This is a genomic window from Neorhizobium sp. BETTINA12A (assembly GCF_023006485.1).
Lineage (GTDB): Bacteria > Pseudomonadota > Alphaproteobacteria > Rhizobiales > Rhizobiaceae > Neorhizobium.
The window spans coordinates 55,805-102,349 of sequence record NZ_JALBGW010000005.1 but is presented as its reverse complement, the minus strand read 5'-3'; the positions used below and the strand labels follow the sequence as shown (position 1 = coordinate 102,349).

The window sequence follows — 46,545 nt, the reverse complement described above, 5'->3', positions numbered from 1 at the left end:
ATCGGCGAAGCCCAGCTTTCCGGCGTCGCCAGGTCCTCGCGGGCAGGCACGAAACGCAGCGTGAAGGCAGGCCCGACGACGCGGCCCTGGCCCGGCTTCAGCGGCTTGGTGCCGCGCATCCAGACATTGCGCAGGCCCTTTTTCAAAAGCACCGTGGTCAGCGTGGCGGTGGAGACGCCCTTTAGCGTCTCGATGATCTTGGGGTCCAGCGGCATGAATTCTCCTTGGGAATCTTGAATGCCGCCTTCGCAGGCGGCGGGCGATATTCGGTCGCGACTTCTCGTTCGTCAAGGAACTAACGCCTCTGTCGTTATTGACACGATGGCCGTCTGTCGAGGTATAACGTCTTTCAACACTGACACATGGGAGGATGAGACAGTGCTTTTTCCAACGACACTCGTCGGCAGTTATCCGCAGCCGGAATGGCTGATCGACCGCGCCAAGCTCGCGGGCCGTTTCCCGCCCCGCGTCCGCGCCAGGGAACTCTGGCGCATCCCCCAGGAATACCTCGCCGAAGCACAGAACGACGCGACGATCATGGCGATCAAGGCGCAGGAGGAAGCCGGTCTCGACATCATCACCGATGGTGAAATCCGCCGCGAGAGCTATTCGAACCGCTTCGCGACCGCGCTCGAAGGCGTCGATCTCGATAATCCGGGCTCGGCGCTCGATCGTTCCGGCCATCCGAACCCCGTTCCGCGCATTACCGGCAAGATCCGCCGCAAACATGCGGTCGAGGCCGAGGACGTGAAATTCCTGCGCAGCCACACGGACCGCAAGATCAAGATCACCGTTCCCGGCCCCTTCACCATGTCGCAGCAGGCCCAGAACGATTTCTACACGTCGGAAGAAGAAGCCGCCTACGACTATGCCGACGCGGTAAACGCCGAGATCCGCGATCTCTTCGCCGCCGGCGCGGATGTGGTGCAGATCGATGAACCCTACATGCAGGCCCGGCCACAGAAGGCGGAACAGTATGGTCTCGCGGCGCTCAACCGGGCGCTCGACGGCGTCCAGGGCACGACCGCCGTGCATATCTGCTTCGGTTATGCCGCGATCATCCACGAACGGCCGACCGGCTATTCGTTCCTCAACCAGCTTTCCGGCTGCTCCTGCCATCAGGTGTCGCTCGAAACCGCGCAGTCGAACCTCGATTGCTCGACGCTGACCGGCCTTTCCGGCAAGACGCTGATGCTCGGCGTCATCGACCTGTCGGACATGAATGTCGAGACTCCGGAAACGGTCGCCGGCCGCATCCGCCGGGCGTTGCCTTGCGTCGAGGCGAAGAACATCATCGTCGCGCCCGATTGCGGCATGAAATACCTGCCCCGCGAGGTCGCGTCCGGCAAGATGAAGGCGATGGTCGAGGGCGCCAAGATCATGCGTCGGGAACTCGGCGAGTCCGCCTGATTTCGATCGGGGTGCCTGGATGGCAAGGGCGATTGCCGCGGCAATCGCCCTTTTGTTTTGCGATACTCGGTGCCTGAATGCGCGGGATTCGGGAATATGTATCCCAAATGTATAAGTTTGCGACCATATTTGGCTCATAATCCAGTCTATTGTATCCCAAATAAAATCGATGTATACATGGCACCAGAAGATTCGGCTTGCGGTTGGGCGATCTGCCCCACACACGCTGGTCCGATAGGAAGATCATGACGACCCTTGTTCTCATACCCGGGCTTGTATCGGACGCCATCGTCTGGGCGCCCTTGGCCGAAGCGGCGTCTGGCGTCATGCCGGTTCATCACGCCGATCTCTCCAACGGCACGTCGATCACCGGTATGGCTCGAACGCTTCTCGAGGAGACGGATGGCGATATCGTTGCCGTCGGCCACTCGATGGGCGGACGTGTCGCCCTGGAAATGGCTCGCATGGCGCCGGATCGGGTTCGCGGCCTCGTGCTGGCCAATACGGGGCATCATCCAAAGCGCGAAGGCGAGGAAATCAAGCGTCAGCAGATGATCGATCTCGGCAACCGCAGTATCGAGGAACTGGCGCAGCAATGGCTGCCGCCGATGCTCGATCCGGCCCGCGTGGGTGACAAGGACCTGATCGTACGCCTCAACGCCATGGTCCTCAGGGCAGGCCCGCAGGTTCATGAGCGCCAAATCCGCGCCCTTATCGGTCGTCCGGGCGCCAGCGCCTATATCGCCGATCTTCGTTGTCCCATTCTGCTTGTCGCCGCTCGCCAGGATGGCTGGAGCCCGATCGCCCAGCACCAGGAAATCGCCGACGCAGCGCCGGATGCCGAGCTCGTCATCATCGAAAATGCCGGGCATTTCGCTCCTGTCGAACGGTCCGTGGAAACGACCGCCGCCATCATCGAATGGCTGGCGCGCAGATTTGGAGAATCTCAATGAGTGAAGCAGCAGCTACGATACCGGATACCCCGCTCTTCGACCGGGCAGGCTCGATCCGCGGCTACCGGATCAACAAGATGGCGATGGCGCTTGGCCAGCCCGCTAACCGCGCAGCCTTCAAGGCTGACGAAGAGGCCTATCTCGACAGTTTCGGCCTGAGCCCCCACGAAAAGTCGGCGGTCATGGCCCGCGACTGGCACGAGATGGTGCGCCTCGGCGGCAATCTCTTCTTCATCCTGAAGATTTCCGCGGTCGATCCGACCCCGATCACCAGGATCGGTGCGGCGCAGGCCAGCATGGAACACGAAGACTTCCTGCATCTGAGACTGGGAAAAAAGCGCAATGGCTAAGATCATCGGTGGGCTCGGGACAAGCCACGTTCCCTCGATTGGTGCGGCACTCGACAAGGGACTGCGCGACACGCCGGACTGGAAGCCGTTCTTCGACGGTTACGAAGTCGGCAAGCAGTGGATGCGGGACGCCAAGCCGGATATCGCCGTCGTCGTCTTCAACGATCACGGCAATACCTTCTTCCTCGACCGCGTGCCGACCTTCGCTGTCGGCGTCGCCGAAACCTACAATCCGGTCGACGAAGGCTGGGGTCCGCGCGCCATTCCGCCATTCGAAGGAGCGGTCGATTTCTCCTGGCATTTCGTCGACAAGCTGGTCGAGCGCCATTTCGACCCGATGGTCTGCCGCGAGATCGAGGTGGATCACGGCCTGCAGGTGCCGATGGAGCTGTTTTTCGGCCGGCCGGAAGCCTGGCCGGTGAAGGTCCTGCCGATCTGGGTCAACACCATCCAGTATCCGATCCCGACCCCGCAGCGCTGCTGGGAAATGGGCAAGGTCCTGCGTGAAGCGATCGAGAGCTGGCCGGGCGACGAACGCGTCGTCATTCTCGGCACCGGTGGCCTGTCGCATCAGTTGCAGGGCGCTCGCGCCGGCTTCATCAACCAGGCGGCCGACCGCGCCTGGCTGGACGGTATCGCCAGCAATCCGGAACCCTATCGCGCCATGAGCCGCGAAGACTATGTGGAACAATTCGGTTCCGAAGGCGCCGAGCTGATCATGTGGCTCGTCATGCGTGCCGCGATGAACAGCGACGTCAATCTCATCCACAAGCACTACCACGCCCCGGCGTCGATGACCGGCGCCGGCATGGTCGTGCTGGAAAATGCGGCCTGATCGATGTTTTTCCTGATGCGCTGCCTGCACCATGAAGGCCAGGATGCCGCCCGCGATACCCACCGCCCGTCACACCGGGCCTGGGTCCAGTCGGGCGGAGAGGGCCTTGCTGCGGTCCTGATCGGTTCGGCGCTTGTCGACGAGAGCGGTTCGTCGCTCGGCAATTTCGGCGTCCTGGAGGCCGCGAGCCTCGAAGACGCGCAGGCTTTTGCGCAAGGCGATCCCTTCAATCGTGCCGGGATCGTTTCGGCGATCGAGCTGACGCAGCTGCCGGACACGTTCCAGGCGGCCCGGATCAGCGACCCGATGACTCCGCGAAAGCACGGCTGATCGCATTTAGGCCAATAAAAAAGCCCGCCATCCGGCCAGGATGGCGCGGCCTTTATCATTTGGTTCAGTCCCCGATCGTCTCGTGGGCATCCGCCTTGCCCTCGGCCCAATATCCGGCGGCCTTGATCCAGGCGAGCGGATAGCCGCGCTTTTCGACCAGATAGGCTCGAACCGCACGGGCAACCGAGGCCTCGGCGGCGACCCAGACGAAGGTCTCGGGCTGAAGCGCGATCGTATCGAGTACGGAGATCAGCCCGGAGGCATCCGTGGCGCGGGAAAGAGGGCGGTGGACCCAAAGGGTCTCCAGCGACGCCTTCGTCTCGAAGACCTGTTCCTCTTCAGGCCCAACGACCAGCCCGATACTGGTGATCACGGCGTCTTCGCCTGCCTCTTCGATGCGGCGGCCCATCGCCGGAAGCCCGGTCTCGTCACCGATAAGCAGCCAGCGGTTCACGCCCGAGATGACGGCTGAACCTCGCGGGCCGCCGATCGACAACGTGCTGCCCGGCTCGGCATCCAGCGCCCATCGCGTGGCGGGACCGGCATCATGGACGGCGAAATCGAGCACCAGCGACCTGGCGTTCTGATCATACCGCCGGGGCGTATAGTCACGGCGCTCCGGTTCGCCGGTTTCGGTCGGCAGGAAAATCTTGACGTGGTCGTCCGGCGCAGCGCTGACGAAATCCGAAAGATCCTCGCCGCTGAGCGTGACGCGCAGCATCTGCGGTGTGATACGTTCGACGGTTTCGACCGTCAGCACGCGACGCTTGAGTTCGTGACGAATGCGCTCGATCTTGGGGGCGGAGGAGGTCTGGTCCTGGGTCGTAAGGTCGTTCATCTAAATCCTTTCACGGGATGTCGATATCGACCTGCCGGACACCGCCGCGCAGACCGAAACCGGCAATGCCCGGTCGATCAGCGCGTTGAGTGACGTTAACGCTTACGTGCGAAGCCTTGCGGCAATCGCAGTGTGAGCTTTAGGTAGGCGGGCAAAGCCCCGACGGCAAGGGTTGGCGAGCGTCAATTCCGGCAATTTTGCCAGTTGGGAAACTGCAAACAGCTGTCGTCAAGGTCATCGTCTTCGCAGCGATGGCCTCGACATCCACCTTCCCTGCACCAGATACCTCCCGTCGTTCAGCCTTTGTGAAGGACTGGCGGCCAATGTGCTGCGATCCCTGGGCGATTCGCCCGACAATATGGAGATGGCATGACGCTGCTGCAATTCCCCGCCGATCGGCGCACCGCTGACGTAAAACGCTGCGCTGAGGCGCTTCTGCGGCTTCACGGCGAACAAGCGAACCGTTTCTGGCGATCGGAAATGGCCGGTTTTGCGGCAGCTCTCAAAGCCCAGGGCGCGGCAGACGAGGAAATCTCCCGCCAGGCCGGTCTCTTTATGCACGCCGTCCAGATCCAGCTCCAGAGCGATTGCCTCGGCGACGAAACCAGCCTTGTGGCAGGTTAAACCCGCGCCGGCCTTTGCGCGGAGATGTCGGCGACGCAGGCGCTATGGAACAATTGGAGATAAGTGGTGCCGCTTGCAGGACTCGAACCTGCGACCCCATCATTACGAATGATGTGCTCTACCACCTGAGCTAAAGCGGCACGGGCAGCGACCGGTTTTGCCGGGGCTGCGAGTGATGCGGCTGATACAGGCAATGACCTGCGATTTCAAGCGGGCTTTTTGGCTTCGCGACGATTTTCCTGGAAAGACGGTTATTATCCAGCCCTTAGTTTAAACTGCGAGGCGCTCGCGCGCCGCCCGGTATTCGTTTTCCAGCCGATCGACGAGTTCCGCGACCGGAACCACCGCCTTGACCGCGCCGACACCCTGGCCTGCCCCCCAAATCTCCTTCCAGGCCTTCGGTCCGCTGACCGCCTGGTCGAAATCCATCTTGGACGGATCGGCGACCGGAAGGGCATCCGGGTCCATGCCGGTGGCGGTGATCGAACCCTTGAGGTAGTTGCCGTGGATGCCGGTGAAATAGTTGGAATAGACGACGTCGGCGGCATTCGAGTCGACGATCATCCGCTTGTAGCCCTCGACGGCGCGCGCCTCCTTGGTGGCGATGAAGGGCGAGCCGATATAGGCCATGTCGGCGCCCATGGCCTGGGCGGCAAGGATGCCGCCGCCGGTAGCGATCGCGCCGGCGAGCAGCAACGTTCCGTTGAACCATTCCCGGATTTCCTGCACCAGTGCGAAAGGCGACAGCGTGCCGGCATGCCCGCCGGCGCCAGCAGCAACGGCAATCAGCCCGTCGGCGCCCTTGCGGATCGCCGAATTGGCGTGGCGGTTGTTGATGATGTCGTGCAGCACGATGCCGCCGTAGGAATGCACGGCGGCATTGACCTCCGGCACGGCGCCTAGCGACGAGATCACGATCGGCACCTTGTATTTCACGCACATCATCAGGTCGTGCTCCAGGCGCTTGTTGGATGTATGAACGATCTGGTTGACGGCAAAGGGAGCGGCAGGCCTGTCGGGATTGGCGGCGTTATGGGTGGCGAGATCCTCGGTGATCATGGCCAGCCACTCGTCGAGCTGGCTTTCCGGCCGGGCATTGAGTGCCGGGAAGGCGCCGACGACGCCGGCCTTGCATTGCGCCAGCGTCAGTTCCGGGTGGGAAATGATGAACAGCGGCGACGCGATCACGGGCAGGCGAAGCCTGTCCTTGAGGACTGCTGGAAGCATGGATCAAAAACCTCCCGATTGACCTTTACGCAAACGTAAATCCGTCTACCAGATCGCGGAGGCCCCGAAAAGCCGGTGGAAAGATTTTCGAAGCAGATCGCCGGGAGGCCCGGCAAAGGCACCCGACATATCCTGTCCTTATTTTTGGCCATGGTGCAGTCGAATGCGGTGCTTGCAGTTCGGCGGCGGAGAGGTTACCGAAACGTAAACTCCCGCGCAGTGGGTAAGAGTATGAAGAAGGACCGGCAGTGAGCGGTTTGGAAACGGCCATCAGGAACGCACTGGATCGCTCGAACCGGGCGGACCGGGAGATCAGGGCGCGTATTTATCAGTCGGCGCGTCAGGCGCTGGACGCCGGCCTTCGCAAGCAGGGCGTTACCGACCGGCTGATCATCATGCAGCAGCATGAACTTCTGGAGCGGAAGATCCACGAGATCGAAATGGGCGAAGTCGAGCGCCTGGCCGAACCGGTGCCGGGCCCCGCCGTCGAGCTCGAACCGGAACTGCCATATGCCGCAGAACCGATGGCAGTGGAGTCTCCCGTCATGGAGGTTCGGCCGCGGCCCGAAGCACAGCAACGGTCGGCGCCGCCTTTCGATACCGTTTCTGGTGAGACGCGCGCGCCAGCTGCCGCGGCCATGTCTCCCGGCGATCTCGGCGGCGTCAGCCCCGCGCGCGGCGAGCGGATCGAAGCCGAGCCATTCGAACCGGCACCTCAGGCGAAAGCGGCAAAACCGGGCAGGACGAACAGGAACGCCCGCCCGCCATCCGATAGCGGACTGGACGTCCCCCCGGAGCGGGCCGCCAAACCGCGAAAGCGTCGCGGTTTCCTGTCGCATCTCCTGACCTGGGTCATCACCCTCGGCGTGGTTGGCGGCGCCTGCTGGTGGTTCTATCAATCCGGCCTTGTGCAATCGATCATCGAGGAAGCCACGAAGTCGGCGGACCGCTCGGTCGCCGGCCAGGGATCGGGAGGCCCGGTCGCCTTCGATCCGCGTCGCGGCTTCTCGGATGAATGGGTGGAAATCTTCGTGCCCTCCAAGGCGGCGGAAATGAAAGCCGGCGGCCAGGCGAAAATCGAGACGGTCGCCGCCTCGGAAGGGCAGGCCGTCCGCATCGCATCGGCAACGTCAGGCGAGGGCGGCGATGTCTCTGTCGAAGTACCACCGGAAGTGCTGCGCGAAATGGCCGGGAAGAGCTCGACGGTGGCGCTGACCCTGCAGTCGGGACAGAACAGTTCCGCGCAGCTGTCGGTCCGCTGCGATTTCGGAAGCCTCGGCAGCTGCAGTCGCCATCGCTTTACGGCAACGCAGGAGAAGCTGGAGGCCCTCTTCCGGGTAACCTTCGAGCGGTCGCTCGCGCCCAACCGGCCCGGTCGCCTGATCTTCAACAGCGGCATCGACGGCGCGGACCGGGCGGTGCTGCTCTATTCGGTGCGCATCCTGCCCGGTCAATGAGGTCTATTTCAGGAATTTCGGGCCGAAACCGAAGATCTTGTCGTCGATCTCGCCGACAGCGTCCTTGTCCTTGCCCTCATAGTCGAGCGACAGCAGGATGTGGCGGATGACGTTGAGGCGGGCGCGGCGCTTGTCGTTGGCCCGCACGACGGCCCACGGCGTCTCCTTGTTGTGGGTTTTTTCGAGCATCGCGTCGCGCTTCTCGGTATAGGCGTCCCACTTGTTGAATGCGGCGATATCCATCGGCGACAGTTTCCAGATCTTGAGCGGATCGTGGCGCCGGTCATGAAAACGCTTGAGCTGCATCTCGCGGCCGATATCCAGCCAGAATTTGAAGAAGATGATGCCTTCGTCGGAAATCGTGTCTTCGAAGCGCGGCACCGCCTTCATGAAATCCTTGTACTGCTCCGGCGCGCAGAAGCCCATCACCGGCTCGACGCCGGCCCGGTTATACCAGGAGCGGTCGAAGAGCACGATCTCCCCTGAGGTCGGGAAATGCGAGATGTAGCGCTGGAAATACCACTGGCCGGCCTCGGTCTCCGTCGGTTTGTTGAGCGCCACCACGCGGGCCGAACGCGGATTGAGATAGGCATTGATCGAAAAGATCGTGCCGCCCTTGCCGGCCGCATCGCGGCCCTCGAACAGCGCCATCATCCGCTTGCCGGTCGCCTTCAGCCAGAACTGTACCTTGACGAGCTCGACCTGCAGCTTTTCAAGCTGCTTTGCGTATTTGTCCTTGTCCAGCTTATCGTCATGGGGATATCCGCCGGAGCCAAGAGCACGTTCCTCGATCCAGGCCGGTAACACCGGGTCATCGATATCGAACCGCTTGAGCTTGCCGTTGATGTCGATATCGACTGCCCGGCTTTCGGTCTCATCCGCCATGATAATGCTCCCTCCGATCGATCCGCCGCATGGGGGCGGTAGCCGATATGTAACGCAAGTTGGAAATTCCGCTACAGTCCGGATAGCGTCATTTTTGCGATGCCCACTCGGAAGCGATGTATATCTGTCATGCAGGGGATATATGAGCGCGTGTTCAACCTGTGAAAGCTGCGAGTCTGTCTGTGGGGTCGGTACTGGAGAAATGGCGTCGGGGTCTGGGCACGCTTGCTGCGAGGGCTCGGCAGGAGCGACCGCTGTTGCTGCTTCTGACCCTTCTGGCAACGATCGCGTTCCTGGTCGGAATGGATTGGGTGGGCGTGCTCGTCGGCTGGCTGCTGCTGGTGCTGGTCGTTGTCGGGCGCAAGCCCGTCGTCCTTCCGCCGCCGGTCCCGGAGATCGTCGAGGAAGAGCAGCCGGATTTCCAGCCGCTGCCTCAGGTGGCCGCAACGCTCAGTGCGCTCGATATTCCGGCTTTCGTGCTGGGCGAGGATATAACCGTCCTCTACCAGAACAAGGCGGCTGAGAAGGCCTTTGGTACCCTTTCTCCCGGATCGCATCTTTCGGCCCGGCTGCGGTCGCCCGGCATTCTCGACATGGTGCGCGAAACCATTGCCACCGACGAGCCGAACCAGATCGAGCATTCCGAGCGCCTGCCCTCCGAGCGTGTCTATACCCTGCGCATCGCACCCATCGATCTTGGTCAGCCGATACAGCAAAGCTCGGAAGTCGTGGTGCAGAAGCTCTATCTCCTCTCTTTCAGGGACATTTCGGAGTTGCGCCGCATCGACCGGATGCGCTCCGATTTCGTGGCCAATGCCAGCCATGAACTGCGCACTCCGCTTGCCTCGCTGCGAGGGTTCATCGAGACCCTGCAGGGGCCGGCGCGCTCCGATCCGGCCGCGCACGAGCGGTTCCTCGCCATCATGTTCGACCAGGCGACGCGCATGAGCCGCCTTGTCGACGATCTCATGTCGCTGTCTCGCCTGGAGCTCAAATCCCATATCGCTCCGGACCAGACGATCGACCTGAAGCCGCTGATCGGTCATGTGCGGGATGCGCTCGTACCACTCGCCGACGATCTCGGGGTAGAGATCCGCACGCACCTGCCGGAAGGCAAGGTGGAGGTTCTGGGTGATCGCGACGAACTGGTCCAGGTTTTCGAAAACCTGATCGAGAACGCCTGCAAATACGGCCAGGAAGGCAAGTTCGTGGACGTCTATCTGCGCAACGGCGCCTCCGATCCGGTGGAAGTGAGCGTTGTCGACCGGGGGCCGGGCATTCCGGCCGAGCACGTTCCGCGGCTTACCGAGCGCTTCTACCGGGTCAGCGTGGCCGACAGCCGTTCCAAGAAAGGCACGGGCCTAGGTCTTGCAATCGTCAAGCACATCCTGACCCGCCACAGAGCACGTCTGATCGTGAAGTCGGAAGTCGGCAAGGGAAGCGAGTTCACCGTCAGATTCTGACATAAAGGGCTCTCTCTGCAAAGCTGTGCATTGCATTTCCGTCTAAATATCAAATACTTGATATGTCACAAATGTTTCACCAAACTGACATAAAAGAGAGGTGCTACAGCGGCTAAGACAAGCGGGCCGAGCGTTGGCGAGAGCGAGAGCCAGCGCCGTCCGCATTCACACAAGCCCATGACGGGAGATTCCTCATGAACATCCTTAAACTCTCTGCAGCTGCCTTGGTGGCCTCCGTTGCGTTTGCCGGCGCCGCCGCTGCACGCGACCAGGTCCAGGTTGCCGGGTCCTCCACCGTTCTTCCCTATGCGAAGATCGTCGCCGAATCCTTCGGTGAAGCCTTCCCGAAGTTCAAGACCCCGATCGTCGAGTCGGGCGGCACCGGCGCCGGCCTCAAGGAATTCTGCAAGGGCGTTGGCGAAGCCACGATCGACGTTGCAAACGCTTCTCGCCCGATCAACAAGTCTGAAGCCGAAGCCTGCAAGGCAGCCGGCGTCACCGACATTCAGGAAATCCGCATCGGTTACGACGGTATCGTTTTCGCGACCGCCAGCAGCAACGGCGACATGAAACTTGAGCCGAAGGACCTCTACAAGGCTCTCGCCGCTCAGGTCGTTGTTGACGGCAAGCTGGTCGCCAACCCCTACAAGAACTGGTCGGACATCAACCCGACGCTTCCGAAGGGACCGATCGCTGCCTACATCCCGGGCGAAAAGCACGGCACCCGCGAAGTTTTCGAACTGAACGTTTTGGCCGCAGGCTGCAAGGATGCCGGTGCAACCGACGTCATCGCCAAGGAAATCGCTGACAAGGCTGCCCAGGCCAAAGCCTGCGTTGCTGTTCGCAAGGACGGCGTTGCCGTGGACATCGACGGCGACTACACCGAGACCCTCGCTCGTATCGCTGCCAACAAGACCGGCGTCGGTGTGTTCGGCCTCGCCTTCTACGAAAACAATGCCGACAAGCTGAAGGTCGCCACCATGCGCGGCATCAAGCCGACCTCGGCCACCATCGCCGACGGCACCTACCCGGTTTCCCGTCCGCTGTTCTTCTACGTGAAGAAGGCTCACCTGGGCGTCGTTCCGGGCCTCAAGGAATACGTGGAGTTCTTCCTTTCCGACGACATGATCGGCCCTGACTCGCCGCTCATCGAGTACGGCCTGGTTGCAGCTCCTGACGCACAGCGCGAACAGGGCCGCAAGGACTTTGCCGCTGGCAAGACCATGTAATCCAAAGACCGGCGCCGCTTTTGGCGGCGCCGTTTTCTCTTCCGATCGATGGCCTTTGCATCGGCGGAATCGTCGGTTTTGTGGCGATGGTGTTGCGCAGTGCGCGATGGCGAATGCGATCGGTTCCGATGAACGGAGCTGGGCGGTGATGGGTTGCCGCCGAAAGCGGTACGCCGGGGGATTATGATGAACACATCACTAATATTATTGATTTTGGCAATAATCGGCATAGCCGGTTACGTCACTGGTGCCCGGTATTCAATGGCACTGGTCGGAGGGATTTCCTCCAAACTTCATTCACGGCCCGGATATTACGGTTCTTTTGTCGCTGTCTGGGCGATCCTGCCGGCCGTCGTCATTCTCTTTGTCTGGCTGGTCGCCAGCCCGATCTATATCAGCTCCTCGGTCCGCGGTGCGTTTCCTGAGGAGGTGAAAACCCAATCGCAGGCCGAGCAGGGCCTGAGCTACGGCATGATCACTTCGATCGCCCGAGGCATGAATGCGCTGACCGGCGACGAGATTGCCCGCGTCGAGAATAATCCAGTCGAGCTGCGTGCTGCGCTTGGGGCCAAGGGCGTTCCGCTTGCGGGCGATCCCCAGCCCTTCATGGTCAAGGCCGCCGCTGTCCTGAACAGGATGACCTTCGTCAGCCGCATCCTCATGACGATCGTCGTGCTGGCGGTTTCCATCGGCGGGGCGTTCTTCGCCTATCGTCAGATTGCGCCGCGCTTCCGCGCCCGCAACCGAGTGGAAAAGGTGGTTCTCGGCAGCCTCGTCGTCGCCTCCTCGATCGCCATTCTGACCACGATCGGCATCGTCGCCTCGATGCTGACCGAAGCGGCCCACTTCTTCACCGCTATTCCCGCCTGGGAATTCTTCTTCGGCACGGTATGGGATCCGCGTTTTGCTGCTGCCGGTTCTGGCGGCTCCGAAGGTCAGTTCGGCCTTATTCCGCTGCTGCTCGGTACGCTCTATATCGGTTTCGTCGCGATGCTCTTTGCGGTTCCGATCGGCCTCTTTTCGGCAATCTATATGTCGGAATACGCCTCGCCGAAGGTCCGCTCGGTTGCGAAGCCTTTGCTCGAAGTGCTCGCCGGCATTCCGACCATCGTCTACGGCTTCTTCGCCTTGACAACCGTCGGCCCGTTCCTGCGCGATATCTCCTCGCAGCTGAACGGCCTCGTCACCGGCGACTATGCTAACTTCATTCAGGCACAGAGCGTTCTGACCGCCGGCTTCGTCATGGGCATCATGCTGATCCCCTACGTCTCCTCGCTGTCCGACGATATCATCACGGCGGTGCCGCGTGCCCTGCGTGACGGCTCGCTCGGCCTCGGCGCCACCCGTTCGGAAACCATCAAGAAGGTCGTCCTGCCGGCCGCTCTGCCGGGCATCGTCGGTGCACTCCTGATGACCGCATCGCGCGCCGTCGGCGAGACCATGATCGTCGTGCTTGCGGCCGGTGTTGCCGCCCGCCTGCAGATCAACCCTTTCGAGCCGATGACGACCGTGACCGTCAAGATCGTCAACCAGCTGACGGGTGACCTTGAATTCACCTCGCCGCAGACCCTGGTTGCCTTCGCGCTTGGCATCACGCTTTTCGCCATCACGCTTTGCCTCAACATCTACGCGCTTTATATCGTGCGCAAATACCGGGAGCAGTACGAATGACCGATGTGGTTTCTCCCGCCGCCGGCATCCCCAAGGCCAAGTCCGTCCGTCGCGATATCGGCATCAAGCGCCGTTACGCCGCCGAGCGTCGCTTCCGTGCCTATGGCATCGCCGCGCTTTCCTTCGGCATCATCTTCCTGATGCTTCTCCTGTGGTCGGTGGTCTCCAAGGGTTACACCGCCTTCCAGCAGACCATGATCACCATGCCGGTCGAGTTCTCGCAGCAGATCATCGACCCGCAGAACGAACGTGCCACCAATCCGCAGAAGCTGATGACGGCCAACTATCCGGTCGTCGCCCGCAACGCTCTCGCCAAGCTGCTCAACGTCAGCGTCGACGACCGTGTCGCCGCCCGCGCGGTCGGTCAGATGCTGTCGGATGGTGTCCGCGTTCAGCTGCGTGACCTGGTCATCGCCAATCCGGCGATCATCGGCACGACGCAGACGGTAAGACTGCTTGCTTCCGGCGATATCGACTCGGCCTACAAGGGCCAGATCGACCTCGATGTCAGTCAGGAGAACCGCAAGATCAACGACCAGCAGCTCGGCTGGATGAAGCAGCTCTCCGACAGCGGAGCGCTTGCCAAGCACTTCAACGGTGGCATTTTCGTCAACGGTGCATCGAGCCGTCCGGAAGCAGCCGGTGTCGGCGTCGCACTCATCGGCTCGTTCTACATGATGCTGATCGTGCTTGTCCTGGCGCTGCCGATCGGCGTCGCCGCTTCGATCTATCTCGAGGAATTTGCCCCGAAGAACAAGTTCACCGATCTGATCGAGGTGAACATCAACAATCTCGCGGCCGTTCCCTCGATCGTCTACGGTCTGCTCGGTCTGGCGGTGTTCGTCAACTTCATGGGCCTGCCGCGTTCCGCCTCCTTCGTCGGTGGTCTGGTGCTCACCCTCATGACGCTGCCGACGATCATCATCGCGACCCGCGCCGCCTTGAAGGCCGTGCCGCCATCGATCCGCGCCGCCGCCCTCGGGCTCGGCGCCTCGAAGATGCAGACGATCTTCCACCATGTCCTGCCGCTTGCCATGCCGGGCATCCTGACCGGCACCATCATCGGCCTGGCCCACGCACTCGGCGAAACCGCACCGCTGCTCCTGATCGGCATGGTGGCTTTCGTTGCCAACTATCCGACCACGCCGCTCGACCCGTCGACGGCGCTGCCGGTCCAGATCTACATGTGGGCGAACGAAGCGGAGCGCGCGTTCGTCGAGCGTACCTCGGGAGCAATCATCATCCTGCTCCTGTTTCTCATCCTAATGAATGTTGGCGCAATTCTCTTGAGGCGTCGCTTCGAGCGGCGCTGGTAGAAGGAGTATGACAATGAATATGATGTCAGAATCGGCAGTTGAAAAGGCGCTGGACCAAAAGATGAGCGATGCTTCCCACAAGATGATCGGCAAGGACGTTTCGGTGTATTACGGCGAGAAGCGTGCGCTCTTCGACGTGAACCTCAACGTCCGCGAAAACACTGTGACGGCTCTCATCGGTCCTTCCGGTTGCGGCAAGTCCACCTTCCTGCGCTGCCTCAACCGCATGAACGACACGATCGAGAATTGCCGCGTCACCGGCAAGATCACCCTCGACACGGACGATATCTACGACAATAACATCGACGTCGTGGAACTTCGCGCCCGCGTCGGCATGGTTTTCCAGAAGCCGAACCCGTTCCCGAAGACCATCTACGAGAACATTTCCTACGGTCCGCGCATCCACGGCCTTTCCAAGAATAAGGCCGACATGGATCAGATCGTCGAGGCGAGCCTGCAGCGCGCCGGTCTCTGGACTGAAGTCAAGGATCGTCTGCATGAATCCGGCACCGGCCTCTCCGGCGGTCAGCAGCAGCGTCTGTGCATCGCCCGCGCGATCGCCGTGTCGCCGGAAGTCATCCTCATGGACGAACCCTGCTCGGCTCTCGATCCGATCGCGACCGCCAAGGTCGAAGAACTCATCCATGAACTGCGTGCCAACTACACGATCGTCATCGTGACGCACTCGATGCAGCAGGCTGCCCGCGTCTCGCAGCGCACCGCCATGTTCCATCTCGGCCAGCTCGTCGAGGAGAACGACACCGACAAGATGTTCACCAATCCCGACGACCAGCGCACCCAGGATTACATCATGGGCCGTTTCGGCTGATCCAGCCGACTGTGCCGCCTGAAAATCAATTTTGAGGACTAGAAGATGGCATCGACCCATATCCTGTCGGCTTATGACGACGAACTGAAATACTTGAGCCGCCGCATTTCCGAAATGGGCGGTCTCGCCGAGCAGATGTGCTCGGACGCCGTGCGCGCGCTGGTCAATTCCGACGCCGCACTCGCCCAGAAGGTCATTTCCGATGACGTGATCCTCGATCACGCCGAGCGTGAGATCGGTGACAAGGCGATCATCACGATCGCCCGCCGCCAGCCGGTTGCAGCCGACCTTCGCGAGATCGTCGGTTCGCTGCGCATCGCCTCCGATCTGGAGCGCGTCGGCGACCTTGGCAAGAACACCGCCAAGCGCGTCATCGCGGTTCAGGGCACCGGCGTTCCGCGCAAGCTCGCCCGCGGCCTCGAGCATCTCTCCGATCTCGCCCTCGTGCAGCTCAAGGACGTCCTCGACGTCTATTCGACGCGTTCGGCGGAAAAGGCCGAGGCGATCCGCAGCCGCGACGAGGAAATCGACGCGATGTACACCTCGCTGTTCCGCGAACTCCTCACCTACATGATGGAGGATCCGCGCAACATCACCACCTGCACGCATCTGCTGTTCTGCGCCAAGAACATCGAGCGTATCGGCGACCACGCCACCAATATCGCCGAGACCATCTACTACATGACGACCGGTGCCCAGCCGGAAGGCGATCGTCCGAAGGACGACTCGTCGAATACGCTCGGCGCGATCACCGAATAGAACTGACGGAGCAGGCCAAGAATGCTGCCGAAAATTGCTGTCGTAGAAGACGAAGAAGCGCTGAGCGTGCTTCTTCGTTACAATCTGGAAGCCGAGGGTTATGAGGTCGATACCGTTTTGCGGGGCGACGAAGCCGAAATTCGGCTTCAGGAGCGGGTACCAGACCTCCTGATCCTGGACTGGATGCTGCCCGGCGTTTCCGGCATCGAACTCTGCCGCCGGCTGCGCATGCGCCCGGAAACGGAGCGCCTGCCGATCATCATGCTGACGGCCCGCGGCGAGGAGAGCGAGCGTGTTCGCGGCCTCGCCACCGGCGCCGACGACTACGTGGTGAAGCCTTTCTCGACGCCGGAACTGATGGCCCGCGTCAAGGCGATGCTTCGCCGCGCCCGTCCCGAAGTGCTCTCCAGCGTGCTCCGTTGCGGCGATATCGAACTCGACCGGGAAACCCATCGCGTTCACCGCAAGAGCCGCGAAGTGCGCCTTGGCCCGACCGAGTTCCGCCTGCTGGAATTCCTGATGGCCTCGCCTGGCCGCGTTTTCTCGCGGTCGCAGCTTCTGGACGGCGTTTGGGGTCACGACATCTATGTCGACGAGCGCACCGTCGACGTGCATGTCGGCCGTCTCAGGAAGGCGCTCAACTTCTCCAATATGCAGGATGTCATCCGCACCGTCCGCGGCGCGGGTTATTCAATGGAATCCTGAGAGGCGGCTTTAAGCCGCCTCGGTCTGCCGCTGCCATTCCGGCAGCGGAAAGATCCGGTCGTAGGCCCAGTTGAACACGAAGGCATAGACCACGTAAAAGACCGCGAACGACACGTCTATCGTCAGCGCATGGACGAGGCTGATGCCGAGATACCAGGCGATCAGCGGCAGAAGCGCGATCAGCAGTCCAAGTTCGAACAGCACCGCATGCGCCACGCGTATGGTGGTGTTTTTCTGCGTGCCGCCGGTAAAGCGCTGCATCAGGTGGTCGAAGCCGAGATTGTAGAGATAGTTCCAGCCAGTGGCGATCGTCGCGCTGCCGATGCCGACCACGCCGATATCGGCGGCCGGCATGCCGAAGGCGAAGGAGCCGAGTGGTGTGATGAGAGCGAGCCCGATCAGTTCGAAGCTGATGGCATGGCGGATACGGTCGCGTGTCGAGCGCATGATGACCTCCTGGGGTGCTTTCCGGGCCGTCCCGGAGTTTCTGCCCAAATGGGGGAGGTCGTCCTCGCTGACCTTCAGATAGGCGTAAAGCCGATCCGGAGCAAGGCTTGGCCGGCATATCTGCCGTGCACAACAAAAAAAGCGGGCCTTGAGCCCGCCTTCGATTTCGCCCTCGTGTCGCGCCGCCGCTCAGACCCGAGCGGCAACCTTGCGGCGCTCGTTGACCGGCTGGTAGGCGAGCTTTGCGTGGTAACCGCAATAGGGCGATGCATCCGGGGATTCACAGCCGCAGAAGTGGAAGTCTTCCTTGAGCGGGTCGCCGACCGGCCATTTGCAGGTGCGCTCGGTGAGTTCCGTCAATGCAAGGCGGCGGGAGATCGGCACGACTACGTTGGAGGCGGGACGATATTCCATCTCCTGGTAGGGTTCGATCTCGATCTCTTCCTTGACCATCGTCGCGCCGACGGCGCGGGTAACGGTCCGGGTCGTGACGCGCGACGCATAGTTCGGAGCCCGCGGCGCCGATGTCGTGCGCTTGGCAGCCGATGCGCGGCCGGTCGCAACCGTACCGCCGGCTTTCGCCCGGCCCGGCAGGCTGAGACGATGCACCTTGCCGATCACGGCATTTCGGCTTACGCCACCAAGTTGTGCTGCGATCTGGCTGGCACTCAGGCCCTCCGACCACAATCTTTTGAGCTTCTCGACACGCTCGTCTGTCCAGTTCATGCCCGTTCTCCGCCTTTGAACGTTGCTGGCATGCAGAATCCTTCCACCTTTGCTGCGAAAATCATTTCGCAGCACCCACTATATCTATGCTTGAGGTGACTAGTTCCGCCGCATGCAGTCTAGTAATTGATCATTAACCTAGTGTGAGGCTGACTCCGTGGCAAGAGTCGGAGGAATCTGCGGGATTCGATTTCGTGGTTTTCCCCAACTTGCTGTGATGGAGAGTCATTTTTGTCACAGAAGCCAGCACCTGTCGGTTTCCGGTCGAAACACGCGTAAAACGCCGAGCTTTGTTGACATTGACGGCCTAAACCCCGATAGTGCCCCCGCCGCCCAGTGGGCGGCATTTTTGGTTTTTCTGGCCGGTTTTGTCGGCCTTTTTTGACTGCCTAGAGGAGTGATGTCGCCATGGCTGAAGCCGCGCTTTTCGACACGTTTGCCCGGGCTCCGCTGCGTTTTGAACGCGGCGAGGGCGTATGGCTTGTGACGGAAAGTGGAGAGCGATATCTCGACTTCGGCGCGGGCATCGCCGTCAACTCGCTCGGTTACGGCCATCCGCACCTCGTCGGCGCGCTGAAGGCACAGGCCGACAAGGTCTGGCACACATCAAACCTCTTCGAGCAGCCCGGCCAGGAGACGCTGTCGCGCCGCCTCGCCGACAACTCTTTCGCGGATAAGGTGTTCTTCACCAATTCCGGTGCGGAGGCGCTCGAATGCGCCATCAAGACCGCGCGCCGCTACCAGTTCGTGAAGGGCCATCCGGAACGCTTCCACATCGTCACCTTCGAGGGCGCCTTCCATGGCCGCACGTTGGCGACCATCGCTGCCGGCGGCCAGGCGAAATATCTCGAAGGTTTCGGCCCCAAGGTCGAAGGCTTCGATCAGGTACCGTTCGGCGATATGGACGCTCTGAAGGCTGCGATCACCGATGCGACCGCCGCGATCCTCATCGAACCGATCCAGGGAGAGGGCGGCATCCGGCCGGTTCCAAAGGAATTCCTGGCTGCGCTGCGGCAGATCTGCGACGACAACGGCCTGCTGTTGATCTTCGACGAGGTCCAGACCGGCGTCGGCCGCACCGGCAAATTGTTTGCCTATGAATGGACGGGTGTTTCGCCCGACATCATGGCGCTCGCCAAGGGCATCGGCGGCGGGTTCCCGCTCGGGGCCTGCCTCGCGACCGCGGATGCCGCGTCCGGCATGACAGCCGGCACCCACGGCACCACCTACGGCGGCAACCCTCTGGCCATGGCGGTCGGCAATGCCGTGCTCGACGTGATCCTGGGGGACGGCTTCCTGGAAAATGTCCGCGACGTCACGTTGGTCTTGCGGCAGGGGCTAGCCAGCCTCAAGGATCGCTTCCCCAGCGTCATCGAGGATATCCGCGGCGAAGGCCTGCTGCTCGGCGTGAAGGCAAAGGTGCCGGCGGGCGACCTGGTTGCCGCCATGCGCGGCGAACATATGCTGGCCGTTCCGGCCGGTGACAACGTGGTGCGTCTCCTGCCACCGCTCACAGTCACGGCGGAGGAAGCTCGCGAGGGTCTCTCCCGCATCGAGAAAGCGGCGGAAAAGCTCTCCGCCTCGGAAATGAAGAAATCGGCCTGAGCGGGCAAAAAGGGGGATGCCGTTGTAGGTTTCCCACGTCACAGGGAACATCACATGGCATCTCCCAAGCATTTCCTCGATCTTTCCGCCGTTTCCCCGGCTGATCTGCGCAGCATTCTCGACGACGCGAAGACCCGCAAGCAGGCCACCAAGGCCGGCACGGCGGAAAAGCCGCTCGCCGGCAAGATGCTGGCGATGATCTTTGAAAAACCTTCCACCCGCACCCGCGTATCCTTCGATGTCGGCATGCGCCAACTCGGTGGCGAGACGCTGTTCCTGTCGGGCACCGAAATGCAGCTCGGCCGCGCAGAGACGATCGGCGACACCGCCAAGGTTCTGTCGCGTTACGTCGATGCCATCATGATCCGCACCACGGATCACGCCCGTATGCTGGAGCTTGCCGAACACGCGACCGTACCGGTCATCAATGCCCTGACCGACGACACGCATCCCTGCCAGATCATGGCCGACATCATGACTTTCGAAGAGCATCGCGGACCGATCGCCGGCAAGACGGTTGCCTGGACCGGCGACGGCAACAACGTGCTGCATTCCTTCGTGGAAGGTGCTGCCCGTTTCGGCTATCGGATGAACATGGCTGTGCCGATGGGTTCGGAACCCGCCGACAAGTTCCTCAACTGGGCGCGCAACAACGGTGGCAACATCATGCTTTGCCATGATGCCGAAAAGGCGGTTGCCGGCGCCGATTGCGTCGTCACCGACACCTGGGTTTCGATGAACCAGGAGCACAAGGCGCGCGGCCACAATGTCTTCCAGCCCTTCCAGGTCAATGCCGACCTGATGAAGCGGGCCGACAAGGAGGCGCTGTTCATGCACTGCCTTCCGGCTCATCGCGGCGAGGAAGTCACCGACGAGGTCATCGATGGCCCGCAGTCGGTGGTCTTTGACGAGGCTGAAAACCGTCTCCACGCGCAGAAATCCATTCTCGCCTGGTGCTTCGGCGCGGTCTGAACGCAATGTCCCGGACGGTGCGGATGTGAAGAGCGGCGGCGATCGAACCTTGATTTCCGCCCCGCAATCCCCCATCTGTCGGCTTTCAACAATACGCCGTCTTCTGGACTGGCGTTTCAACACACATCGTCGACGTCTTTTCCTCCGGCCAGCGGTTCCGCTCGGGCTGGCGCTTGTGTAAAGGTTTTTGGGTCGGCGCGAAGGAGCGAAGTCATGGCGGAAGCGACTGTGGAACTCAACGAACTCGACTTTGCTGGAGACGACCGGGTCGTTCCATTTCAGGTGGACGGTCTCGACGTGCGCGGCCGCGCGGTCCAGCTCGGGCCGCTGCTCAACTCCATCCTTAGCCGCCATGATTATCCAGGCCCGGTCGCGCGGCTGCTTGCCGAGGCGATCGTCCTGACGGCTCTGCTCGGCACATCGCTGAAATTCGACGGCAAGTTCACGGTGCAGACCAAGGGTGACGGTCCCGTCGACCTGTTGGTCGCGGATTTCTCGACGCCCGACAGTCTTCGCGCCTACGCCCGCTACGACGAGGAGGCTCTGGCGGCCGCCGTCACGGAAGGCAAGACTTCGCCGGCCGACCTCCTGGGGCACGGCGTACTTGCCTTCACCATCGACCAGGGCCGCGGCATGCAGCCCTATCAGGGCATCGTGCCGATGGACGGCTCATCGCTGGAGGAGATCGCCGGCGTCTATTTCCGCCAATCGGAGCAGATCCCGACCAGGGTGCGCCTCGGCGTTGCCGAGCTCTTCGATCGCGATGCCGATGGTAAGCCGCGTCACAACTGGCGAGCAGGCGGTCTGGTCGCGCAGTTCCTGCCGCAGGCACCCGAGCGCATGCGGCAGCCGGACCTGCATGGCGGCGACGGCGATGAGCGCGATTTCGAATTCACCGAGGACGATTCCTGGGCCGAAGCCCGCACCCTGGTGGAAACGATCGACACCGACGAGCTGACCGACCCGCGGGTTGCGATCGAGCGTCTGCTGTTCCGCCTTTTCCACGAGCGCGGCGTCCGGGTTTACGCGCCGCACCCGGTGTTCGACCGCTGCAGCTGTTCGCGCGACAAGATCAAGGGCGTCCTCTCGGGTTTTTCCGCCGAGGAGATTGAGGCAAGCGAGGAAGACGGCGAGATCGCCGTCACCTGCGAGTTCTGCTCGACCACCTATCGCTACAAGGCGGATGAATTCGCTGCAGCCTGAAAATCAGATGGCGGGAGTTTCCTCCCGCCGTTTTCGTTTCAGGGTATCTTGCATTCGAAGTTCGCTCCATCCTTCACATCGCCGTTGCCGGAGTATTTGGCCGATTGCGGGTAGGGGCAGAGCGGCCGGGTCATCGCCTGTTTGCCATCTTTGATCTGGCTTGCCTGGATCACCGTCGGCGCTTTGCCGTTTTCCACCCAGTCCATCAGCGGCGTGAAGGCGTCGAAGACATCGGTGCCGTAGCCCGCGGTGCAATGGAACATGCCGGGCACCATGAACAGCCGGTAGAATTCCGCGGTCCGATCGGCACCCATCTGCTTGCGGACGGCTTCGTAATAGTTCACGCCCATCATCGGGTTCAGCGCCGGATCCGACCAGCCGAAATAGGTGATCATCCGCCCGCCGCGTTTTTGGAACTCGCTGAGGTCGGGATTGGTCGCGTCGACGATCTCTCGGATCGCGCCGATCTTCGGATATTCGGCATCGAAGTCGAAGGTCTTCCAGTCGATCGCTTTTCCGGAGGCGGGCAGCATCGCCATGTTCTTGACGAAGGTCTCGCCATAGGCCAGCTGCCGGCTTGGTCCCTGTTCGGACACCATCCACATGTCCCAGCCGCTGACCCCGCTCGGATCGACACCCTCGGTGCCGAACTGCACGCCGGGGAAAATCGTCTCTCCCTTGATCTTCACACCGCCCGCCAGCGCCTTCAGCGTGTCCACCTGCGCAGGCGTGAAGCAGTCCGAACCGCCGGCCTCGCAGGTCTTCAGGTCCTTGGCCGGATCGAAATTGCATTGGCGCGGATCGGCGATCAGCCCATCCTTGGCACCGTCGATCGCATCGCATTTGTCCATAACCGCCTTGGCGAGAACCGGAAGCTGGGCCCGGCTGATCGGCGCCTTGAGGAGCGCCCGCGCATTCCAGACGCCCCAGATCTGCGTATTGGTGAGATCGAGGACCGGCGCTCCGGCAAGAATGCCATCGAAATCGCCCGGATAGCGTTGTGCCGCCATCAGCCCCTGGCGTCCGCCGGTCGAGCAGCCGTCCCAATAGGAGAAGGAGGGATGCCGGTCGTAATAGCGTGCGGCGATCGTCTTGGCCGTGTCGACCGTCACATGCACTGCGCGCGATCCGTAGTCGATCAACAGGCCGAGGTCCTGAGCAAAATCCCCGAGCTTGTAGGTGACCGCATCATGGCCGGTATTCTGCTGGACGGTGAGAAAGCCTTTCGTAAGTGCGGCATTGCGGGTGGTGATCCGCGACGCCGCGGCAAGGTCTTCGCCGGCATACCCGCCATTGCCGAACATGTAGAGCCGGCGGTTCCAGTTGTCTGGAAGGGTGATTTCGAAACGGACCTGCGGCCGGATATAGCCCGTCACCTGGCAATGGCCTGGCACGTTGCCGACACCCGCGACATGCGTGGCTTTCAGCGTCGCGACCTCGGCAAAGGATTGGCTGTTCAGCATGCCGCAGGCGATCTGCGGCGAGACCGTGGCGGAAGCGAAATCCGGCCGGTCCTTCTGGTCGATGAAACTGCTTTTGTTTTGTGCGAGCGCCGGCGTAAAGGCCGTAAGCGTGGTGAACGCGCAGGACGCCAGCAGAATGACCGGCAAAGCGGAACGTGCCATCAAGTACTCCTCCCAAAGACCGTTTGACGGTGCCAAGATGCCGCAGGAGGAAAGGGGTAACAAATAGAAAAACCGCCGCCACCCATAACCTGTAGGTTGTCGGCAGCGCGGTCTAGTTGAGGACGCGCATCAGGCCTGGTGAATCCAGCGAGAAAGCCGGGATCGTCACCTCGAAGGTTTCGCCGTCGTCGGTCTGCATGTCGTAGTGGCCGAACATCAGGCCGGACGGGGTGTCGAGCGGACATCCTGAAGAATACTCGTAGCTGTCGCCGGGCTTCAGCCGCGGCTGCTCACCGATGACACCAGGCCCGTCCACTTCGTCGACGATTCCGTTCTGGTCGGTAATGTTCCAGTAGCGATGCACGAGCTGCACAGTGAGCGTCGAATGGTTTTCGATGACGATACGATAGCCCCAGACATAACGGCTCTCTTCCGGATTGGATTGCTCCTCCAGATAATAGGGCTCGACGGCGACATCGATATCTCTTGTCCGGGCGCGATACATGCGACACCTCAACAAATCCAACTTGGTTCGATATTGTACAGAGGCGCCGCAACGTCAAGAATTCTCGCGGTTTGAACAACCGAGTATGGGCATTAGTTGAAGTTAAGGATAACCGGGATGGTGAATATCTGGTCGATCCACCACCCCGCAAAGCCAATGCTTACATGCCGGCCTTTGAAAGCGCCCGAGCGAAATCCTCGATCAGGTCGTCGGTATCCTCGATGCCGGCCGACAGACGCACGGTGCCCGGCGAAATGCCGAGCTCGGCGCGGGCCTCGTCCGTCAGGTTCTTGTGCGTCGTCGTCGCCGGATGGGTGATCAGGCTCTTGGAATCGCCGAGATTGTTGGAAATCCTGACGATCTCCAGCGCGTTTTGCAGCTTGAAGGCCGCGTCCTTGCCGCCCTTCAGTTCGAAGCAGACGAGCGTCGAGCCGGCCTTCATCTGCCGGGCGATGATATCGGCCTGCGGATGGTCCTTGCGGCCAGGATAGATGACCTTTGCGACCTGCTTCTGCTCGGCGAGGAAGTCGGCGATCTTCGAGGCGCTCTCGGTCTGCTGCTTGACGCGCAGCGGCAGGGTTTCGATGCCCTTCAGCAGCGTCCAGGCATTGAAGGGCGACATGGCCGGGCCCGTATGGCGGAAATAGTCGTGCAGGTTCTCATCGATCCATTCCTTGTCGGAAAGCACGACGCCGCCGAGGCAGCGGCCCTGGCCGTCGATATGCTTGGTGGCCGAATAGACGACGATATGCGCGCCGAGTTCCAACGGCTTCTGGTAGAGCGGGGTCGCAAACACGTTGTCGACGACGACCTTGGCGCCGATCTGGTTGGCGAGCTTGGCGACACCGGCAATGTCGACCACTTCGAGCGTTGGGTTGGTCGGGCTTTCCAGGAAGAACACCTTGGTCTTCGGAGTGATCGCCTTTTCCCAGTTCTCGAGGAAGCGGCCGTCGACCAGCGTGCATTCGATGCCATATTTCGGAGCGAGCGTCTCGACCACCCAGCGGCAGGAGCCGAACAGGGCGCGGGCCGCGACGATATGGTCGCCGGCCTTCAGCTGGCAGAGGATCGCGGCGGTAACGGCAGCCATGCCGGATGCTGTGGCGCGCGCATCTTCGGCGCCTTCCAGCATGCACATGCGCTTTTCGAACATGTCGTTGGTTGGGCTGCCATAGCGGGCGTAGATGAAGCCGTCGGTCTCGCCCTTGAAGCGGGCTTCCGCCGCTTCCGAGGTGTCATAGACGAAACCCTGGGTCAGGAAGATCGCTTCCGACGTTTCGCCATATTGCGAGCGCAGCGTGCCGCCGTGTACGAGCTGAGTTGCCGGGCGCCAATTCTTAGTCATGCGTGTTCCCCATTCAGAACAAAAAAACCGGTCGCATAAGCAGACCGGTTTCGCACCCGGTCTTTTTAGCCACTTATTTAACGTGGCTGCAAGCCGACCGGCCAAATCACCACGGGATAAGAGTGGCATAGCGCCGCGTCCCGCTTGCGTCAATGGCTCGCATTTGGTTTTGTCGCCTCGTAAACTTGAGAGAGACATGATGGCTCGCGAAACAGGAATTTTGGCAGACCGCGCGATCGCGGCGCTTTTCGACAGTGGACGGCTGATTTCCGAACGTGAACTGGACCGGGACCAGGTCCAGCCGGCAAGCCTGGACCTGCGCTTGAGTGCCAAGGCTTTTCGCGTCCGCGCCAGCTTCATGCCGGGCCCGACGAGCCTGGTCTCCGATAAGCTCGATCGGCTGAAGCTGCACGTTATCGATCTTTCCGAAGGCGCCGTGCTGGAAACCGGCTGCGTCTACATCGTGCCGCTGATGGAACGGCTCGATCTGCCGGCCAATATGTCTGCCTCCGCCAATCCGAAAAGCTCCACCGGCCGGCTCGACATCTTCACCCGCGTCATCACCGATTACGCGCAGGAGTTCGACAAGATTCCGACCGGTTATTCCGGGCCACTCTATCTCGAAATCTCGCCTCGTACCTTCCCGATCGTGGTGCGCCGCGGTTCGCGTCTGTCGCAAATCCGCTTCCGGGTCGGCAATGCGCTGCTGAGCGAGCCCGACCTCCTGCAACTCCACAATGACGAAACCCTGGTCGCATCCGCCAAGCCAAATGTCTCGGGCGGCGGCATCGCCCTGTCGATCGATCTGTCCGGCGATAGCGTCGGCCTGATCGGTTATCGCGGCAAACACCACACGGCCGTCGTCGACGTCGACAAGAAGGCGCAGCACGACATCTTCGATTTCTGGGAGCCGCTTTACAGCCGCGGCCGCAACGAACTGATCCTCGATCCCGACGAATTCTATATCCTCGTCTCGCGTGAGGCGGTGCACGTGCCGCCGCTCTATGCCGCCGAGATGACGCCCTTCGATCCGCTGGTCGGCGAGTTCCGCGTCCACTATGCCGGTTTCTTCGATCCGGGCTTCGGCCACGAGGCGGCAGGGGGACGGGGCAGCCGGGCGGTGCTCGAAGTGCGTAGCCACGAAGTGCCCTTCATCCTCGAAGACGGCCAGATCGTCGGCCGCCTTGTCTATGAACACATGATGGACAAGCCGGAAGGTATGTACGGCACGGGCCTCGGCTCCAACTATCAGGCCCAGGGCCTGAAACTGTCCAAGCATTTTCGCGCCTGACCTCACCTCCGGCTTGACAGGCGAGGCCGTCTGTTGGAAGTCTGAAACCTGACGCGGGTGTAGCTCAATGGTAGAGCAGCAGCTTCCCAAGCTGAATACGAGGGTTCGATTCCCTTCACCCGCTCCACCGGCCCTTGTGGCTGCCGCGGCCTCCCTTTCCTAGGTTCGTTCAGCGAGGTGCAGAGATGTGCACTAAGCCATTGACAAACAAAAAGATTGTTCAACCGAACCTCGCGCGCGCGTAGCGGGCTTTCGCCGCAATAGTGCAGCAATGTCCAGCACTGTTCGGTGACAGCCGGTCGTTTTTACAGTACAAAAGCCGGTATCGCCCACTTAATGAGGAAGCCGATACCGTCGATGGCCCTAACTGACATACATATCCGAAATGCCAAGAAGGCCCACAAATCATACAAATTGCCGGATGGAAGCGGACTGTACCTTTATGTTTCGAAGGCGGGCGGTAAGTCGTGGAGACTCGACTACGCTTATTTTGGCAAGCGAAAGACGCTGACTATTGGCACGTACCCCTCGGTCGGACTCGCTGAAGCACGAGCTCGGAGAGATGAGGCGAAGAAAAAACTGTCAGAAGGATTAGACCCCTCGCTGTCGAAAAAACGCGACCAGTTGGCCGCTAAGGCGGCAGCTGGGAATACCTTCGAACTTATCGCCGACGAATTCATTGCTAAACTGCGCCGCGATAAGCGGGCTGAGCCAACAATTGAGAAAAACACCTGGATGCTGAAGGTGCTCGCGAAGAAGCTGCTGCCTTATCCAATCACCCAGATCTCGGCGAAGGACGTACTAGATGTCCTCGGCACTATCGAAAAAAGTGGTCGCGTTGAAAGTGCACTTGCCACCCGTTCAGCAATAGGACGTGTTTTCCGCTTCGCCATCGCCACAGCAAGAGCAGAAAATGACCCAACATCCGCTTTGCGAGGCGCCCTTCAGCGCCATGTACCGACCAGCCATCCTGCACTCACGACACGTGAAGAGCTGGGTGGGCTAATGAGAGCCATTTATGGCTATGAAGGCTGGCCCTCCCTTGTCGCTGCACTAAAGATTCAAGCTTTATGCTTTGCTCGCCCGGGTGAGACGCGATCAATGGGATGGTCAGAAGTCGACCTTGAAAAAGCCATCTGGACGATCCCTGCCGCAAAAACCAAAATGCGTCGAGAGCACCATGTGCCTCTTTCCCGACAGGCGCTGGAAATCATCAAACAGATGAAAGACTTGTTTCCAGATAGAGAGCAGGTCTTCCCGTCGATGATGTCGGGCAAGACGTTTCTCTCAGAAAATTCGATGAATTCAGCTCTTCGCAGAATGGGGATAGGGGACGATGAACATACTGCCCACGGTTTTCGCTCGTCCGCCAGCAGCATATTGAACGAATCTGGGAAGTTCAGCGCTGACGCCATTGAGGCGCAACTTGCCCATTTGGACACTCGCGAGGTTCGAAGAGTCTACAATCGAGCGACCTATTGGAATGAGCGCGTGCAAATGATGCAGTGGTGGGCCGATATGCTTGACGAACAACGAACTCAGAAGCGCGCGCTATTCAACAGCTCGGTTGCCGCAGCTATCAGCGGATGATCAGGGGCTGGCTGCGCATTATACGATCTCAACATATGCGCCTGAAGTAATACTTGGATTTCAAAAACATCGTGTCAGCGGCGGATTGATAAAGACTATCGCAACACGAGGGGGCTGCTCCTTATCTCCCCGCAAGTGACATACTCATTCCCGCTTACAGCCTTTGGCAACTTCGGCCTGGATGACGGAAAATTCTGGAAACGGACGTTCCGCTTAAGGCTGGCAAACAATTGACCCGGATGCGCCCACCTCTGTGCACGCAGAGAAGAAGGACTGCAGGAGCCAAAACAGTTGCACAAACGTGTGGGGTGGCCGCTGCCCAGCCTGGATAGCGGCAAACGCATCCTCAACACCCTTCTTGCTGAGTGACGAAGTTACAATTACCGCCCGCCGCCGCACATCGGGTGCTGTTCTGGCCCGCACAATCGTTGCACCAAGATCGCCCATGTTGTTCCGAATGATTCTCGCGATTTGGGTCGGTTGGCCTGCGGCGTTATAGGTGACGTTCCAACTCTGCATCTTGGCCGCCATTCGTTCAGGCGGAAACATCATGTTGCCAAGGTTCTTGATCGCCTGACTCACTGCAACGTGAAAGGAGCCGGCACTAAGCGTCAATGCATCATGCTTCGCGTGGTAGAAACACACCTGGACGAAACCGGCTTCTTCCTTGATGCCAATGAAGTCAGCCCACTCATCACCAAGATCGTCGCAGATCAGAATGGCATCCTCCGCGCCGATGTGCTCAACAATGGCCCCGAAAGTGGAAGTTCCGTCGAACGCCACCTGGCCGGCGACGAATGTACCTTTCTCGTCCGTAACGGTTTGAAGAGATGCATCCGGATGTAGGTAGGGAAGGAACGACGCCCCGCCATCCAGCATAGTTTCATCCCGAAACACCTGACCGTCGATGTAGGAAAGTCGAACGTCATCGAACAAGACAATGAAGCAGTCACCTTCATCGAGATAAGAACGCAGCGGCCGGCGGTCTGGATCCTCTCCCAATGCCAGATCACAGGTCTCCACCTCTACCGCGGCGGCCATGCCGAGTGTGAGGGACCGTAATGCAATACGGCTCTTGTTCAGACTTATCGTGGCGACCTCGTCGTCGCTGTCTGGAAGCTTCGCAGCGCGCAACTTCCCGTTTCCTTCGATAGAGAGCGCCTGGTCGAGCTGACCGAGGAGCTCGCTGAACTCATCAGTGGAGAGTTCGGTAACGTGATCTCCAACATGGACAAGCCGGATGGTAGCTTCGTCACCGGTAACCGCAGCCGCAAGTCGCGCCGTGTCGATCGCGATTGTTGTCGGCTGTGAGGCGGCAAGGGCATCCTCGAGTGACATTGGTCGCGCAAATGTTCTTATGAAGGGGGAGACATCAACGGGATCAACCCGAAGGGCGTCAATCATTATCCGGGCGAACTCGATTAGCTCGTCGTGACCCACCTTGTCCGATCGAACACCAATACGACCTGTGCTGGGGGTCGTCGTGCTATAGATGCCATCGACCGACACCGTGTATGTCTGCGGAGCGTACCTGCGGCTGCCGGCCGGACCCACCACATTCGCCAGATTCGGGGCTTCCAAAGTTTTGTTCCGCATCACATGAGGCGACACTGACATATTACGCATTCGCATTTTTTGGAACACCGCGTTCTCGCGCGCGATAGCGCCCTCCATCCGGCTTACGGAGATTGGCGAAAAGTGCCGAGACTTGAATGCTGTCGGCAGAACAAGGCGCGAGGAAAACAGCGCCGCGTGGCCTTGATATTCGACGAGCATCAGGTAACCGAAGAGCCTCTCCTTTACCCCAGAGGCCGGATTGAGAAATGCAGGCGATGTTGAGTACTCAAAGCAAATTGCTGACCACCGCGCATTACCCTGACTCTCGCGGATGTGCCTGAATACATTGTTCGCGCTTGTGCCGTGCGACTTGCGAAGAGCCGTAAACAGATCCTCAACGGTCTTGTCGGTTAGATTCCTGCGGACAGTAAAAAACGCCGCCGACTTCGAAACCGTCAGGTTGTCAATCATGCCCCCTCCCGTATGAACAGCTTCGCGAATAAGATTGCATTTATCGCGCAATGCGCGAGCGCCATCAAGCGTTGATTTAATGCATAGGTTGTCTGGTCAAGAACCCTTTAGTGCCTCGCTGTACCGAGAAATGTTGATGCCGTAGGGACTTGATGGTTTGTCTTGCCGGTGGCATTGTCGTTCCGCAACTCCTGGTTTGAGGAACGTGTCAGTGCATAAGCCTTCCTATGTGATCGTCTCGCGGCTGCAGGCGCTAGTAATTACTTGTTCTAGATGACTATCCAATTTCCCGTCTTTGAAAGCCTATCCGTCCGTAACTACGAGCTCTATCCAGGAGCTACCGGAGGCAACGGCTTTGATTTTGCCTTTCAAGCCGATGAAAATCTCGTTTTGGGTGTTAATGGGCTTGGTAAAAGTACCCTGTTGCTGCTTCTCAAGCAGATGATCCAGGGCCCAGTCAGACTGCGGTCCCCGGGTTTCGCCGGCGAGCGGCAAGCCGACTGGTTCCACGGAGACGCTAACATGTTCGCCGTACGTGCCAATGACGGTGGCGCAACGGCTACAGCCGAACTCGTCGTTCGTTTTGGTGCCAACCGGCTGCGCATTCAACGGCGTCTCAGGGACTTGTCTCTGATAAACCATGCCACCGGTCGAGCAGGCCTGGACTTTAACACGAAGGACAACGGTGGTTATCATCAAGACGTAGCCGATCTGGCCGGAGTCGGCTCCTTCGGGGATGTCCTACGGCTATGCGACCGAGTAGTGTTCTTCCTCGAAAATCGTGAGCGACTTCTCTGGGATTGGCGGGCTCAATACGAGATTTTTCGCTCACTACTGCTGCCCCCTAATGAAGCTAGCAAACTGCGTAGTCTTGAGTCCCAGATCGTCAGTGCCGACAGTTCCGCACGAAATATTCGCGCCACGATGTACAAGCTCCGAAACCGGAGAGAGAAACAAGTACGAAAGCTTGAGAGAGAGGAAGACGTCCTGGCGGCAATCAGCGATGTCGATCCCAGAATAGAGACAACCCAACAGCTAGAGATCGAGTTGGTGCAGCAACTCGATAGCAAACGTGTTGAGGTGGCGGACGAGCGAGCGCGGGTTTGGAAAATCACAACCGACGAGGATGCGGCGGCCGCGAGATATGCTCATCTCAAATATCGTGCCTTGCGTCATTCGCTACCAAGAGCCGGCAATGAGGTGCAGTACCTTCTTCTGAAGATCGCAGACGAAGGCCACTGCCTCGTATGCGATACGCAGGGACTCGACTCGATGTCGGCAGAGGTTAAGCACCGGCTCGGTCATGGCCAATGCATCCTTTGCGGTTCGCCGTTTGCCAACGAGGATGTATCCACGACAACTGAGGCCCTCATTGCTCAAGCCCAACAAGCGCATGATGAACTCACGAACCTTAGAGCGGCGGTAGCGGAGGCCCAATTACGCCTACAAGCTGCCACGGAAGAGGAGCACGGCATAGTCGACCGCTTGCGGCGATGTCGGGAGGAAGTCGACCTTCTTCAGCGTCATCGCCGAAATCTGATCGGAAAACTACCTCGTGCAGACCGCGCTCAGTTGGCGCGCGTGGAGGGCGAACTCGACAACCTTCGCTCCAGTGCCGAGCAGTTCGAACACGATCGAGAAGTGGCCGAAGCGGAAGTGGAGCTGCTCCTCGCTAAATTGCGGGAGGGCGTAGAGCGTTTCAGGCAACCGATTGAGTCCACATTTTTAAAGCGAGGGTCGTCGTTTTTCATCGAGCATATTCGCCTGGTCTATGCGCCGCGCGTCGAGAAGATCGCCCAACTTGGGGCGAAGTTTGAGTTCCCTGCCTTCGAGGTCGACATGACGAGCGGTTCTACCGGCGCAGCCTTCGTACGTCGCACCTACGAGCAGGCCTCGCTATCACAACGTGAATACTTGGACATCGCTTTCCGGATGTCAGTGATGGAAAGCTTCGGCGGTCAAGAATGTAGTATCGTGGTCGATGGTCCCGAAGGCTCGGTCGACGTGGTATTCGCCGACCGCGCTGGCAAGATGCTCGCAGCATTCGCTGAGACTGGTAGCCGGGTGCCGGGGGGCACGCCAACGCGCCAAATCATCGCAGCTTGCAATGTTGTGGAGGGCGGGTTCATACCGTTCTATTTGGGTGACCATAGTACTCGACCGGCTCGACTCGCTCGCACAATTGACCTTCTGACTATAGCGACCCCAACCGCGGCATTGGAGCAGCTGAGGCCCGAATATACCACGAAAGTGGAAGAGGTGCTTTTTAGAGGTACATTTCCATGACGGAGGATGAAAGAACGGAACTGCAGGTCAGAGTGGTTCGGCTCATCGATGCCTTGGTAAAAGCTGGTCTCGAAGACGTGACACTCGAGGACTTTCACGCCTTCGCCTTTTTCGCGGATGCTTTGGCGCCCGTCTGGGGCACGTTGCCACCGTTGGGTGAGGTGCTAAAGGACGAGGATGGTCCTCACTATCCTGCATTGCAACGGGAATTGGACTTTTTAATTGGGCGCGGCTTGGTGACTGTCAGCCACCTATCGCCTGATGATCGAGGTGGTCGTTGGCGTCTTGATATCGGGTTTTCCCTTGATTTGGAGAGAGCTTCGTCGTGGCTCACGGTCGCAGGCCAGATGCCTGACGAGGATCCGGGGCTTGCAGCCTTCCTCGCAGACCTTGCCTACAACTTTGTGGAGATACCGATTGGGAGCCGAGATGACGCCGCTCGTGTAGACGCAGCTTGGTCTGCTCCCGAGACCTCTGTGGGACGTTTCATCGAACTTGACGGCCGCTCGCCGTCGGGGCGAAGAGGGCTAAACCACTCGGTCGAAGCTGCCCGCCACTTCCAAGCCTATGCCTCCGAAGGAGTGGTATTGACCCCTGCCGAACAGACATCACTTTACATGAGCCTTGTGCGTCGGAGGGCCGGTGCGTAGCGGGTACATTGGGGGTATCCCAGAGCAGGAGATTGCGGACCTTTTTCAGGCGAAGGGTATCCCCGGCGACGCCGGCGCTGATCGCGCAATTCGTTTCCTTCGGAAGCTCTCGGACCTAATCGCCAGAAGATGGGCCGCGGGAGAGCATGGCACTGGCGCGGTCTTCCTCCTCGCCGAAAAGGTCTCCGATGCGATGAAAGGCCGAAAGGGGGTGTCCAAGCCAACGTTGGTCAACGGCAATGACCCGATCTCAGATGGCGTTTGGTTGGTCAATGCCCAAGTTGGAAATGCGCATGCCCTCGCCCTGGAATGGGAAACGGGCGCCAGTCTCGCCGTGGTCGTGGATGCGGGATTGGGAGACTTGCCTGCAGTAACGATCGACCTTCGAGACAAGTCGAGGCCGCCGCAGGTTCTGTTTTTTCCGGATGGTTGTGTCAATCTCGACTCAATGCTCACCCTATTTCTTGGCGATCAACCGATCGATGAGGGGACGATGAAGGGCACCCTCGACGACTTCTACCAAAACAGCCTACGAACGCCGATGACCGTGCTTGCCGGGCATTCTCCCGACCGCATCTGGAAAGACAGCGGCAAGGGCGTCCCCCAGGCTCGTCCGGAGGAATCCATCGAAGGCATGCTCTTGAGACACTTGAAAGCAGTGTTCCCGGATCACGATCCGCGAGCTCAGAACACCACTGATGACGGTTACCTTGACATCGCCGTCCACTACGCCGACAGAACTGTGCAGGGGCACCCGGCAAGACGATGCGACTGGGTGCTCGAGCTGAAGGCCTTGGCCGACCGCACAACTAACGACAATCCCAGTTCGGCAAACGTCGAAGAGGCGGTGACTAAGGGTGTTCGCCAAACCATCGCGTATTCGACGGCTGAGAACAGCCTCGAACGAGCTTTGTGCGTCTACGATCTCCGCGACGTCGCGAATGACGACGAGACATGTTTCGATCACGTCCGCGAGGATGCCACAGACAATCAGATTCACCTCTGGCGCTGGCGACTCATGCGTTCGGCCGAGGAAGGGCGGAAGGAGCGATACCCTCTTAAAGCTGATTCGCCCACGGCTTAATGGCGTAGCTATGGCGGGAGCTCGCTAGGTGCGGTCCCGAACGTCAATTGGCGCCGATTGCCTGGTGATCGATCAGTGCGAGGCTGATGTATACGGCCTTCGCATTAGCGCTTCGTCAAGTGAACCAATGTCTCGTCGAGGTCGTAGGTTCCACCTTGCTGCGCACTGGACCGCATCGAGCGCATGGAGGAAAGATCGGCGAGATCGAAACCAAGGTCATTCGCCAGTTCAACGAGGATTCTCCCCACATCGATGGACACCCCTGCATAGCGACTATCGCCAACAACCATCATGACCGCCCCACCATTGACGATCTTATCGTGCAGGGTCGTTAATATGACGACGAGGTCGTCGAAATAGGCGCGGACCATTTCGGGTATATTCTTGTCCCACATAACGTCACGGCGCGCACTTAGGTCGAACATCGTCCGGTCGAGTAGAGGAGAGCTAGCGCCTGCGTCGAAAGAGCGCTTGATCTGAACGTGCGACCTGAGAGTTGCTGTGCGCAGCTTTCGATTGTCTTCGGCCGTTCTCAGATACCCAAGCATCCAAAGCTCAATATTGTAGATGTCCGTGTAGTCGAAGGAATTCGGGTAAGGCGGGGAGAACAGTGCGAAGTCCGCCTCGTCGGCCTCGCTTAATACGATTCTAGCGTCCCCTCGAAAAAGAGAGTAGTCCCGACAGGGGCGGTCGCCAAACCTTACCACGTCCTCGAGCGCGTTCAGGAATGCCGTTTGGAAGGCCCTTCCCACTTGGGTAGGGTGAACCCTGCGACGCTCCCAGCCCGATCGATAGCGGCGTCCCTTGCCACTGATGATTACGTTACTCAGCTCTATCAACGTGGACCCCAGTAGGACCTTAAAGAGCCTGACGTGGGCCGGGTTACCGAGCGCCTCGATGGCGCTGCGGTAGGTGAGAATTCGTTCGGCTACCTCCGCTGAGTAGATCCATCTCCCCTTAACACCCGGCGCGACCATCGTGCGTGGAGCGTTCGCGAGCATCGCCCACGGCTCCGCTGTGCTAATGGCCACCGCGTCCAGGACCTCGCTGTAGGAAGAAAGGAGTGACTGCGGCTCGTACGACTGTAGCTTAGCTTCGATGAGATCTGCCAAGAAGGGATTCACCTCGACTGTCGTTGGACGAATGCCGAGAAATTGTGTCGTCAGGGCCGTGGTGCCACTTCCCCCGAATGGGTCGATGCAGGTTCGGGGCACACGTTCGAGCTTGCTAATGGCATCTACGACCGCCCGCGGGGCGAAAGCCTCCTTGAACCGATACCAGCGTTGGAACGGCAGATCGTGAGTGTCCTGATTCGTGGACGAGGGGCCGAAGAACGCGTGGCGGGAAAACCAGTCGCGAGCGAGCAGACGCGGTGCAGTGCCCAACCTGCCGGTCAGGGCGGCGATGTTCGTGTTGAGTTCTTCGCGCATCATTTCCACGATCATGACCTTATGGCACGGGAGTAAAGGAGTTGTGTATTATGCGAGTATGCGATTATGTTTCGCATATGACAAGGATAGACAGCCAGAGAATCGGTCGCGAGCTTAAGGAGTGGCTTGAGCGGAACGATATGACAGAGCAAGCCCTTGCGCAGGAGATAAACCGCGGCAGGACCGCCAAGCGTCGACTCAGCCAGTCTTGGGTGAGTCGAATATGCAGTGGTAAGTTCAAGCGCGTCGCGGGCCAGACGGAAGTGGTGTTAAAATATGCGGGTATTCGTGTTTCCTTATCGCCCGAGGACTCGTCGAAGGCAGCGGATCTCATCAATGAAGCCGTGCGAGAGGTATGGGATGGATCGGAAAGCGGCGCCGAGCTGATCGCGAATTTGCTCCGGAGCGCCGCAGCGCTCTCTGGTCGCCGCGGTGTGGGACCTGGCTAAGGACAACGCATGGCGTAGATATCTGCAGGACGGCTCAAAAACATCCAGAACGACCAACATTCGCCCATCGCTCTCGAAAGCCGTCATTCCACTTCCGGCCCCGGGGGCAGTCATTTCGCAGTCGCTCTTAGAACGCGGTAAACCTGCATTCGAGAGCAGCCGATTTCCTTAGCGATTGCAGTCACGCCATGGCCCGATGCCGATAGCTGGCGAATTCTCTGATGATCAATCCGAACCTTCCCGCCCTTGTACTGACCCGCAGACTTAGCCCGCTCGATACCTTCCCGTTGCCGCTCCTTGATAAAACGGCGTTCCATCTGAGCCACCATGCCTAGCACCGTTAGAATGATGTGCCCCATTTCACCACGCGTCGAGACGTGCGGGTCGAGGACTGTGACGAATGCGCCTCGCTGTTGGCAGTCATGAACAATGTTGAGAACGTCGCGAGTGTCACGGCCCAGCCGATCTAGCCGGGTAACCACAAGTTCGTCATCTTGCCGCAGAAACTCGATAACGGTTGCCAATTCAGTGCGACCTTCCCGGTTAGCGCCCGATACTTTTTCTGATCGGACGATCTCGCAGCCTTCAGCGCGAAGCCGGGCATGTTGACCCTGCAGATCCTGATCAATGGTGCTGACGCGTGCGTAGCCGATGCGGGCCATGTGTAACCTCAAGCTTTAGGCCCGAGGCTACCTTGTCACAAATAGGCGCTGTCAACCCAGATGCTACGGTTCGCGGTGATCGGTCAGTGCGTCACATCCGGGTATACCCGGCCGTGACGCATCATAGTGAGCGTTGCGGCTGATGTAGCGGGCAAAAGGCTGGTCGCGAGCGTGAAATAAGATATCAGTGATTTTTAGGAAGCCAATAATCTTTCTTGGAAATTAACAAATATATCCTGACCGATGCGATCGTTATTCATAGGAATTTCGAATGAAATCAAAATATTACTGGCATTTTTGGATTTCATACAAGGCGGCGTGCCATTGCATTTTTGAGATATGCGTTTATATGCAAATTCGGATCGAAAAAATATTGAGTTAGATTTCGAGTTTATTTGTTTTTCTTCTTTCTTGAAATCGTTCCGATTCAAGCGATCGCAGGCTGACCGCAACTTTTTTGGCCGGATTCTGATCAGTCCTCACAGACTGCCCGCCACCCCACAGCAGGATACTCCGACCTCAGATCGACCCGGTCTTAGCGGTACGATGAAGGAGTTCCATAATGGTAGTCGAACAGGCCGGCGTGCGGATTGCACGCAAACCCTGGGGCAGCCACGATCTCCGGCCCTGGACGAAGACACGCCACGACGACGCGATCGGTGAAATTTGGTTCGAGCGCGCCGACGCGCAGGCGCCCGATCCTGCTCTGCTTCTCAAGCTGCTCTTCACAAAAGAGGCCCTGTCGGTCCAGGTCCATCCCGACGACGGCCTTGCGCAATCGCTCGGCATGGGAAGCGGAAAGACTGAAGCATGGTATATTCTTTCAGCGGAACCGGGGGCTCAGGTTGCCGTCGGGTTGACGAGGAGGCTAACCCAGCCGGAACTGCGCCATGCAATCCTTGATGGCTCCATAGCCGATATCGTGGATTGGCGGGATGCCATCGCGGGCGACGTCATTTTCGTCCCGGCCGGAACCATTCACGCCATTGGCGCCGGGCTTGTTGTCGCGGAGATTCAGCAGAGAAGCGATACGACATTTCGTCTTTTCGACTATGGCCGCGAGCGCGAACTGCATGTGGAGCAGGCCGTCGCGGCTGCGGATCTAGAGCCGGCGAATGCCCAGGCAATTCCGATGGACCTCACAGAGGTGAGGACACAGCTGGTCTCCTGTCCTTTCTTCGTCCTCGAACGGGTCAACCTTCCCGCAGGCTCGAACTGGGAGTTGAACGCGGAATGCGAAACTTGGATGCTGGTCATCGCCGGTGAGATAGACGTCGGGAAGGCATCTGCCGGCATCGGAGACGCGTTGTTTGCCGACGCTTCGCACACCCATATCAAGGCCGGAAGCAACGGACTGACCGCCCTGCTTGCCTATGCCGACGCGCAACCAAGGTCCGACCTGCTACGCAATCTCGACATACTCACCGCCAAGCCGGCATCCCGGCATCTTGAACAGGCACTCATTCACCACCAACAACCGGCGGGCTTGCCATTCCGCTCAACGGAGGCATGACCATGACCCAACTCAGGAAAATTGCATTCATCGGCAATTCGCTCCCGCGTCGCTGCGGTATCGCGACTTTCACCAGCGATCTTCAACAGGCGGTTTCCAAATCCCCGGCAAAGGTGGAGGCGGTCATCGTGGCAATGAACGATCACGGCCATACCTATGATTACCCTCCCACTGTCTCGCTTCAAATACGTGACGGAAACCTCGAGGACTATATCAGCACCGCCCAGGCGCTGAATGCCGGACGATTCGACGTAGTTTGTATCCAGCATGAATTTGGAATTTTCGGCGGCGAAGCCGGTAGCTATATTCTGGAATTGATGTCGCGCCTCAACATGCCGATCGTGACGACCCTGCACACGGTTCTTGCCGAACCCAATGCAGCCCAGCGCCGCGTTCTGACGCGGATTATCGAGACATCAGCAAAGGTCATCGTGATGGCCGAGAAGGGCCGTGCGCTTTTGCGTCAGGTCTACGATGCCCCGGCAGACAAAATCGACGTGATCCCGCATGGGATTCCCGACATCGCCTTCGCGGAACCGGACCTCGCAAAGGCAAAACTCGGGTTCAATAATAGGCCGGCTATCCTGACATTCGGACTGCTTTCGCCCAACAAGGGCATAGAGGTGATGATCGATGCGATGCCTCTGATCCTGGAAAGCAGCCCGGACGCTGTCTATGTGGTGCTCGGCGCGACCCACCCCAATCTTATCCGCAATCAGGGCGAGGCCTATCGCGAGAGCCTTATTGCCCGGGTGCAGGCGCTCGGCATCGAAAACCACGTCGTTTTCCTTGACCAGTTCGTCGACCAGGCAAAGCTCCTGGACTTCATTTCCATGTGCGACGTCTATGCGACGCCTTATCTGAACGAGGCGCAGATGACATCGGGCACCCTGGCTTACAGTTTCGGCTTGGGAAAAGCGGTCGTTTCGACACCCTATTGGCATGCCCGCGAACTTCTGGCCGAGGGCCGCGGCATTCTGGTTGCGTCCGGCGATGTAAAAGCCATCGGCACCGAGATCGCGGGATTGCTGACGGATGACACAAGGCGCGATGCCATGCGTGCGCGTGCTTATGCCAGCAGCCGGTCGATGACGTGGCAAAGGACGGCCGAACGTTATGTGGCCGTCTTCGAGACCGCCAAGCGACATTTGCGGCCCGTCGCAGCAGCTGCCGGGGAGAGACATGCACCAACACGCGGCGTCTCCGTCCTGCCGGAGACGCAACTCACCTATTTCCTTTCCATGTGCGACGACACAGGCCTTTTTCAACATGCCGTCCATTCGGTACCTGATCGCGCGCACGGTTACTGCGTCGATGACAATGCACGGGCATTGCTTCTGGCGAGCGCCCTCAACACGTCGGGCGAAAAGTCTCTACCGGAGACGCTGACGAGCCGATTTGCATCCTTCGTGCAACACGCGTGGAATCCCGACAAGAAGCATTTTCGCAACTTCATGGGCTTCGACCGGAGATGGCTCGAAGACATGGGTTCCGAGGACAGCCATGGGCGCACGCTCTGGGCTCTGGGAGAATGTGCTCGCAGCGATACCAATCCGTCCCGCCGTAGCTGGGCGGCGGTCCTGTTCGCGGAAGCTCTGCCGACGGTAGAAATGTTTCGCTCACCGCGCGCGTGGGCTTTCACCCTCCTTGGGCTGGATGGCTATTGTGCCATAAGGGGAGAGGATCTTTTCGCCAAACGGATGCGCCGTCTTCTCGCAGACCGTCTGATGGATATCCTTGTTCGTGTGGAGACGGGGGATTGGACCTGGTTCGAGGAAGGCCTCTCCTATGACAATGCACGCCTGCCCCAGGCGCTGATCATAACGGGCCACGCCAGCGGAACATCCCCGTATGTCGTTGCGGGTGTGCGGACCCTGCGTTGGCTGATGACAAAGCAGACGGCGCCGGGGGGCCATTTCCGGCCGATCGGAACCGATGGTTTCGGCGACATCCGCAAGCCGCCCCAGGAATTTGATCAGCAGCCGCTCGAGGCCACGGCGACGATCTCAGCCTGTCTTGCCGCCTGGCACGCCGATCAAGGCGCAGAATGGAAAAACGGCGCCATCAGCGCATTTGCTTGGTTTCTCGGCAGCAACGATCTTTCGCAGACACTCGTCGATATCGATACGGGCAGTTGTCGCGACGGACTGCACCGCCTGCGCGTCAACGAGAACCGGGGTGGGGAATCCGTAATCTCCTATCTTCTGGCTCTTGTGGAGTATCGCCGGTTCGCCCGTGTCAGCGAGCAGCCTGCAGAACCCGCCCCCCTTCGTGCCCTCTGCGCCTAATCGCCAATCAGATCAATTGAGGTCCCTTTGTCACAAGCCACTTTTCTGAACCGTCAGGCCCTTTTCCTGCGCCCCGATTCGTCGCGCGTCGTCGTGCGACCTTTCAAGCCTGCCACCGAACCGAGGGACCTCAATCCCACCGACAAGTCGCGGGCAAACCATATCGTCGACCGCGTTCTGGCGCTTGACCTGGAGACGACGGAAACCCTTCTCGCCGACGTCCTGGAGAATTTCGAGGGCCGCCACCGTAACCTGCTCGCGACGTTCGAAAACCGGGCCGCGGAAATGGAGGAGGCATTCGCGCCTCACGCCAACTTCACGAAAAAACAGCGTCAGCTTGTTGGCGCGTATTTTCTCAATGAATATTCCTTCGAAGCATCCGCGTTGTTCAATCCCAGTATTGTCTCCCATCCGGATCAGTCGGGTCTGGAAAAGGGGAGCCGGCGTTTCGTTCTCAGCTTGCGCGCCGTCGGCGAAGGGCACGTGTCGTCCCTGACATTCCGTACCGGCGTGATCGCCGCCGATGGCGGCGTTGACATCGATCCGACGGTGCGGCTCGCTTCCACGCCAACCGTCACGGCGCGCACATCCGTTGCGGCAGGCGAGCAGGTCGACGTCAGCTTCGGTTCGGAACAGTCGATCAGCGAGCGGGTCATCTTTCCGATCACTCCCGCTCAGTCGAACGGAATCGAGGACGCGCGGTTTGTCGAATTCGAGGACAACGGAGAGAAGACATTTTACGCGACCTACACCGCCTATAACGGCACGGGCATCCGCTCGGAACTGCTGGAGACCAAGGATTTCGTGTCTTTTCGCTTGAGCCCACTCGCAGGCACCGTGGCCAGGAACAAGGGAATGGGCCTGTTTCCCCGCAAGATCGACGGCCGCTACGCGATGATCGGCCGGCAGGATAGCGAGAACCTCTACCTCATCTATTCCGACGATCTCTATACCTGGAATGGCGGGCAGTTGATCCTCGGCCCCAAGTTTCCATGGGAGTTCGTTCAGATGGGCAATTGCGGCTCGCCGATCGAGCTCGACGAAGGCTGGCTGCTGCTGACCCATGGCGTCGGCGCCGTCCGCAAATATGCTATCGGCGCGGCGCTGCTCGATAAACAGGATCCCTCCAAGGTCCTCGCCCGTTCGCGGGAACCGCTGGTGCGGCCGGAACCATCGGAGCGGGAAGGGTATGTGCCGAACGTCGTCTATACCTGCGGCGCCATGCGCCACAACGACCAGATCGTCCTGCCATACGCGATATGCGACACGTTCTCGAATTTCTCGACGATCAAGATTGCAGATCTTCTGCGGACGCTCGACGGCTGAGCCAGCTTATTCCGCCGCCGTGGCGCAAGCCACGCTAACCTTCGGCGATCGGTCTTTCTCAATCCCGGGCGTGGTCAGGCCATACCCGGGATTGCCTATGTGTGGACGAAGCAGATGCGGAATAATCCTAAATAAGACGGTCGTCTTCCTTTGCCGGCAGCGAACGGCGACGCGCGCTTTCCTCTGCCGATTTCCTGTGTCCTTCGACGGCGGCCCCTCGGATCTCATCGAAGCGGTTCTTTTCGCTCTCCGGCGGCAATGGTGCTGTAGCGACGTTCTTTTCGAAACGGATCATGATGTCATTCTCCTGTTTGGCAGATGGAGGACGCGCCCCGATGACAGGGCGCTGAGCGATCTTGAGGAGAGGGTTAGACGGCCAGGGCAGTGCTGCAGCCCTCGGAGACGCGGCTGTCGGCGGAGGTCTGGCCCGGCATGGTAGCCCAGCCGCCGGCTTCGATGAACTGCCGCTTCCTGTAGCTGTCGGGGATGGCCTTGAGTTCGGTCAATTTCGTTGCTGCGTCCGGTGCCGCATTGAAACGCTGGACGCAGATGGCGGAGGCGAGTTCGCCGCGAGCCGTATCGCCTGCAGTCACAGACAAGGCTCGCGACGAGCCGCCCGTCACCCAGCCGCCCCAGTTGAACCCGACGACGATGGTGGCGATCACTGTGATGAAGCACGCCCATACGAGAACTGTCTTGCTGGGCTGGTAGTTGTCGAAACGCTGGGCGATCGAAATCTTGCCGCTGCTTTGCGTGGCCAATGGAGTATCCCTTCATGGATGTTGCGGGTCCGCTCCCGGCAGCGCCGGCCGAGCGGTTCAGGCACGGCTCTCAGTATTCCATCCCGGCGATGCAGCCGTTGACGGCAGCAGGTTCCTTCACGGGCATGTCGGCGATCATTGCCTCGGCGGAACCAGGAACGATAATCCTGCCTTTGGATTCGAGTTCGCCTTCGGCGCGACTGATGACGACGCGGTCGTGGAGTGGCCGGAATTCGATGGGAGTCTTTCTGCGGCCGGCGCATAGGGCGGCTGCAATCTCTATATAGCCCCTCTGGCATTCGATTGATAGGATTCGCTCACCGTTCCGCCTTTTTCGTTGGGTGCTCTTCACACAGGGCCATCGTCAATAACCACGCGGAAGTTATGATCAGCGAACTAACCCAGAACCTGCTGGATGAGATGTCACTATATTGGCCGACGGCGAATGGTTCAAAATTTGGCGTTGGACTTGTCGGCCGCCACGTGAGCTAGTCCAAGTCGATCATTTTTACTTGTCCCCTTCGGCACCAACGTATTCGTCATCTACCGGTTGAGCTTTGCGGCGATGATTGGGACGTGACGACTTCGGTCCATAGAATGACACCACCGTTCGGGTCACCGGCCGAGTGAGGCTGATATGTGCTGCAATTTCCAAACAGAAATCGCAGTTTCGACGAGGCGAAACCTACGATCTCAATACTTCGATAGGTCGCGCGGCCGTCAGCACGCGGTGATCAGAGCCTATGAACACAATCGCCGCTCGCGCCAGCACTGCATCCGAAACCCCTTGATGGGCCCTAGGAGAATTCTCGATGATAAAATTCGAAGCCGTCCAACCACGTTTGGACGGACCACGAGCCGCAGTTTACGAGTTTGCGAAAAAATATCGATTGGGTGAAGTGGAAGCTGAGCGGCTTTTTCTGAAGCTAGGCGCTTCGGCGACGCAGGTCGCTATGCTCGCGGAGGCCAAGTTTCCTGCTCCGGAATTCGGAAGACCCACCAACAAGGCTAAAGCATCATGAAACCGACTGCGTTCGATGGACAGGTTGTAAATATTGCCGAGAGTTCAAACCCGGCGGAGGCTCTGGGCAACCGCCCGATGGTCAAATCGGCGGGAGACCCCGCCACCGGCCTGAGACAGCGCATCGCGGCCACGGTAACTGCTGCTCGAGCGCAAAGAGAAGCCGAGCTGCAGCAGGCCTCGGATCGCGCGAACGCGGAGCGACGGGAGATACAGCAAAAGGCAAAGAACGCACTGCTGATGCTTCTGAGCGACGACGTCATAAATTCCATCATCGGAAAGCATGCCGGTCTTGGCGAACTTTATGTCGGAACGATCCAAGTGACGAAGCGTGGAGTTGAACTCATCAGGAGCGGCGGAGCGGGAGCATCGCACATGATGGGTGACAGGCTCGATCTTAGATTTGACGGAGGCATTCTGCAGGCTGGCCAACAACTGAAATCGCTCGAATTTCAAAGTCGTGTATTGGAACTGCAGACGCATGGCATCAGGGTTGAGGGGGTGCATGACGCTTCGGCACAAGCCATTTTGATTACGTTCGACTATGAGAATGCGGTGGGCTGACGCCTGATCTAGCTGGGGGGCCATAGGGAACGAGATCTACCTCGACGGGATTTGGTGCGGCAACGGCGGCCAATGCCCGTGATGACCGAATGTGCCGGATAGGCTTGTGCGGTGGCGCATGGGGATGCGTCATGTGGCTGAAGAGGCGTCACCATTCAGGCTCGAGGGCATCAAACTTGGCTCTCGTTCAGAGGGCGTCGGGAGATCGATGTTGGGTTGGCACACGCGAGATAGATGATCCCTGAAGACACTCGTCACCGCGGTTGATGCCCGAGAGATTGGTGCCGCGGGTTATCCCCGGGAACAAGGGCGAAGTCAGGACGAACAGCTAGGCACACGCCGCACTAGGCAAGAACATATGCCTCAATGGCGGCTGCTATGAATGCCTCGCGAGCTACGGAGCTCGAACGACTATGGAAGAGCGCACCCTCGCACGCTTGTTTGGCGGCTTGATACTGTTTATCGCGCTCAGGCGGCCAACGTCTTTCAAGGAATTCCAGCCCGTCCGCAGCGTTCTCTATCATTTCAGGCGAACCGTAACCGATGCGAACGGCAACGGGAGTGCCCCATTGAACGCCCGCTATGTAGGCCGGTACTCGCTTCCACGGCATGATAGTTCTCCTCCCGGCACAATGCTGGAGGTAGCACGACGCGCTCATTCCCGCCACTTAGCAACAACAATCGGACGCTTGCACCCACCTCGCCGCTACCCCAATTGGCGGCCCCCATCGGCTATCCGCTTTTGGCGTAGTCATATAGCGTATAAGTGGGCATGACGTATTCGCACGGCAGCCCCTCTTAAGGCGTGCACATCAGCCGAGGTCGGTTGCAGTAACGGTGGCCTGCGCTCAGTAGAGCTGGCTCGCCAGCATGTTCTCGACGCAAATCAAGAAACGCCGAACAAGGCGTGACTGGCAGCTGGCGTCCACAACGGTTTTGCAATCGATGGAACGATGGAACTCAGAAAAACGTGGCAGGGATCGGCCCTGAAGGCACAGCGCTGACCGGGATGATGGCGGCAAGAGCCTCCTGCACGAACACCTCTTCGAGAGCGGTTCCGTCCGCGTCACAAATACGGACGCTCCCAAGCTTGAACTCCTCACCCCAGCGGAGGCAGTTAGCCGCAAGATCGCGAATACCTTGCACGGCTTCGGACTTCGCTAATTGAAGATCAGGATATTCGGCACCTTCCAGATCAACGATGAAGTTGTGAAGATAATTGAGGTGGAAGTAGAACCTTTGCATGGGACGCTCCTCTCCGAAGGCACGAAAACTACAAAAGAGGATGTTTGTTCCTGTCCGCTAGCGCACAAAGGAGAACAGGTGATCGGGATAGCCTGCCTGACGGCCCCAGATGGCGCCGGCGGCGGCTTGCTAGCGAGAAAGATCAGAGTCCGACGGCGACGAGCGGAGCCAAAGATCATCGAGCTCGGCGCAATCGGCATCTGCTCGCAAAGGCACAGAGCATGTGCAGCGTTTCTCGTTCGTCAACGGGCAAAAACAGAGCCGGATTGACGAGCTTCTGCCGTGGAAACACTCGCGCTTGTGGCGCAAGCGTCACCAGTAACTACTACGACCCGGCGGAAACCAAGGAAATTGCTGTCGCAAAAATCACTTGTGAATGCCTAACGTTTGCGATTGTGGTTTGTTGCACCATTGGTTGAGCCTGAAACAAGGATCACGCCGTATGGCATTGAAAATCATCCGTCGACTTATTCCGGACTGGGGAACGACCTACGGCCCACCTGGTGACGGACCCTTTCCTGCGATCATGATCTTGCATGGTTCTGAAGGGGCATTGTCTGGATGGAGCCACCGAAACGCTGTAATCCTTGCCTGCCATGGGTTCCTTGCGTTTCCCTTCGGCTACTCGAATGGTGGAAATGCCTGGAACGCAGGCGACATTATCAATGTCTCCCTTGATCGGACTGTTGACGCCCTGGCGGCGTTGCGAGCATTCCATTGTGTCGGCGAAAAGGTCGGCGTCTACGGCGCTTCCAGAGGCGCGGAACATGCCTTGCTGTTGGCCTCTCTCATGGCGCGCGACGGTGTAGATGGCTTACCCGACGCTATTGCCGCTCACAGCCCGCCTGATGTCATCTGCGGGGCTTTCAATGCCCGGAGTTGGCGGGACGCTGGCGACCCTGGTTGGCAGGCATGGGATCCCGGCAACCGAGCCTGGTCGTGGCGCGGCTCTTCGGACGAACTTCTCCCTACCACCCCCATTGAAATCGAACGCTTCGATGCCCCGCTGTTCCTGAGCCACGGCACAGCCGATCGAGTTTGGTCCGTC

General features: G+C 59.7%; 43 protein-coding genes, 2 tRNA genes, 2 pseudogenes and 1 riboswitch (1 of these 48 running past the window's edge). Of the genes and pseudogenes, 29 read left to right on the top strand and 18 right to left on the bottom strand.

What is annotated here, in order from left to right; translation table 11 throughout:
- Positions 1 to 215: pseudogene (locus MOV61_RS03090) on the bottom strand (ribonuclease activity regulator RraA); the annotation flags it as partial.
- 163 nt (positions 216 to 378) lie between these two features.
- On the opposite strand from MOV61_RS03090, the gene MOV61_RS03085 reads away from it, so the two are divergent.
- From MOV61_RS03085 to MOV61_RS03065, 5 genes are all read left to right on the top strand, one after another.
- Complete coding sequence (locus tag MOV61_RS03085; protein WP_247135491.1) at positions 379 to 1,410, top strand: uroporphyrinogen decarboxylase family protein; 1,032 nt, start codon at positions 379 to 381, stop codon at positions 1,408 to 1,410.
- 245 nt (positions 1,411 to 1,655) lie between these two features.
- Positions 1,656 to 2,363, top strand: a complete 708-nt coding sequence (locus MOV61_RS03080; protein ID WP_247135488.1) for an alpha/beta fold hydrolase — start codon at positions 1,656 to 1,658, stop codon at positions 2,361 to 2,363.
- The gene (locus MOV61_RS03075) at positions 2,360 to 2,713 is read left to right on the top strand and encodes an extradiol ring-cleavage dioxygenase (RefSeq protein WP_247135487.1); all 354 of its coding nucleotides are present in this window, start codon (positions 2,360 to 2,362) and stop codon (positions 2,711 to 2,713) included. The genes MOV61_RS03080 and MOV61_RS03075 overlap by 4 nt, the downstream gene beginning before the upstream one ends.
- On the top strand, positions 2,706 to 3,548 hold the full coding sequence (locus MOV61_RS03070; protein ID WP_247135485.1) for a class III extradiol dioxygenase family protein: 843 nt from the start codon (positions 2,706 to 2,708) through the stop codon (positions 3,546 to 3,548). Before MOV61_RS03075 ends, MOV61_RS03070 begins: the two co-directional genes overlap by 8 nt.
- A 3-nt stretch (positions 3,549 to 3,551) precedes the next feature.
- Entirely contained in the window at positions 3,552 to 3,878 is a 327-nt protein-coding gene (locus MOV61_RS03065) for a YciI family protein (RefSeq protein ID WP_247135484.1), read from the top strand.
- A gap of 64 nt (positions 3,879 to 3,942) precedes the next feature.
- Here the strand turns inward: MOV61_RS03065 and MOV61_RS03060 are convergent, their stop codons facing one another.
- Complete coding sequence (locus tag MOV61_RS03060) at positions 3,943 to 4,716, bottom strand: siderophore-interacting protein (RefSeq protein ID WP_247135483.1); 774 nt, start codon at positions 4,714 to 4,716, stop codon at positions 3,943 to 3,945.
- A gap of 369 nt (positions 4,717 to 5,085) precedes the next feature.
- Between MOV61_RS03060 and MOV61_RS03055 the strand changes: the two genes are divergently transcribed.
- Complete coding sequence (locus MOV61_RS03055; RefSeq protein ID WP_247135482.1) at positions 5,086 to 5,340, top strand: DUF6074 family protein; 255 nt, start codon at positions 5,086 to 5,088, stop codon at positions 5,338 to 5,340.
- A 64-nt stretch (positions 5,341 to 5,404) separates the two neighbouring features.
- On the opposite strand, the gene MOV61_RS03050 is transcribed toward MOV61_RS03055, so the two are convergent.
- Both MOV61_RS03050 and MOV61_RS03045 read right to left on the bottom strand, forming a co-directional pair.
- Positions 5,405 to 5,480: transfer RNA gene (locus MOV61_RS03050), tRNA-Thr, on the bottom strand.
- 130 nt (positions 5,481 to 5,610) lie between these two features.
- Positions 5,611 to 6,567 carry a nitronate monooxygenase family protein gene (locus tag MOV61_RS03045; RefSeq protein WP_247135481.1) on the bottom strand — a complete coding sequence of 319 codons (957 nt, stop codon included), beginning with the start codon at positions 6,565 to 6,567 and terminating at the stop codon, positions 5,611 to 5,613.
- A gap of 248 nt (positions 6,568 to 6,815) precedes the next feature.
- Here MOV61_RS03045 and MOV61_RS03040 point away from each other — a divergent pair, with 248 nt between their 5' ends.
- The gene (locus MOV61_RS03040; RefSeq protein ID WP_247135480.1) at positions 6,816 to 8,024 is read left to right on the top strand and encodes a hypothetical protein; all 1,209 of its coding nucleotides are present in this window, start codon (positions 6,816 to 6,818) and stop codon (positions 8,022 to 8,024) included.
- Between the two features lie 3 nt (positions 8,025 to 8,027).
- Here the strand turns inward: MOV61_RS03040 and ppk2 are convergent, their stop codons facing one another.
- The gene (ppk2, locus tag MOV61_RS03035) at positions 8,028 to 8,909 is read right to left on the bottom strand and encodes a polyphosphate kinase 2 (protein ID WP_247135479.1); all 882 of its coding nucleotides are present in this window, start codon (positions 8,907 to 8,909) and stop codon (positions 8,028 to 8,030) included.
- Between the two features lie 194 nt (positions 8,910 to 9,103).
- Between ppk2 and phoR the strand changes: the two genes are divergently transcribed.
- The 7 genes from phoR (at position 9,104) to phoB (ending at position 16,881) form a co-directional block, all read left to right on the top strand.
- The gene (gene phoR, locus MOV61_RS03030) at positions 9,104 to 10,372 is read left to right on the top strand and encodes a phosphate regulon sensor histidine kinase PhoR (protein WP_408962343.1); all 1,269 of its coding nucleotides are present in this window, start codon (positions 9,104 to 9,106) and stop codon (positions 10,370 to 10,372) included.
- A 194-nt stretch (positions 10,373 to 10,566) separates the two neighbouring features.
- Positions 10,567 to 11,601 (top strand): substrate-binding domain-containing protein, encoded by a 1,035-nt coding sequence (locus MOV61_RS03025; RefSeq protein ID WP_038539421.1) that lies wholly within the window; start codon positions 10,567 to 10,569, stop codon positions 11,599 to 11,601.
- 186 nt (positions 11,602 to 11,787) lie between these two features.
- Complete coding sequence (pstC, locus tag MOV61_RS03020) at positions 11,788 to 13,272, top strand: phosphate ABC transporter permease subunit PstC (RefSeq protein ID WP_247034372.1); 1,485 nt, start codon at positions 11,788 to 11,790, stop codon at positions 13,270 to 13,272.
- The gene (gene pstA / locus MOV61_RS03015; RefSeq protein ID WP_247135478.1) at positions 13,269 to 14,588 is read left to right on the top strand and encodes a phosphate ABC transporter permease PstA; all 1,320 of its coding nucleotides are present in this window, start codon (positions 13,269 to 13,271) and stop codon (positions 14,586 to 14,588) included. Before pstC ends, pstA begins: the two co-directional genes overlap by 4 nt.
- A gap of 13 nt (positions 14,589 to 14,601) precedes the next feature.
- Entirely contained in the window at positions 14,602 to 15,417 is an 816-nt protein-coding gene (gene pstB, locus MOV61_RS03010; protein WP_038539427.1) for a phosphate ABC transporter ATP-binding protein PstB, read from the top strand.
- A gap of 45 nt (positions 15,418 to 15,462) precedes the next feature.
- Positions 15,463 to 16,176, top strand: coding sequence for a phosphate signaling complex protein PhoU (phoU, locus tag MOV61_RS03005; RefSeq protein ID WP_038539431.1), 714 nt, complete (start codon positions 15,463 to 15,465; stop codon positions 16,174 to 16,176).
- Positions 16,177 to 16,197: 21 nt separating this feature from the next.
- Positions 16,198 to 16,881: a phosphate regulon transcriptional regulator PhoB gene (gene phoB, locus MOV61_RS03000; RefSeq protein ID WP_038539434.1), complete on the top strand. Its 684-nt coding sequence runs from the start codon at positions 16,198 to 16,200 to the stop codon at positions 16,879 to 16,881.
- Between the two features lie 9 nt (positions 16,882 to 16,890).
- Here phoB and MOV61_RS02995 read toward each other — a convergent pair whose 3' ends face one another.
- Both MOV61_RS02995 and MOV61_RS02990 read right to left on the bottom strand, forming a co-directional pair.
- The gene (locus MOV61_RS02995) at positions 16,891 to 17,328 is read right to left on the bottom strand and encodes a PACE efflux transporter (protein ID WP_247135477.1); all 438 of its coding nucleotides are present in this window, start codon (positions 17,326 to 17,328) and stop codon (positions 16,891 to 16,893) included.
- Positions 17,329 to 17,517: 189 nt separating this feature from the next.
- Positions 17,518 to 18,054 carry a GcrA family cell cycle regulator gene (locus MOV61_RS02990; protein WP_247034057.1) on the bottom strand — a complete coding sequence of 179 codons (537 nt, stop codon included), beginning with the start codon at positions 18,052 to 18,054 and terminating at the stop codon, positions 17,518 to 17,520.
- Between the two features lie 408 nt (positions 18,055 to 18,462).
- Between MOV61_RS02990 and MOV61_RS02985 the strand changes: the two genes are divergently transcribed.
- The 3 genes from MOV61_RS02985 to MOV61_RS02975 all read left to right on the top strand — a co-directional run bounded on the left by MOV61_RS02985 (position 18,463) and on the right by MOV61_RS02975 (position 21,834).
- Positions 18,463 to 19,659, top strand: coding sequence for an aspartate aminotransferase family protein (locus MOV61_RS02985; protein ID WP_247135475.1), 1,197 nt, complete (start codon positions 18,463 to 18,465; stop codon positions 19,657 to 19,659).
- Between the two features lie 54 nt (positions 19,660 to 19,713).
- Positions 19,714 to 20,631 (top strand): ornithine carbamoyltransferase, encoded by a 918-nt coding sequence (gene argF, locus MOV61_RS02980; RefSeq protein ID WP_038539447.1) that lies wholly within the window; start codon positions 19,714 to 19,716, stop codon positions 20,629 to 20,631.
- Positions 20,632 to 20,844: 213 nt separating this feature from the next.
- A complete protein-coding gene (locus MOV61_RS02975) occupies positions 20,845 to 21,834 on the top strand; it encodes an Hsp33 family molecular chaperone (RefSeq protein WP_247135474.1) in 990 nt (329 codons plus the stop codon).
- A gap of 38 nt (positions 21,835 to 21,872) precedes the next feature.
- Here the strand turns inward: MOV61_RS02975 and MOV61_RS02970 are convergent, their stop codons facing one another.
- From MOV61_RS02970 to MOV61_RS02960, 3 genes are all read right to left on the bottom strand, one after another.
- Positions 21,873 to 23,459 (bottom strand): tannase/feruloyl esterase family alpha/beta hydrolase, encoded by a 1,587-nt coding sequence (locus tag MOV61_RS02970; protein WP_247135472.1) that lies wholly within the window; start codon positions 23,457 to 23,459, stop codon positions 21,873 to 21,875.
- 112 nt (positions 23,460 to 23,571) lie between these two features.
- Positions 23,572 to 23,964: a Co2+/Mg2+ efflux protein ApaG gene (gene apaG, locus MOV61_RS02965; protein WP_038539456.1), complete on the bottom strand. Its 393-nt coding sequence runs from the start codon at positions 23,962 to 23,964 to the stop codon at positions 23,572 to 23,574.
- Between the two features lie 160 nt (positions 23,965 to 24,124).
- On the bottom strand, positions 24,125 to 25,309 hold the full coding sequence (locus MOV61_RS02960) for an O-succinylhomoserine sulfhydrylase (protein ID WP_247135471.1): 1,185 nt from the start codon (positions 25,307 to 25,309) through the stop codon (positions 24,125 to 24,127).
- A gap of 44 nt (positions 25,310 to 25,353) precedes the next feature.
- Positions 25,354 to 25,432: riboswitch (SAM riboswitch) on the bottom strand.
- Positions 25,433 to 25,505: 73 nt separating this feature from the next.
- On the opposite strand from MOV61_RS02960, the gene MOV61_RS02955 reads away from it, so the two are divergent.
- The 3 genes from MOV61_RS02955 to MOV61_RS02945 all read left to right on the top strand — a co-directional run bounded on the left by MOV61_RS02955 (position 25,506) and on the right by MOV61_RS02945 (position 28,190).
- Positions 25,506 to 26,600, top strand: a complete 1,095-nt coding sequence (locus tag MOV61_RS02955; protein ID WP_038539461.1) for a 2'-deoxycytidine 5'-triphosphate deaminase — start codon at positions 25,506 to 25,508, stop codon at positions 26,598 to 26,600.
- 53 nt (positions 26,601 to 26,653) lie between these two features.
- Positions 26,654 to 26,727: transfer RNA gene (locus tag MOV61_RS02950), tRNA-Gly, on the top strand.
- 230 nt (positions 26,728 to 26,957) lie between these two features.
- Positions 26,958 to 28,190, top strand: coding sequence for an integrase arm-type DNA-binding domain-containing protein (locus MOV61_RS02945; protein ID WP_247135470.1), 1,233 nt, complete (start codon positions 26,958 to 26,960; stop codon positions 28,188 to 28,190).
- Positions 28,191 to 28,403: 213 nt separating this feature from the next.
- Here MOV61_RS02945 and MOV61_RS02940 read toward each other — a convergent pair whose 3' ends face one another.
- Complete coding sequence (locus MOV61_RS02940; RefSeq protein ID WP_247135469.1) at positions 28,404 to 30,218, bottom strand: hypothetical protein; 1,815 nt, start codon at positions 30,216 to 30,218, stop codon at positions 28,404 to 28,406.
- A gap of 273 nt (positions 30,219 to 30,491) precedes the next feature.
- On the opposite strand from MOV61_RS02940, the gene MOV61_RS02935 reads away from it, so the two are divergent.
- From MOV61_RS02935 to MOV61_RS02925, 3 genes are read left to right on the top strand one after another with little or no spacing between them, the layout of a single operon-like run.
- A complete protein-coding gene (locus MOV61_RS02935; RefSeq protein WP_247135468.1) occupies positions 30,492 to 32,504 on the top strand; it encodes a hypothetical protein in 2,013 nt (670 codons plus the stop codon).
- Positions 32,501 to 33,154, top strand: coding sequence for a hypothetical protein (locus MOV61_RS02930; RefSeq protein ID WP_247135467.1), 654 nt, complete (start codon positions 32,501 to 32,503; stop codon positions 33,152 to 33,154). The genes MOV61_RS02935 and MOV61_RS02930 overlap by 4 nt, the downstream gene beginning before the upstream one ends.
- Entirely contained in the window at positions 33,147 to 34,238 is a 1,092-nt protein-coding gene (locus tag MOV61_RS02925) for a hypothetical protein (RefSeq protein WP_247135466.1), read from the top strand. The genes MOV61_RS02930 and MOV61_RS02925 overlap by 8 nt, the downstream gene beginning before the upstream one ends.
- A 104-nt stretch (positions 34,239 to 34,342) precedes the next feature.
- Here the strand turns inward: MOV61_RS02925 and MOV61_RS02920 are convergent, their stop codons facing one another.
- Entirely contained in the window at positions 34,343 to 35,677 is a 1,335-nt protein-coding gene (locus MOV61_RS02920) for a hypothetical protein (RefSeq protein WP_247135465.1), read from the bottom strand.
- 550 nt (positions 35,678 to 36,227) lie between these two features.
- The gene (locus MOV61_RS02915; protein WP_247135464.1) at positions 36,228 to 36,779 is read right to left on the bottom strand and encodes a recombinase family protein; all 552 of its coding nucleotides are present in this window, start codon (positions 36,777 to 36,779) and stop codon (positions 36,228 to 36,230) included.
- A gap of 562 nt (positions 36,780 to 37,341) precedes the next feature.
- On the opposite strand from MOV61_RS02915, the gene MOV61_RS02910 reads away from it, so the two are divergent.
- From MOV61_RS02910 to MOV61_RS02900, 3 genes are read left to right on the top strand one after another with little or no spacing between them, the layout of a single operon-like run.
- Positions 37,342 to 38,292 carry a class I mannose-6-phosphate isomerase gene (locus MOV61_RS02910; RefSeq protein WP_247135463.1) on the top strand — a complete coding sequence of 317 codons (951 nt, stop codon included), beginning with the start codon at positions 37,342 to 37,344 and terminating at the stop codon, positions 38,290 to 38,292.
- Positions 38,293 to 38,294: 2 nt separating this feature from the next.
- On the top strand, positions 38,295 to 40,580 hold the full coding sequence (locus MOV61_RS02905) for a glycosyltransferase family 4 protein (protein ID WP_247135462.1): 2,286 nt from the start codon (positions 38,295 to 38,297) through the stop codon (positions 40,578 to 40,580).
- Between the two features lie 27 nt (positions 40,581 to 40,607).
- Positions 40,608 to 41,906 carry a glycoside hydrolase family 130 protein gene (locus tag MOV61_RS02900; RefSeq protein ID WP_247135461.1) on the top strand — a complete coding sequence of 433 codons (1,299 nt, stop codon included), beginning with the start codon at positions 40,608 to 40,610 and terminating at the stop codon, positions 41,904 to 41,906.
- Between the two features lie 127 nt (positions 41,907 to 42,033).
- On the opposite strand, the gene MOV61_RS02895 is transcribed toward MOV61_RS02900, so the two are convergent.
- From MOV61_RS02895 to MOV61_RS02885, 3 genes and pseudogenes are all read right to left on the bottom strand, one after another.
- A complete protein-coding gene (locus tag MOV61_RS02895; protein ID WP_247135460.1) occupies positions 42,034 to 42,201 on the bottom strand; it encodes a hypothetical protein in 168 nt (55 codons plus the stop codon).
- A 73-nt stretch (positions 42,202 to 42,274) separates the two neighbouring features.
- Entirely contained in the window at positions 42,275 to 42,667 is a 393-nt protein-coding gene (locus tag MOV61_RS02890; RefSeq protein ID WP_247135459.1) for a hypothetical protein, read from the bottom strand.
- 142 nt (positions 42,668 to 42,809) lie between these two features.
- A pseudogene (locus MOV61_RS02885) lies at positions 42,810 to 42,905 on the bottom strand (co-chaperone GroES); the annotation flags it as partial.
- A gap of 574 nt (positions 42,906 to 43,479) precedes the next feature.
- On the opposite strand from MOV61_RS02885, the gene MOV61_RS02880 reads away from it, so the two are divergent.
- On the top strand, positions 43,480 to 43,689 hold the full coding sequence (locus tag MOV61_RS02880) for a hypothetical protein (RefSeq protein WP_046664802.1): 210 nt from the start codon (positions 43,480 to 43,482) through the stop codon (positions 43,687 to 43,689).
- Complete coding sequence (locus MOV61_RS02875) at positions 43,686 to 44,252, top strand: hypothetical protein (RefSeq protein ID WP_247135458.1); 567 nt, start codon at positions 43,686 to 43,688, stop codon at positions 44,250 to 44,252. Before MOV61_RS02880 ends, MOV61_RS02875 begins: the two co-directional genes overlap by 4 nt.
- Positions 44,253 to 44,596: 344 nt before the next feature.
- Here the strand turns inward: MOV61_RS02875 and MOV61_RS30550 are convergent, their stop codons facing one another.
- The gene (locus MOV61_RS30550; protein WP_172717200.1) at positions 44,597 to 44,863 is read right to left on the bottom strand and encodes a DUF982 domain-containing protein; all 267 of its coding nucleotides are present in this window, start codon (positions 44,861 to 44,863) and stop codon (positions 44,597 to 44,599) included.
- 349 nt (positions 44,864 to 45,212) lie between these two features.
- Positions 45,213 to 45,497 carry a DUF6894 family protein gene (locus tag MOV61_RS02870; protein ID WP_247135457.1) on the bottom strand — a complete coding sequence of 95 codons (285 nt, stop codon included), beginning with the start codon at positions 45,495 to 45,497 and terminating at the stop codon, positions 45,213 to 45,215.
- A 442-nt stretch (positions 45,498 to 45,939) separates the two neighbouring features.
- Here MOV61_RS02870 and MOV61_RS02865 point away from each other — a divergent pair, with 442 nt between their 5' ends.
- On the top strand, positions 45,940 to 46,545 hold the 5' portion of the coding sequence (locus MOV61_RS02865; RefSeq protein WP_247135456.1) for a S9 family peptidase. The gene runs 156 nt beyond the window's last position; only the first 606 of its 762 coding nucleotides appear in the window; the start codon lies at positions 45,940 to 45,942; the stop codon falls past the right edge of the window.

What these genes read in the sequence shown, in the direction of transcription:
- MOV61_RS03080 (WP_247135488.1), top strand. Translation starts at nt 1,656, where the DNA reads ATGACGACCCTTGTTCTCATACCCGGGCTTGTATCGGACGCCATCGTC.
- MOV61_RS03075 (WP_247135487.1), top strand. Translation starts at nt 2,360, where the DNA reads ATGAGTGAAGCAGCAGCTACGATACCGGATACCCCGCTCTTCGACCGG.
- MOV61_RS03070 (WP_247135485.1), top strand. Translation starts at nt 2,706, where the DNA reads ATGGCTAAGATCATCGGTGGGCTCGGGACAAGCCACGTTCCCTCGATT.
- MOV61_RS03065 (WP_247135484.1), top strand. Translation starts at nt 3,552, where the DNA reads ATGTTTTTCCTGATGCGCTGCCTGCACCATGAAGGCCAGGATGCCGCC.
- MOV61_RS03060 (WP_247135483.1), bottom strand. Translation starts at nt 4,716, where the DNA reads ATGAACGACCTTACGACCCAGGACCAGACCTCCTCCGCCCCCAAGATC.
- MOV61_RS03055 (WP_247135482.1), top strand. Translation starts at nt 5,086, where the DNA reads ATGACGCTGCTGCAATTCCCCGCCGATCGGCGCACCGCTGACGTAAAA.
- MOV61_RS03045 (WP_247135481.1), bottom strand. Translation starts at nt 6,567, where the DNA reads ATGCTTCCAGCAGTCCTCAAGGACAGGCTTCGCCTGCCCGTGATCGCG.
- ppk2 (WP_247135479.1), bottom strand. Translation starts at nt 8,909, where the DNA reads ATGGCGGATGAGACCGAAAGCCGGGCAGTCGATATCGACATCAACGGC.
- MOV61_RS03025 (WP_038539421.1), top strand. Translation starts at nt 10,567, where the DNA reads ATGAACATCCTTAAACTCTCTGCAGCTGCCTTGGTGGCCTCCGTTGCG.
- pstC (WP_247034372.1), top strand. Translation starts at nt 11,788, where the DNA reads ATGAACACATCACTAATATTATTGATTTTGGCAATAATCGGCATAGCC.
- pstA (WP_247135478.1), top strand. Translation starts at nt 13,269, where the DNA reads ATGACCGATGTGGTTTCTCCCGCCGCCGGCATCCCCAAGGCCAAGTCC.
- pstB (WP_038539427.1), top strand. Translation starts at nt 14,602, where the DNA reads ATGAATATGATGTCAGAATCGGCAGTTGAAAAGGCGCTGGACCAAAAG.
- phoU (WP_038539431.1), top strand. Translation starts at nt 15,463, where the DNA reads ATGGCATCGACCCATATCCTGTCGGCTTATGACGACGAACTGAAATAC.
- phoB (WP_038539434.1), top strand. Translation starts at nt 16,198, where the DNA reads ATGCTGCCGAAAATTGCTGTCGTAGAAGACGAAGAAGCGCTGAGCGTG.
- MOV61_RS02995 (WP_247135477.1), bottom strand. Translation starts at nt 17,328, where the DNA reads ATGCGCTCGACACGCGACCGTATCCGCCATGCCATCAGCTTCGAACTG.
- MOV61_RS02990 (WP_247034057.1), bottom strand. Translation starts at nt 18,054, where the DNA reads ATGAACTGGACAGACGAGCGTGTCGAGAAGCTCAAAAGATTGTGGTCG.
- MOV61_RS02985 (WP_247135475.1), top strand. Translation starts at nt 18,463, where the DNA reads ATGGCTGAAGCCGCGCTTTTCGACACGTTTGCCCGGGCTCCGCTGCGT.
- argF (WP_038539447.1), top strand. Translation starts at nt 19,714, where the DNA reads ATGGCATCTCCCAAGCATTTCCTCGATCTTTCCGCCGTTTCCCCGGCT.
- MOV61_RS02975 (WP_247135474.1), top strand. Translation starts at nt 20,845, where the DNA reads ATGGCGGAAGCGACTGTGGAACTCAACGAACTCGACTTTGCTGGAGAC.
- MOV61_RS02970 (WP_247135472.1), bottom strand. Translation starts at nt 23,459, where the DNA reads ATGGCACGTTCCGCTTTGCCGGTCATTCTGCTGGCGTCCTGCGCGTTC.
- apaG (WP_038539456.1), bottom strand. Translation starts at nt 23,964, where the DNA reads ATGTATCGCGCCCGGACAAGAGATATCGATGTCGCCGTCGAGCCCTAT.
- MOV61_RS02960 (WP_247135471.1), bottom strand. Translation starts at nt 25,309, where the DNA reads ATGACTAAGAATTGGCGCCCGGCAACTCAGCTCGTACACGGCGGCACG.
- MOV61_RS02955 (WP_038539461.1), top strand. Translation starts at nt 25,506, where the DNA reads ATGATGGCTCGCGAAACAGGAATTTTGGCAGACCGCGCGATCGCGGCG.
- MOV61_RS02945 (WP_247135470.1), top strand. Translation starts at nt 26,958, where the DNA reads ATGGCCCTAACTGACATACATATCCGAAATGCCAAGAAGGCCCACAAA.
- MOV61_RS02940 (WP_247135469.1), bottom strand. Translation starts at nt 30,218, where the DNA reads ATGATTGACAACCTGACGGTTTCGAAGTCGGCGGCGTTTTTTACTGTC.
- MOV61_RS02935 (WP_247135468.1), top strand. Translation starts at nt 30,492, where the DNA reads ATGACTATCCAATTTCCCGTCTTTGAAAGCCTATCCGTCCGTAACTAC.
- MOV61_RS02930 (WP_247135467.1), top strand. Translation starts at nt 32,501, where the DNA reads ATGACGGAGGATGAAAGAACGGAACTGCAGGTCAGAGTGGTTCGGCTC.
- MOV61_RS02915 (WP_247135464.1), bottom strand. Translation starts at nt 36,779, where the DNA reads ATGGCCCGCATCGGCTACGCACGCGTCAGCACCATTGATCAGGATCTG.
- MOV61_RS02910 (WP_247135463.1), top strand. Translation starts at nt 37,342, where the DNA reads ATGGTAGTCGAACAGGCCGGCGTGCGGATTGCACGCAAACCCTGGGGC.
- MOV61_RS02905 (WP_247135462.1), top strand. Translation starts at nt 38,295, where the DNA reads ATGACCCAACTCAGGAAAATTGCATTCATCGGCAATTCGCTCCCGCGT.
- MOV61_RS02895 (WP_247135460.1), bottom strand. Translation starts at nt 42,201, where the DNA reads ATGATCCGTTTCGAAAAGAACGTCGCTACAGCACCATTGCCGCCGGAG.
- MOV61_RS02880 (WP_046664802.1), top strand. Translation starts at nt 43,480, where the DNA reads ATGATAAAATTCGAAGCCGTCCAACCACGTTTGGACGGACCACGAGCC.
- MOV61_RS02875 (WP_247135458.1), top strand. Translation starts at nt 43,686, where the DNA reads ATGAAACCGACTGCGTTCGATGGACAGGTTGTAAATATTGCCGAGAGT.
- MOV61_RS30550 (WP_172717200.1), bottom strand. Translation starts at nt 44,863, where the DNA reads ATGCCGTGGAAGCGAGTACCGGCCTACATAGCGGGCGTTCAATGGGGC.
- MOV61_RS02870 (WP_247135457.1), bottom strand. Translation starts at nt 45,497, where the DNA reads ATGCAAAGGTTCTACTTCCACCTCAATTATCTTCACAACTTCATCGTT.